The sequence below is a fragment of the Streptomyces sp. NPDC001832 genome, from assembly GCF_040297265.1.
Lineage (GTDB): Bacteria > Actinomycetota > Actinomycetes > Streptomycetales > Streptomycetaceae > Streptomyces.
The window spans coordinates 1-57,671 of sequence record NZ_JBEOYU010000017.1 but is presented as its reverse complement, the minus strand read 5'-3'; the positions used below and the strand labels follow the sequence as shown (position 1 = coordinate 57,671).

General features: G+C 70.7%; 30 protein-coding genes and 3 pseudogenes (1 of these 33 running past the window's edge). 15 read left to right on the top strand and 18 right to left on the bottom strand.

What is annotated here, in order from left to right; genetic code table 11:
* Together ABT115_RS16180 and ABT115_RS16175 are read right to left on the bottom strand one after the other, a co-directional pair.
* Window positions 1-503 carry the 5' portion of a carbohydrate ABC transporter permease gene (locus ABT115_RS16180; protein WP_351789417.1) on the bottom strand. It extends 448 nt beyond the left edge of the window, so the window shows 503 of its 951 coding nt (coding positions 1-503); it begins with the start codon at window positions 501-503; its stop codon lies off the left edge, out of view.
* 21 nt (window positions 504-524) lie between these two features.
* Window positions 525-1,886, bottom strand: coding sequence for an extracellular solute-binding protein (locus tag ABT115_RS16175; RefSeq protein WP_351789414.1), 1,362 nt, complete (start codon window positions 1,884-1,886; stop codon window positions 525-527).
* 259 nt (window positions 1,887-2,145) lie between these two features.
* Here ABT115_RS16175 and ABT115_RS16170 point away from each other — a divergent pair, with 259 nt between their 5' ends.
* Window positions 2,146-3,228, top strand: a complete 1,083-nt coding sequence (locus ABT115_RS16170) for a LacI family DNA-binding transcriptional regulator (protein WP_351789412.1) — start codon at window positions 2,146-2,148, stop codon at window positions 3,226-3,228.
* A gap of 399 nt (window positions 3,229-3,627) precedes the next feature.
* Entirely contained in the window at window positions 3,628-6,894 is a 3,267-nt protein-coding gene (locus tag ABT115_RS16165) for a LamG-like jellyroll fold domain-containing protein (RefSeq protein WP_351789409.1), read from the top strand.
* A gap of 303 nt (window positions 6,895-7,197) precedes the next feature.
* On the opposite strand, the gene ABT115_RS16160 is transcribed toward ABT115_RS16165, so the two are convergent.
* The 3 genes from ABT115_RS16160 to ABT115_RS16150 form a co-directional block, all read right to left on the bottom strand.
* Window positions 7,198-8,229 (bottom strand): LacI family DNA-binding transcriptional regulator, encoded by a 1,032-nt coding sequence (locus tag ABT115_RS16160; protein WP_351789407.1) that lies wholly within the window; start codon window positions 8,227-8,229, stop codon window positions 7,198-7,200.
* A gap of 368 nt (window positions 8,230-8,597) precedes the next feature.
* Window positions 8,598-9,872, bottom strand: a complete 1,275-nt coding sequence (locus ABT115_RS16155) for a GDSL-type esterase/lipase family protein (RefSeq protein ID WP_351789404.1) — start codon at window positions 9,870-9,872, stop codon at window positions 8,598-8,600.
* A gap of 423 nt (window positions 9,873-10,295) precedes the next feature.
* Window positions 10,296-11,558: an exo-alpha-sialidase gene (locus ABT115_RS16150; RefSeq protein WP_351789401.1), complete on the bottom strand. Its 1,263-nt coding sequence runs from the start codon at window positions 11,556-11,558 to the stop codon at window positions 10,296-10,298.
* 646 nt (window positions 11,559-12,204) lie between these two features.
* On the opposite strand from ABT115_RS16150, the gene ABT115_RS16145 reads away from it, so the two are divergent.
* From ABT115_RS16145 to ABT115_RS16135, 3 genes are all read left to right on the top strand, one after another.
* Entirely contained in the window at window positions 12,205-12,714 is a 510-nt protein-coding gene (locus tag ABT115_RS16145) for a sigma-70 family RNA polymerase sigma factor (protein WP_351789399.1), read from the top strand.
* A complete protein-coding gene (locus ABT115_RS16140; RefSeq protein WP_351789396.1) occupies window positions 12,711-14,063 on the top strand; it encodes a hypothetical protein in 1,353 nt (450 codons plus the stop codon). Before ABT115_RS16145 ends, ABT115_RS16140 begins: the two co-directional genes overlap by 4 nt.
* An 88-nt stretch (window positions 14,064-14,151) precedes the next feature.
* Window positions 14,152-18,966, top strand: a complete 4,815-nt coding sequence (locus ABT115_RS16135; protein ID WP_351789582.1) for an FtsK/SpoIIIE domain-containing protein — start codon at window positions 14,152-14,154, stop codon at window positions 18,964-18,966.
* A gap of 114 nt (window positions 18,967-19,080) precedes the next feature.
* On the opposite strand, the gene ABT115_RS16130 is transcribed toward ABT115_RS16135, so the two are convergent.
* Window positions 19,081-19,392, bottom strand: coding sequence for a WXG100 family type VII secretion target (locus ABT115_RS16130; protein ID WP_351789393.1), 312 nt, complete (start codon window positions 19,390-19,392; stop codon window positions 19,081-19,083).
* 71 nt (window positions 19,393-19,463) lie between these two features.
* Window positions 19,464-20,363: a hypothetical protein gene (locus ABT115_RS16125; RefSeq protein ID WP_351789390.1), complete on the bottom strand. Its 900-nt coding sequence runs from the start codon at window positions 20,361-20,363 to the stop codon at window positions 19,464-19,466.
* Between the two features lie 150 nt (window positions 20,364-20,513).
* Between ABT115_RS16125 and ABT115_RS16120 the strand changes: the two genes are divergently transcribed.
* The 6 genes from ABT115_RS16120 to ABT115_RS16095 all read left to right on the top strand — a co-directional run bounded on the left by ABT115_RS16120 (window position 20,514) and on the right by ABT115_RS16095 (window position 36,338).
* Window positions 20,514-28,244 (top strand): hypothetical protein, encoded by a 7,731-nt coding sequence (locus tag ABT115_RS16120; protein WP_351789387.1) that lies wholly within the window; start codon window positions 20,514-20,516, stop codon window positions 28,242-28,244.
* Window positions 28,241-31,015 (top strand): right-handed parallel beta-helix repeat-containing protein, encoded by a 2,775-nt coding sequence (locus ABT115_RS16115; RefSeq protein WP_351789385.1) that lies wholly within the window; start codon window positions 28,241-28,243, stop codon window positions 31,013-31,015. The genes ABT115_RS16120 and ABT115_RS16115 overlap by 4 nt, the downstream gene beginning before the upstream one ends.
* A gap of 87 nt (window positions 31,016-31,102) precedes the next feature.
* Entirely contained in the window at window positions 31,103-31,960 is an 858-nt protein-coding gene (locus ABT115_RS16110) for a ricin-type beta-trefoil lectin domain protein (protein WP_351789383.1), read from the top strand.
* A 389-nt stretch (window positions 31,961-32,349) separates the two neighbouring features.
* On the top strand, window positions 32,350-34,197 hold the full coding sequence (locus ABT115_RS16105) for a glycoside hydrolase family 3 protein (RefSeq protein WP_502969104.1): 1,848 nt from the start codon (window positions 32,350-32,352) through the stop codon (window positions 34,195-34,197).
* Between the two features lie 12 nt (window positions 34,198-34,209).
* Window positions 34,210-35,094: an endonuclease/exonuclease/phosphatase family protein gene (locus ABT115_RS16100; RefSeq protein ID WP_351789377.1), complete on the top strand. Its 885-nt coding sequence runs from the start codon at window positions 34,210-34,212 to the stop codon at window positions 35,092-35,094.
* A 749-nt stretch (window positions 35,095-35,843) separates the two neighbouring features.
* Entirely contained in the window at window positions 35,844-36,338 is a 495-nt protein-coding gene (locus tag ABT115_RS16095; RefSeq protein ID WP_351789375.1) for a hypothetical protein, read from the top strand.
* A gap of 224 nt (window positions 36,339-36,562) precedes the next feature.
* Here the strand turns inward: ABT115_RS16095 and ABT115_RS16090 are convergent, their stop codons facing one another.
* Complete coding sequence (locus ABT115_RS16090; protein WP_351789372.1) at window positions 36,563-38,827, bottom strand: UvrD-helicase domain-containing protein; 2,265 nt, start codon at window positions 38,825-38,827, stop codon at window positions 36,563-36,565.
* Window positions 38,828-38,841: 14 nt separating this feature from the next.
* Between ABT115_RS16090 and ABT115_RS16085 the strand changes: the two genes are divergently transcribed.
* The 3 genes from ABT115_RS16085 to ABT115_RS16075 all read left to right on the top strand — a co-directional run bounded on the left by ABT115_RS16085 (window position 38,842) and on the right by ABT115_RS16075 (window position 42,456).
* Window positions 38,842-39,375 carry a hypothetical protein gene (locus tag ABT115_RS16085; protein WP_351789370.1) on the top strand — a complete coding sequence of 178 codons (534 nt, stop codon included), beginning with the start codon at window positions 38,842-38,844 and terminating at the stop codon, window positions 39,373-39,375.
* A gap of 31 nt (window positions 39,376-39,406) precedes the next feature.
* On the top strand, window positions 39,407-40,708 hold the full coding sequence (locus ABT115_RS16080; RefSeq protein ID WP_351789367.1) for a Kelch repeat-containing protein: 1,302 nt from the start codon (window positions 39,407-39,409) through the stop codon (window positions 40,706-40,708).
* 698 nt (window positions 40,709-41,406) lie between these two features.
* A complete protein-coding gene (locus tag ABT115_RS16075) occupies window positions 41,407-42,456 on the top strand; it encodes a hypothetical protein (RefSeq protein WP_351789365.1) in 1,050 nt (349 codons plus the stop codon).
* 50 nt (window positions 42,457-42,506) lie between these two features.
* On the opposite strand, the gene ABT115_RS16070 is transcribed toward ABT115_RS16075, so the two are convergent.
* Window positions 42,507-43,076: a TIGR03086 family metal-binding protein gene (locus tag ABT115_RS16070; protein WP_351789362.1), complete on the bottom strand. Its 570-nt coding sequence runs from the start codon at window positions 43,074-43,076 to the stop codon at window positions 42,507-42,509.
* Between the two features lie 428 nt (window positions 43,077-43,504).
* Here ABT115_RS16070 and ABT115_RS16065 point away from each other — a divergent pair, with 428 nt between their 5' ends.
* On the top strand, window positions 43,505-44,215 hold the full coding sequence (locus tag ABT115_RS16065) for a transposase domain-containing protein (protein ID WP_351789579.1): 711 nt from the start codon (window positions 43,505-43,507) through the stop codon (window positions 44,213-44,215).
* Here ABT115_RS16065 and ABT115_RS16060 read toward each other — a convergent pair.
* The 9 genes and pseudogenes from ABT115_RS16060 to ABT115_RS16020 form a co-directional block, all read right to left on the bottom strand.
* On the bottom strand, window positions 44,200-47,937 hold the full coding sequence (locus tag ABT115_RS16060; RefSeq protein WP_351789359.1) for a S8 family serine peptidase: 3,738 nt from the start codon (window positions 47,935-47,937) through the stop codon (window positions 44,200-44,202). The two genes, ABT115_RS16065 and ABT115_RS16060, sit on opposite strands and share 16 nt — an antisense overlap.
* Before the next feature lie 396 nt (window positions 47,938-48,333).
* A pseudogene (locus ABT115_RS16055) lies at window positions 48,334-49,052 on the bottom strand (response regulator); the annotation flags it as partial.
* A 5-nt stretch (window positions 49,053-49,057) separates the two neighbouring features.
* Window positions 49,058-49,900 (bottom strand): tRNA wybutosine-synthesizing protein 4 beta-propeller domain-containing protein, encoded by an 843-nt coding sequence (locus ABT115_RS16050; protein ID WP_351789577.1) that lies wholly within the window; start codon window positions 49,898-49,900, stop codon window positions 49,058-49,060.
* Entirely contained in the window at window positions 49,857-53,408 is a 3,552-nt protein-coding gene (locus tag ABT115_RS16045; RefSeq protein WP_351789357.1) for a S8 family serine peptidase, read from the bottom strand. The genes ABT115_RS16050 and ABT115_RS16045 overlap by 44 nt, the downstream gene beginning before the upstream one ends.
* 46 nt (window positions 53,409-53,454) lie before the next feature.
* Window positions 53,455-53,733 carry a sulfurtransferase TusA family protein gene (locus ABT115_RS16040; RefSeq protein WP_351789354.1) on the bottom strand — a complete coding sequence of 93 codons (279 nt, stop codon included), beginning with the start codon at window positions 53,731-53,733 and terminating at the stop codon, window positions 53,455-53,457.
* A 231-nt stretch (window positions 53,734-53,964) separates the two neighbouring features.
* Window positions 53,965-55,467, bottom strand: a complete 1,503-nt coding sequence (locus tag ABT115_RS16035; protein ID WP_351789596.1) for an ATP-binding protein — start codon at window positions 55,465-55,467, stop codon at window positions 53,965-53,967.
* 88 nt (window positions 55,468-55,555) lie between these two features.
* A pseudogene (locus ABT115_RS16030) lies at window positions 55,556-56,446 on the bottom strand (AfsR/SARP family transcriptional regulator); the annotation flags it as partial.
* A gap of 504 nt (window positions 56,447-56,950) precedes the next feature.
* Window positions 56,951-57,091: a hypothetical protein gene (locus tag ABT115_RS16025; protein ID WP_351789352.1), complete on the bottom strand. Its 141-nt coding sequence runs from the start codon at window positions 57,089-57,091 to the stop codon at window positions 56,951-56,953.
* Window positions 57,092-57,243: 152 nt separating this feature from the next.
* Window positions 57,244-57,375: pseudogene (locus ABT115_RS16020) on the bottom strand (IS256 family transposase); the annotation flags it as partial.
* Between the last annotated feature and the right edge of the window lie 296 nt (window positions 57,376-57,671).

The window sequence follows — 57,671 nt, the reverse complement described above, 5'->3', positions numbered from 1 at the left end:
ATGGTGTCGAGGAATTGGTTCGCCAGGCCGAGTTCCGGCTGGTAGAGCCAGGTCCAGATGAGCGTCACCACGGTGACGGGCAGCAGGTAGGGGGCGAAGAAGGCCAGTCGCCACGCCCACTGCCCGGCGAGGCCGCTGTGCACCAGCAGGGCCATCGCCAGTGGGATCAGCACCAGCGGAACACTGGAGATGGCGGTGAAGACGACCGTGTTGCCGAGGCTGCTCCAGACGTCCGGATCGCCGAACGCCTCGGCGTAGTTGTCGAAGCCGATGAAGCTCGTGTCGCGCAGCGTCAATGAGCTGTCGGTGAAGCTCAGCCACAACCCATGCACGATGGGCCACACCAGGAACAGGAAGAAGACGAGCAGGAACGGCAGGACGAAGAAGAGGCCGCGGCCTTCTGTGGTCCGGCTGCCCTTGAGACCGATACGGCCCAGGCCGCCGGGGCGGTCGGAGGCCGGGCCGGTCACGGCATCGGCGCCGGGGGGTGCGGTGGTGGTCACGTGGGTCACTCCTTCTGCTCGTCAAGCCACCGGGTTGGGCTGCCGGAGCAGCGTGTCCGCCTCGCGGACCATCTGGCGCACCGCCTTCTCGGCGGACGTGTTGCCGAGCAACGCTGCCTGGAGCGGCTGACACATCCGGTTCTGGAAATTCGAAGCGGCCCCGGCGAACCAGTTCGGCGGGTCGAGCACCGCGACCTCTCCGGCGTCCGCGTAGGAGGACTGCGGGTCGAGGGCGGCGTACTCCGGCTCGGCCAGTACGGGCTGGTAGGCGGGGATGTGACCGGCGCCGGCCCAGGTAAGGCTCTGCTTGACCATCTCCGCGACATACCGGTGGGCCTCGCGGCGCCGCGCCGGGTCGGGGTTCGCCTGATGCGGGAGGACGAAGCTGTGGCTGTCCGTGTAGACGGCCGGCTTGTCGAAGACCTGCGGGAACCGCGCGGCGCCGAGGGGGATGCCGGACTTCTTCAGCGTCGGCAGTTCCCACTCCCCGAGCATGACCATGCCGCCGCGACCGCCGATGAAACCGGCTACCGCACCGTAGTAGTCCAGGTTGTTGGGGTTGGTACGGCCGTCGAACAGTTGCTGCATGAAGGCGACCACGCGGACGGCGGCGTCGACGTCGATCTGCGGCGGGCCGCCGTCCGGCAGAGTGAAGTCGGCCCCGGTCTGGGCGTAGAGGGCGGCGAACTGCCGCCAGGTCTGCGCCGTGTCGGTGACGTGGCCGAACAGGATGCCCTTCTGCCCGGTCGCCTCGGCGAGCGCCTTACCGGCGTCGAGCAGGGCGTCCGGGGAGCCCATCGGGGCCAGTTCACCCGAGGAATCGAGGAGACCCGCCTTGTCGGCGGCCTCCTTGTCGTAGAACACGATGAAGGGGTGGACGTCGAGCGGGATGGCGTAGACCGTCTTGTCATGCTGCGTCCGGGCCCAGACGGCTGGGGCGAAGTCCTGCTGGCTGACGCCGAATTCGGCGAGCAGGTCCAGGTCGAAGGGGTCGAGGAGGCCGCCGGGCGCAGAGCCGGCCAGTCGGGACAGGTGCATGATCGCCACGTCGGAGGCACGGCCGCCGGCGGCCGACATGGCCAGCTTGGTGTAGTACGACGGGCCCCAGTCCAGGATCGTCCGCTCCACCTCGAACCCCTGCGGGCCCTTGGAGACGGCCTTGATCATGTCGTCCATCAGCATGCCGTCGCCGCCCTGGAACAGGTCCCAGACGCTCAGCGCCGAGGCGTCGGCGGAGGCCGGTGAGGCGCAGCCGGACAGCGGGCCGGCGGCGAGCAGCGCACCTGCGGCGGCCGTGCCGTGGCGCAGCAGCCGACGGCGGGTGAGCCCAGGTGCCGCACCGGGTGCGGGCGCTGATGGTGAGGCGGAGAAGCGGGTGAACATCGCGGACCTTCCGACGGCCGGACACGCACGCCGGACCGACGGTGGACCACCCATGGGGACAGTGATCCACCGCCTGGGTCAGGCGGGGGCGCATCGGTCGAGCCGATGCGATGGCTCGTTTTTACATCGATGTACATTGGCTGTAAAGAGCCAGGGGGCGCGGCCGGAAATCGAGGGCCGAACGGACTGGATAGATCGCCGCCGATCCGCGACCTGCCGGGACCTATACTCAGCGGCGCGGAGGGGCAGGGAGGTTCCGGTGGCACGACCAAGGATCAAGGACGTCGCGCGGCTCGCAGGCGTGTCGGAGAAGACGGTGTCCAACGTCATCAACGACTACACCCACGTCTCCGACCGGACCAGACGTGCCGTCCGCGATGCCATCGAAGAACTCGGCTACAAGGTGAACCTGGCCGGTCGCCATCTGCGCCAGGGCCGCACCGGCATCATCGCTCTCGTCATCCCTGAACTGGACGTCCCGTACTTCGCCGAGCTCGCCCGGCATGTCATTCGCGAGGCGGAGCGGCGCTCCCTGACGGTGCTGATCCATCAGACCGCCGCGGATCGCGATCACGAGTTGGCGGCGCTGACCGGGTTCGGCTCCAGTTTCGTCGACGGAGTGATCCTCAGTCCGCTCGCCCTCACCCCCGACGACCTGCGCGACCGCGCGGGTGCCCCGCCCACCGTGCTGATCGGCGAGCTGCTGGAGGAAGGCGCCGATCACGTCGCCATCGACAACGAGAAGGCCGCACGGCAAGCGACCGAGCACCTGCTCCGCCTCGGCCGCCGCTCCATCCTGGTCATCGGCGGACGCAGCGACGCGGGCCTGGGTACGGCAGAGGCCCGCACCCGCGGCTACCGTGCCGCATTGGCGGAAGCGGGCATCGCCTTTGACCCGGCCGCCCTCCTGCCCGTCACGTCCTTCCGAATGCCGGACGGCGCCGAGGCGTTGGCCCGGAAGCTGAGCGAGGGCGCCCGCCCTGACGCCCTGCTGTGTCTCAATGACCAGTTGGCACTGGGCGCGCTGCGCACACTGCACGAGCACGGCATCCGGGTTCCCGAGGAGGTCGCCGTCATCGGCTTCGACGACGTCGAGGCCGGACGCTTCAGCGTCCCCACCCTGAGCACCGTGGCCCCCGACAAGGCCGCGGTCGCCCAGGTCGCCGTCGCACTCCTGCAACGCCGGATGGACGAGGGCGCGGGATCCACCGCGGCGGACGCCTCCTCGACCGGCGTGCGATCGCCTCAGGACCTGGTGGTGGCGCATCGGCTGGTACTGCGCGAGAGCACGGAGGGCGCCAGCGGGCTGCTGCCTGCGGGCTCCCGGCCGACGCCGGCCTGATCACTGCACCCTTTGCCGGCCACGCCAGGGTCAGCCTGGCCGCGGGCCGGGTGCCGTCCGTGCCTGGTGGGGGGCAGGGCTGCTTGTACACCGGCGTGAACGCGCAGGCGGATCCCACTCGGGAACCTCCGCGAAGCACTGGCGGCGTACCGGCGCGTCAACGCCGTGGCGGGGCGCGTGCCACAAGTCGACTGCCCAGACGTCTGGTGAGGGTGACCAACACAGTGGTGCGCGAGGTCTGGACAGCAGTCGAGGGCCGTGCTGTCATTTCGGCTGTCGCAGGCTTTCCAACGTTGAAAGAGCCGCCCGACCGCGTCCGTCCCGTCTTCCGTCATTCCTGCGACTTGGTCTTCCAGATGACCGGTCCTGGTCCGCGGCACCAGCGCGAGGAAGGGTTCGATGACAAGACAACACATCCGCCCACGGGCCAGACTGTGGGCGCTGCTGGCTACGGCCGCTCTCGTCGTTCCCCCGAGCGGTCTGGCCACCACCGCGTCGGCAGCGGAGCCGACCGGCAGCGCCTCAGCGCTCTCCACCGAAGCAGCCGACGTCGAGGTACACGGCCTGAAGGGCGAGTACTTCAGCATGTCGGCCCCAGGCGCACGGGACTTCGCCGAACTCGGCGGCGCGCTGCTCGACCCGCAAATCAACTTCTCCGGTCTGACCAGTACGTTCCAGGAGCTGACCGGCAAGACGGAGCACACGACCGCCCGCTGGACGGGGCAGATCGAGGCACCGGCAACCGGCGACTACACCTTCTACGCCATCGGCGACAACGGCTTCCGGCTCTACATCGACGGCGCGCCAGTCATCGACCATTGGGAGCCGGACTGGGACAGGGAGCAGACCAGCGCCTCGATCCGGCTGACCGCCGGCGAGAAGCACGACTTCCGCCTGGAGATGTTCCAGGACTTCGGTGGCTCCAACATGTTCCTGCGCTGGGCCGGCCCGGGCCTGTCCAAGCAGCTCGTGCCGATGTCGGCGTTCACTCCGCCCGCGGGCTTCGAGGTGTACCCGGTGGAGCTGTCCGTGGCGGCTGACGGACGGCGGCTGCGGGCCCGGTTCGCGGGCGGGGTCGGTGACCTCAAGGCGGTGAAGGACCACCTGAAGGTCGAGGCCGACACCACGGCCATGCCCCTGAAGTCGGTCACCGTCGCTCCCGGGGACCGCAACTCTCTGCTCGTTACGCTCGCCGAACCCATCCAGAAGAACCAGCAGGTGCGGGTCACCTACGACGGCGAGGGCGGCCTGACGTCCGGCGGCGAGACCGTACCGAAGGTCATCCGCTACGCCGACAACGCCTCCACCCACCGGCTCACCACCAAGTGGGGCGACGAGGTCGACAAGAACAACCCGCTGCCGGAATACCCGCGTCCGCAACAGGTGCGCTCCAAGTGGAAGAATCTCAACGGCCCTTGGCAGTTCAGCGGCGCCGAGGCAGGCGAGCAGCCGGTGTTCGGCAAGGACCTCGACGAGAAGATCGTCGTGCCGTACCCGGTGGAGTCGCAACTCTCCGCGCTGGAGCGGCACGAGGACCACATGTTCTACCGGAAGCTGGTGAACGTCCCCAAGGACTGGAAGGTCGGCAAGCGCAACCGGCTGAAGCTCAACTTCGGCGCCGTGGACTACCAGGCCCGCGTCTTCGTCAACGGCACCAAGGTCGCCGAACACACCGGTGGCTACGACGCCTTCAGCGCCGACATCACCGACGCTCTGAAGGGCACCGGCCCGCAGGAGGTCGTGGTCGCGGTCACCGACATGGGCGGCGCCGACCAGCCGATGGGAAAGCAGTCCACCAACCCGAGCGGCATCTTCTACACCCAGTCGTCGGGCATCTGGCAGACCGTCTGGATGGAGCCGGTCGCCAACGCCGCGATCGATACCGTTTTCTCCACGCCGGACATCGACACGAGCAGCCTCGCGGTGACCGTCCAGTCGGCCAAGGCCTCCGCCGGGGCCCATGTCGAGGCGGTCGCGCGCGACAAGAGCGGCAAGGTCGTCGGCAAGGTCAGCGGGCCGGCGAACAAGCAGCTGCGGCTGCCGGTGGCGAACCAACACCTGTGGAGCCCGGACGACCCCTACCTCTACGACCTCGACGTCAAGCTCACCGACGGCCGGTCGACCGACAAGGTCGGCAGCTACTTCGGTATGCGCTCCATCGGCATCGCGAAGGTCGGCGGCTTCCAGAAGCTGGTGCTCAACGGCAAGCCGGTCTTCTCCCTCGCCACCCTCGACCAGGGGTTCTGGCCCGACGGCCTGTACACCGCGCCGAGCGACGAGGCCCTCGCGTTCGATCTGAAGGCACACAAGGAGCTCGGCTTCAACGCCGTGCGCAAGCACATCAAGGTGGAACCGGCGCGCTGGTTCTACCATGCGGACCGGCTCGGCCTGCTGGTCTGGCAGGACTTCGTCTCCGGCAACATCACCAACGAGACCGGGCGGCGCGCCTTCGTCGACCAGGGCCGGGAGATGATGCGAGAGCACCACAACGCGCCTTCCGTGATCGGCTGGATCGTCTTCAACGAGGGCTGGGGCGAGTGGGATCGCACGGAGACCGGCGAGATCACCGAGGCCGTGAAGGAGGCCGACCCGTCTCGCGTCGTCAATGCCCATAGCGGCGTCAACTGCTGTAACTCCAAGGGAGATTCGGGCAAGGGCGACATCATCGACCACCACGACTACAACAACGTGGACCCGCCGTTCCCCGACGACAAGCGGGCGGCGATGGACGGTGAGCACGGCGGCTTCACCCTGCGCACTCCCGGGCACATGTGGCCGGGCGCCCCGACGGTGATCTACAGCGGTGTCGCCGACAAGGAGGCGCTGACCCGCAAGTACGTCGAGAACACCGAGAAGTTCTATCTCGACCAGGCCGGAGCCGAGTTGTCCGGTTCGATCTACACCCAGATCTCCGACCTGGAGAACGAACTCAACGGCCTGTACACGTACGACCGTCGGGAGATCAAGGTCGACCCGGTCCGAGTCCATGAGGTCAACCGCAAGGTCATCGCCGCCGGTGCCGCCGCGGGCGAGCGGCAGCCGCTGAAGGGCGGCGGGCACTGGGCCCTCGACGAGGGCACCGAGACCACCGCGAAGGACGACGGCCCGAACGCCAAGCCCCTGACGCTCACCGAGGGCACCACCTGGACGCCCGGCGTCAGCGGCAGCGCGCTGAAGTTCGACGGTCAGGGCCAGTACGCCGAGACCGACGGCCCGGTGCTCGACACCACCGGCAGCTACACGGTCTCGGCCTGGGTCCGGCTGGACGAACTCCCCGGCAACTACGCCACCGCGGTCAGCCAGGACACCCGACGTCAGGCCAGCCCGTTCTACCTCCAGTATGGGCAGGGCGCGTTCGCCTTCAGCACCCCGGGCGAGAACCGCGCCCGCCTGGTCGCCACACCGGAGAAGGGCCGCTGGTACCACCTGGTCGGCGTCCGCGACGGCACCGACAACACGATCAAGCTCTACGTCGACGGAAAGCCGGCAGCGACCGCCACCGGCGGCGCGGCCTACCCCAGCACCGGCGCCCTGGCCGTCGGCCGCGCCCAGTGGGGCGGCAACGACACCGACTTCTGGAACGGCGCGGTCGACGAGGTCCACGCCTATGACAAGGCGCTCACCGCGGAGGAGGTGAGCGCGCTCTACACGGACGAGAAGCCGTAGCGGTATCGGCTGCGCAAGGGCCCCGGCGGGACGCTGCTCCCCGCCGGGGCCCACTCGTTTCAGGTCACCGCGCGGGTGAGACCGCCACGTTGTCGAAGGTGGCGGCGGTTCCGAAGAGGCGTAGGCCGGTGGCACCGCTGCCGCACGTGCCGCCGGTGACTGGCGCAGATACTCGCCGGGGTAGTTGCGCGACTCGAAGCTGTACGTACAGGCGAGGACGAGGGGAACCGAACCCGCCGAGGCGGCATGACGGATGACCTCACCGTGCCGGTCGACCTGCGCGTCGTACTTGCCGTCGGCCGGTCAGCCCTGAGGCCCGTCCTTCGACGCCCCGCGCCCGAGAGTGCTCTCCCGCTCGACCAGACGGTAGCCCGCCGAGACACGGGGGGGTTCGGGTGCCTCACCGCCCAGCCGGGCGAGCACCGACTCCACGGCAAGTCGGCCGATGGCCTCCTTGTCCGGCGACACGGAGGTGAGCGTCACCGCGCCGAAGTGCCCCTCGACCACGTCGTCGAAGCCGACGACCGCGATGTCCTCGGGGACGCGCAGGCCGCGCTCGTGCAGGACGCGCATCGCGCCGATGGCCATCGGGTCGTTGTACGCGAAGATCGCGTCGGGGCACCGGCCGGCATCGAGGATGCGCCGCATGGCCGCCGCGCCGTCCGCATGCCCCCAGCCGTCGGTGGCGGCCACGAGCCCGTCGTCCGCCGGGAGTCCGGCGGCGGTGAGTTCCTCGCGCCAACCGCGTACGCGCAGTTGTGCGGGCTCGCTGCGGCCACGCCGGTCGCCGATGAACGCCACCTCCCGGCGCCCGAGGTCGAGCAGGTGCCGGACGGCGGTGCGGGCCGCGGCGACATTGTCGATGGCGATGTGGTCGTACGGCAGGTCGTAGTCACGCTCCCCGAGCAGCACCAGTGGAACGCTCTCCGCTCGGACGCGGAGGTCTTCGATCTCCAGCTCGATGGGGCTGAGGATGAGTCCGTCGATGACGCGTGCGCGGAAGCCCTGGCTGACCAGAAGTTCCTGTTCACGACGTCCGCCGGTGTGGTCGAGCAACACGATGTAGTCGTGGGCGGCGGCGGCATCGATGACGGCGGCGGCGAGTTCGGCGAAGTAGGGGTTGCCGAGTTCGGGCAGGGCGAGCGCGATCATGCCCGTGCGTCCTTTGCGCAGATGCCGGGCGGCCAGGTTGGGCCGGTAGCCGAGCGCGTCGATGGACCGCTGGACGCGTTCACGCATCGTGGGGGTGACGTGCTGGTAGTTGTTCACCACATTGGAGACGGTCTTGATGGAGACCCCCGCGTGGGCGGCAACGTCCTTGAGGCTGACCCGCACGGCATTCCCTTTCGAAGCGGCCCGACTCGGGTGGTCGGTGCGGGTACGGTGTCGTCACCGTGTGCCTGGCGCCGAGTCCTGGAGCATGACGTTTACAACGTTATACATCCGCCCTCATCGCACTGGCAAGGCGGCGAGCGCCCCCACCCTGCGCGTTCGGCCGGTCAGCGCCGGGGCAAGCGCTTGCTGCACGCACCGGAGCGAGCAGGCCTTTGAACCGCTCTGAAGAATGAGGGCATCGCAAAGTTGAACGGCTTCACGGAAGGGGGCGGAGAACTGGCCGTGGCCGTCCCTGGCAGAACGCCCGACGGGTTGGGGTGAGGGCAGCCCGTCGGGCGAAGCAGCCGGAACTCGATCTCGCCGCGGTGTCAGTGCCTCGTCGGCCGGGTCACCATGGGCAGCGAGACGAAGTCCGCGAGGGCCTGCTGGCCCGCGACGTTCACGTGCACTCCGTCGCCGGTGTCGTAGGCGGGGTTGATGCTGTTGGGCTTCACCGGGTCCTTCAGGACCTGGTCGAAGTCGAGCACTCCGTCGCAGGTACCGGAGCAGTCGCCGCCCTTGCGGACGAACGCGGCCACCTCGTGCCGGTGCCGGTTGGCGGCGTCGCTGTAGCCGGGGCGTGGGGTGATCGGGGTGACGTACACCTTGATGCCGGCCTGGTGCAGGCGCTTGAACGTTTCGCGGTAGCTGGCGATGACCTGCTCGGCGCTGCATCCGGCCGCGAGGTCGTTGGTGCCGTAGTAGAAGAGCACTGAGCTGACCCCGTGCAGGGAGAGCACGTCGCGCCCTAGGCGGGCCAGCGAGTCGAAGCCGCGGAAGTAGTCGGAGGTTCCTGGGCAGTTGGCGTAGCTGGTGGTGCCGATGATGCCGGCGTTGGCCACGGCGAACTGGCGGTCGGCGGGCAGCTCCTTGTGGATACGTCGCGCCAGGATGTCCGTCCAGCGCCGGTCGTTGCCCAGTTCGGTGCAGCCGGGGCCGCAATCGGTGCTACCGGTGCCGTCCACGACGGAGCTGCCGTACGCGACGAGCGTGCCCCTCAGATCCTTGTTGCGCACGTCCACCGCACTGACCAGGTAGGCGGACTGGACCTTCTCGGTGTACGCGTCCGCACTCTGGTCCGCCGTGTGGTCGCCGGAGCCGGGAGCGGACAGGTAGTTGGTGCGGAAGGCGGCGTCGTGGCGGCCCGCGCCTGCCTCGCCCTTCACGGCCAGGGAGACGGCCACGTCGTCCCCCGCTTCGGAGCGCAGCGGTACCGGGTCGCTCCAAGCCTCGCCGCCCGCCGGCACGAGGAAGCTGCTTCTCCCGTGGAATCTCACCTCCCGGGGCTTTCCTTCCAAGGCCGCGCTCTTGCCGTCGCTCGGCGCGACGGTGGCCGCGTCGACGACGAGCGGGCTCTTGCCGAGGGTGTTCTGCACGCGGATCCGCAGTGCGTCACCGCCCTGGCTGAGGTGGGTGATCATGCGAACGGACTGGTCACGCAGGGGAGTCGGGGCCAGGCTGTGCGGAGGGTTGGCCCACGCGGTGTGCCACCCAGCACGTGCCGGAGGCTGGGGTGTGCGGGACTCCTGCGTTTCGGCCACCGCGACACTCGCCGTACAGGTCAGCGCGGCCGCGAGGATGAGAGCTGACGAAGCTCGGAACATGAGCACTCCTCAGTGAAGTGAAGTGACGCGAGCGGGAAGGAGCGCGGAGTCCGCCAGGCCGGCGCCGGGGGCGCTGCGCATGCTGGACCGTCGCGAGCTCACTTGTGGGAAGACTGGAATGAGACCCTGGCGAGCAGCCAGGACTCGGAGACGGCGGTGGCACAGACTGGCGCGGGGCTTCTTCGTCCCAGTCCGATGGATACTCGCCCACGATCTGTTGAAGGGCCGGTGGGCGCCGGTGAACTGGCTGGTCGCCGGGCCCAACCCATTTGTCTCAGCTCGTTGTAAGCAGGCCACTTGTCCTCGGGAGGGAGTTCACTGCAGTGGTCGGGCACTTTCACAACAGGCCCAGTGGCCTCCCCTCGGCCTCGAAGGTGTCCGATCGAGGCCGAGGGAGCGATCACACGAGGCGTCGCCCTGCGGCTACGGCAGGCGACCAGTCGCGTAGTACGCCCGGCACACCGTGCCCTCGAAGTCGGTGGCGATCTGGAGGACCCGCCTTCCGTCTGCCGAAGGCAGCAGCGGTGAACTGTAGTTCTGGCAGTAGTTCACTTCAGGGTTCGGCACAGTCACCGGTGAGTCGATCGCGGTCCAGGCTCCGCTGCCGTTCCGCGAGTTGGTGAGGATCGTACGTCCGCTGCCGGCGGCGAGCGTGCCGTCCCGGTTGAGCAGGCGCTGCCCGATCAGCAGGATCCGCCCGTTGCCCCCGCCGCCCGGCGTGGGCGCCCAGGCGATGGTCGGGGTGGCGCGGAAGTACCTGCCGTCTGCCGTCTGGGGGCGGATGCCGAGGTCGGCGGGGTTTCCCCAGTTCCAGCCGTCGGCGGAGGTCCGGTAGTGCACGACGCACTGGTATTGGCCGCCGGGATTGCAGATCTCGTAGCTCATGAAGTAGGTGCCGTTCGGCAGCCGTCGCACCACCGGCATTCCGGGCCGGTCGGGCGCCCAGGTGCCGACCACGGTGTCGTGGTGTCCTTGCCAGCGCACTCCGTCGTAGCTGCGCGCGGCGACGAGTTTCTGGCTGTGCGCGGCGTCGGTCTCGTCGGAGTAGTGGCAGACCAGGGCGCCGTCGGCGGCCACGGAGAACTCCGGTTCCCACAGCCCGCCCGTTCCGCTCGCGACGGCGCAGGACGACAGGTAGGACCAAGTGCGGCCCACGTCGTTGCTCCGCCAGATCCGCAGCGCCATACGGCGGTCCTGCTCGTCCTGACCGGCGGAGGAGGCCCACAGCAGGGTACCGGCCCGCAGCGCGCCCACCTGGCGGGGCAGCTCGAACAGGGTGGTGCAGCAGAGTCCCTGGCCCGCCGCGGACTCAGGGTCGGCGACCCTGCCGACTTCGCGGAAGGTCGCCCCATAGTTCGCACTCTCGTGGATTGCTCCGATGCCGTTGTTGCCGTCAAAGGTGACGACGCTCGCGAGGATGCGCCCGTTGGCCGCACCGTTGTGCGCGAGCCGAATGACCCGCGGATACAGGCCCGTTCCGTCCCGCAGCGGTGTTCCGGTTGCCGTGGGAGAGAGTGCGGAGGCCGCCACGCCAGGGGCCACGGGCGAGGACGCAAAAGCCACCGCGCCGGTGGTCGAGGGGGAGGTGACGGCGGAGGTGGCCAAAAGCATGCTCAGTACGCCGGTCAGCGCGAGCACGAGGAGTCGACGCCGTCCAAGGGCACGCCGAAGTCGCAGGATCACCATGGTGCTCCTTCCGGGTGGGGAGATGCGGGTCAGGCTAAAGCGGAATGTACATCGATGTAAACTGGTGCGACGCAAGCCGTTCGCCAAAAGCTCGGCCAGCCCTCGGCGCAGCCTCCAGAGGCGTGCCCCGGCCGGGAGAAGGCCCCCGTACCAGAGGAGCCCGCAATCCCCGTGACGCTGATTCAGCCGGCGGGAGAGCCGGACAACAGGACTGCGAAACGTCGTCGCCGACCACGAACCGGTCGTCGGCCCGTGGTCCGCCCACGAGGGGCTTCTTCTTTCTCTCCGGGCAGGGCGGATATGAATCGCCCCGGGTCAGGTGGAGGCGAGCGTCTCGGCGGCCTGGCACGGATCGGGGAAACCTGCGGCGCCGCACCCGCCGCCCGCACGAAATCCTCGGCGCCTCCTGCCGCAACTGGATCTGAGCCCACCGGGCAACTCCCGCCCGGCCGCGCCCCGGTCCGGGCCCCAGGGGCGTTCACACGAAGGACGCATGATCGCCATCGGGTGTTGATTCGACCGTTCTGAAATGTGAACTCTTGTGCGACTACGGTGAGGTGACGACACACCATGGAATAGGGGTCCTGACGCCGTGACGACGCGGGCACGGCCGCCCTTGGGCGGTCCGGACAACTTTGCTGGCCGGTTGCGAAACGAGAGGGACACGCTGCTGCGCTATGTGGCCAAGCTGACGGCGCCCGACCTGAGACACGTCGAGGACGTGGTGCAGGAGACCCTGCTGCGGGCCTGGCTGCACGCGGACCGGCTGGAGTGGCAGGATCAGCCCATCCGGCCCTGGCTGTTCCGCACCGCGCGCAACCTCGCGGTCGACACCTGGCGCAAGGACCGGGCGATCCCGGTCGGCGGCGCCGGGGACGTCGGCGCCGACACCGCCCACGCCGAGGACCTCGCCGAACGCGTCGTCGACCGGCGCTGGCTGATCCCCGCGCTCGGCCGGCTGCCCAAGGCCCAGCACGACATCCTCGTCCACGTCTACCTGCTGGACCTCGGCGGCGAGCAGACCGCCGCGGCCCTGCGCATCCCCCAGGGCACGGTCAAGTCCCGCACCTACCACGCGGTGCGCTCCCTGCGCCGCGAGCTGGGCTCACAGCACGAGGACGCGCCCGGCGGCGACGGCGGGCGGGCAGCCGCGTGAGCGGCGCGCTGGTCGTCACCGCGAGCGACCCCTTCCAGCTGGTCACCGACCACCGCACCGGGATCAGCCAGGCGCTGGGCGGCATCGGCCTGGCCATCGCGCTGCTGATGGTCGCCCACCGGCTGGCCCGCCGGGTCGGCGGCTGGTACGTGGTGCGCCGCCGCGCCCGCCACGAGATCCGCCTGACCGCGGCCGCGTTCGCCGCGCCGGTACGCCGCCGGCTGGCCTACCGGCGCCAACTGCGGCTGCTGGCCCGCGCGCTGGCCGACTCCGCGGTGTGGCAGGCGGGCGAGCAGGCGATACGCGCCGCCCACCAGGCCGGCCGCGGACGCTGCCGGCCGTACGCGGTGGTGGTCGGCGCCGACCTGGTCGGCGTGCACACGGCTGCCGCGGCCGCGGTGCGCCCGCCCGCGCCGTGGACCGCCGACGACAGCGACCCGTACCTGTGGTGGGGCGTCCGCGACAGCCAGCAGGACCCGGCGCCCGCGCAAGGCGCCCCGCCGGTCCTGCTCGTCGCGCTCGGCCTGGACGGCGACCGCGTGGTCTTCGCCGACCTGTTCCACGGGCCGGCGGTGACCGCACTGTACGACGACGAGCCGACCGCCGCCGCGCTGCTGCAGGCCCTCGCCGCCCAACTCGAACGGCGGCTGCCGGCCGGCGCGGTGACCGTCGCCGACGGCGTCCACCCGCGGCACATCGGGCCCCCCGCACAGCAGGCGCTGCGCGACGCCGCGGCCTGGCAGGCCGCGCACGCCGGCATGCCCGCGTTCGCAGTCTGCGCCGAACCGCCGGCCGCGCTCCTGGCACCCGGCGGGCCGTCGGTGCTGCTGCGCGGCCGCGCCCAAGGGCGCGCCCGGCTGCTGTCCGCCACCCGCAACGCCACGCTCGTCGTGCACGGCACACCGCTGCGCCCGCAGGCCACCGCGCTGCCGCGGGCCGTCGCCAGGGCGATCGACGCGCTGCCGCCCTACCGGCCCCCGGCCCGCACCACCGCGACGGTCGACCCCGACATCCCGCTCGGACAGGCCGCGCTCGGCCGCTCCGCCACCACCCCCGCCACCGGAGCCGCGAGCGCGGGAACCGGCGGTGGAGACGGCGCCGGTGTGGGAACCGCCGGCGTCGGTGCCGGCGGTAGCCGAACTACCGGCGCGGGAACCGCTGCTGCGGGGACGGTCGGTACCGGGATCACCGATGCCGAGATCACCGGTGCCGGATCCGCCGGTGCGGGGACGACCGGGGTGTCGGCGGTCGCGTCCGCATCGGTCGGGGCGCCCGGGTCGGCCCCTGCCCGCACGGCGGCCGGTCCGGTGGGCGCCGTAAAACCGGCGCCCGACCCGGGCCTGGGGTGAGTCCCCCGCCAGGTCCCGTCACCGCTCAGCCCCCCGCGGCCCGCCGCCTTCTGGCCCGGCGCGCCGCCCAGACCCCTGCTTGGACACCGTGAAGCTGATCATCACCACCCTCGACGCCGCGGACTCCACCCGGCTCGATCACCTGTTGGACCTCCCGGAGGGGTGCACCGTGGGGGAGTTGGCGGGCGCCATCGCGCGCGGCCAAGAGGGCGCCGCCCCCCGCACCCCAGCCGCGGACCCGGATCTGGACCTGGACCCGGATGTGGCCGCCGGTGCGCTGCCCACGGGTGCCTTCGCCGCCCCGCGCACGGCGTCGCCCGCGCCTGGCTCGCCGTCCGCACCGGGCTCGCCGTCTGTGGCGGCCGCGCCGTCTGGAGAGCTTGACGCGTTCCTGGCCGGTGAACGGCACGGCGGGAACCCGCGGTTGTATCTCGGCGCGGTCGCGTTGGATCCAGGCTTGCCGGTGCACGGAAGCGGGATCCGGGAGGGCGCGGTGCTCGGCCTGGGTGCTCCCGTGCCGGATCCGGACCCGGTCGCGGGCCGTGTCACCGCGGCGGCCGGCGAACTGGTGCTCGCCGAGGTGCACGCCGCCTCGGGGCCGGGCGCGGGGCGCAGTTGGCGGCTTGCGCAGGGCAGTTACGAGTTGGGGTCCGGTGCCGGGTGCGCGATCCGGGTCGCGGGCGGCGTGGAGGTGCCCGACGGCGGGGTGTGGGTGACGGTGACCGCGGACGGCGGCGCGTATGTGCACGACGAGCGGGGTGCGGCGGCCGAGGAGGGGGTGGTCCGGCTGTGTGTGCCCCGGCCGCCCGCCGACATCGATCCGTACACCGGGACGGCGCCCGAACGGAGCACCCCGGAGGAGAAGTTGGAGGCCGTCAAGGCGGCCGAGGAGGAGGAGCGGATCGCGGCGCAGCAGCGGGCGGCGGGGGCGGCGCCGGCCCCGCCGCGCGGCGGCATCGCCTGGCCGCGCGAGGTGGATCTGGCGGTGGGCGGCACGCTGCTGCGGCTGGTCGCGCCGGTCGAGGCCGACGCGGCCGTCACCGAGTCCGAGGACGGCCTGGGCCTGGACTACAACCGGCCGCCGCGGATCGTCCCGCACGTGGACGCCGAGCCGCTGAAGATGCCCAGCCGGCCCGGTCCGCGCGCCAAGGCACCATTCCCGCTGGTCACCATGATCGCCCCGGTGGTGTTGGGCCTGGTCATGGTCGGGGTGTTCAAGTCGTACTTCTACCTGATCTTCCTGGTGTTGACGCCGCTGATGGCGCTGTCGAACTGGGTGTCGGGCCGCCGCAACAACCGCAAGACCACCGAGGAGGCGCACCGCCGCTACCGTTCCCGGCGCAGGGTGGTGGAGCGGGAGATCCGCACCGCGGTGGTCAGGGAGCGCTGGGTGCGGTGCGTGACCGGGCCCGATCCGGTCGCGGTGGGGCTGGCCGCCACCGGGCCCGGCACCCGGTTGTGGGAGCGGCGCCGCCGCGACCCCGACCACCTGGTGCTGCGGGTCGGCACGGTGGACCTGCCGTCGGTCAAGGCCGTCGACGACCCGGTCAGGGACGAGAACCACCGCAAGATCCGCTGGACGCTGCCGGACATCCCGATCGGCGTGGAGATCCCCGAACTCGGCGTCGTGGGCGTGGCGGGAGCGGCCGCGCCGGTGCAGGCGCTGGCCCGCTGGTGCGTGGCCCAGTCCGCGGTCCTGCACAGTCCCCGTGACCTGCACATCGTGCTGCTCACCGAGTCGGCCAGGGCGCAGGAGTGGGCGTGGGCGGGCTGGCTGCCGCACGCCCGCCCGTCGGGCGCGCTCGGCCCACTGGTGGCGGTCGGCAACGACTCGGAGTCCGTCGCGAACCGGGTCACCGAACTGGTCTCCCAGATCCAGGCCCGGCAGCGGGCGCTGGGCTCCTCGATGGGCCGGGCCATGTTCACTTCGCCCGACATCCTGGTCGTCGCCGACGGCGCCCGTCGGCTGCGGGACGTTCCCGGCATGGTGCAGGTCCTCACCGACGGCCCGGCCGTGCGGGTGTTCAGCCTGTGCCTGGACGAGCAGGAGCGGCTGCTGCCCGAGGAGTGCGCGGCCGTCCTCACCCTGGACAGCTCCGGCCTGACGATCCGCAGGACCGGCATGCCGGACGTGACCGCGGTCCGCGCCGACCTGGTCTCCCCGCACTGGTGCGAGCGTGTCGCCCGCGCCCTGGCCCCGCTGCACGACGTCAGCCCCGACAACGACAGCAGCCTGCCCGAGCAGGTCAGGCTCCTGGACCTGCTCGAACAGGAACCCCCGGACGCGGCGGCGCTGCTCGCGCGCTGGCAACGCCGCCCGGCTACCACCACGTTCGTGCTGGGCACCGGCTTCGACGGCCCGCTGCAGCTGGACCTGGTGCGCGACGGGCCGCACGGCCTGGTCGCCGGCACCACGGGATCGGGCAAGTCCGAACTGCTCCAGACGTTCGTGGCCTCGCTCGCCGCGACCAACCGCCCCGACGAACTGACCTTCGTCCTGGTCGACTACAAGGGCGGCAGCGCTTTTCGCGAATGCGCGAACCTGCCGCACACCCTGGGCATGGTCACCGACCTCGACGCGCACCTGGTGCAGCGCGCCCTGGAGTCACTGGGTGCCGAACTGCGGCGCAGGGAGCATCTGCTGGCCGACCACGACGCCAAGGACCACCCCGAGTACCGGGCCAAGCGCGCCGACGACCCGAAGCTGCCGCCGCTGCCCCGGCTGGTGCTGGTCATCGACGAGTTCGCGACGCTGGTCCGCGAGGTGCCGGAGTTCATCACCGGACTGATCAGCATCGCGCAGCGCGGCCGCTCGCTGGGCATCCACCTGGTGCTGGCCACCCAGCGGCCGGCCGGCGCCGTCACCCCTGACATCAAGGCCAACACCAACCTGCGGATCGCGCTGCGCGTCACCGACGTGGTGGAGAGCCAGGACATCATCGACACCAGCGACGCCGTGCACATCTCGCCCGGCACCCCCGGCCGGGCGTTGGTCCGGTACGGGCACCGGTCCGCGATCGCGTTCCAGTCCGCGTGGGTGGGCGCCCAGCGCCCGCTGGCCGGCGCCCCCCAGGCCGAGGCCGAACGCGCCCCGGTGCGCGCGGCCCGGCTGCCGTGGAGCCGGCTGGGCCGGCCCGCCGACCTGCCGGCCGACGACGACGGCACCCTGCGGCCGGGGCCCCTGCACCCCACCGACCTGCAGGCACTGGTCGGCGCGATCGGTGAAGCAGCCGGCCGGCTCACGGACTTCACCCCGCAGCCCAGCCCCTGGCTGCCCGCGCTGGAGGACAAGGTCCGCCTTCAGGACCTGCCCGACGTCCAACGCCCCGCCACCGCGGACGGGCAGGGCACAGCCACCCGCCCGCGCGCCCTGCCGCCGCTGATCCCCTACGCGCTGCAGGACATCCCGCAACTCCAGGAACGCCGGGTGGCCACCGTGGACCTGGCGACCTTCGGGCACCTGTATGTGATCGGCGCGCCGCGCTCGGGCCGGACCCAGGCCCTGCGGACCGTCGCCGGCTCCGCGGCCGGCCGGGTGAGCGTCGCCGACCTGCACATGTACGGCATCGACGCGGCCGGCGGGGGCCTTGCGGCGGTGGCCACCCTCCCGCACTGCGGCGCGGTGGTCTCCCGGCACGACCTGGAACACCTGGACCGGCTGCTGAACCGGCTCACCTCGGAGCTGACGCGACGCCAGGAGATGTGCGCGGCCCGATCCTGCTCCGGCCTCGCCGAACTGCGTGAGCTGCTGCCCGCCGCCGAACGGCCCGCGCACATCATGCTGTTCATCGACGGCTGGGACGCGCTGGCCCCGGTCCTGGACGACTACGACAACGGGCGGCTGTTCAACGACGTCACCCGGCTGCTGCGGGAGGGCGCCGCGGCCGGCGTCCACGTGATCGCGACCTCCGAACGGTCGCTGATCGCCGGCCGGGTCGCCGCGCACAACGACAACAAGGTGCTGCTGCGGCAGAGCGACCGCGCCGACTACAGCCTGCTGGGCATGATGCCCAGCCAGGTGCCCGCCTCGGTGCCCGACGGCCGCGGCTGGCATCTGATCAGCCGCACCGAGACGCAGATCGCGGTGCTCACCGACGACGGCAGCGGCCAGGCGCAGGCCGCGGCGCTGCGGGAGATCGGCGCGCTCGCCGCCTCCCGGGACACGGCCGTGCCCGACGCGCGGCGGCCCTTCCCCGTCGTGCCGCTGCCGGCGACGATGGCGTTCGCCGACGCCTACGACAAGGTGGCGCCGCAGCTGCGCCGCCCGCTGTGGGGCCTGCTCGGCGTGGGCGGCGACGACGGCGCGGCGATCGGCGTGGACTTCACCGGCCCCGCGCCCACCTTCCTGGTGGCCGGCGGGCCCGGCTCGGGCCGCAGCAACGTGCTGGCCTGCCTGGCGGTGTCCCTGCTGGCCGGCGGCACCGCGCTGGTGGTCCTCGCGCCCCGCGACTCGCCGCTGCGCTCGTTGGCCGCCCACCCGCACGCGACGGTGCTGACCGACCCCGACCCCTCGGCCGACGCGGTCCGCGACGCGCTGAAGGCCGTGACCGGGCCCGGCGTGGTGGTCGTCGACGACGCCGACCTGATCGCGATGGGCGCGGCCGAACAGGTACTCAAGTCCGTGGTGGTCTCCGGCCGCGAACGCGGCCTGGGCCTGGTGGCTGCGGCCCCGACCGAGACCCTCACCATGGGCCTGGGCAGCTGGCTCACCGCGGCCAAACGCTCCCGCCGCGGGCTGCTGCTGGCCCCCAAGGCCACCGGCGACGGCGACCTGATCGGGGCCCGGCTCTCCTTCCACCAGGTCCGCTCCCACGCGCCGGCCGGCCGCGCCTTCACCTCCGGCCCGGCCGGCACCGTACAGACCGTGCAGGTCCCGCTGACCCCCCTCAAACCGCAGGACTGACGCGGCGTACCGGCCGCCGAAACGGCCCACGGACCGCGCCGCCCCCCGGCAGAAGGCCGCGCCGCCCCCCGACAGAAAGGGGACGGCGCGGCCTTCACGGGAGCAGGCGGGCACTCAGCCCTTGTTCGCCGCCTCGCGGATCTTCTGCGCCATGTTCGCGTCGTTCTCCGACATCGACTCCTTGATGCTGCGGAACTGCGAGGCGAAGCTCTTGATGCCCTCGACCGCCCCCAGCAGCGAGGTGTTGAACTTCTGGTAGGACTCGCGCAGCGCCGGGCTGGACTGCTCGAAGACCAGGCCGTCGTCCAGCAGCCCGTTCACGTCCGTCAGCAGCTGGTTCACCATCGGCACGATGTTCTCGTTGGCGGAGTCGAGCTTGCCGGAGACGGTGTCGATCTGCTCGTAGTCAAGGGAGATGTTGGGCATGGCCGGGGCCTCCTGGGCTCGTTGATTCGGGGATGGGGTGGTCAGTAGGTGGGGGTGTCGTCGTGGGTGGACTAGTCTCCGTCGTCCATGCCCTCGCCGGACGTCTGGTCCCACTTGGCGCCGGGCCCGCTGCGTGTGTACGTGCTGACCTTCCCGTCGCCGTCGGTGACGCTCATGGTGCCGGTGCCGTCCGCGTTGATCGTCACGTCCGCGTGGCTGGTGCTGTCGTCGGCGAAGGTGGTGTCGGTGACGTACGAGCGGCCGTCCGGCTTGTACGCAGTGGTGGAGCTGTACGTCTGGCCGCCGCCGGTGGTCACCGTCGTCTTCTCCGTCGTCACGTTGTACTTGTCGTCCAGCGTCAGCGTGGTGTGGACGGAGCTGCCGTCCGAGGTGTGGATGACGTGGTCGGTGGGCGGCGGGCCCGGGTCGGTGGGCTCGGGGCCGGGGTCGGTGGCCCGGCAGAAGTCCGGCAGCGTGGAGCCGTCGTCCACCTCGCACGCGCTCTTGCCCGCCAGGTACTGCTGCCACAGCTTGTTGTCGGCCACCCACTTCTCGTGGCCCAGCCACGCATCGTGCTTGCCGCGCCAGTCGGAAAGGCCCATGTTCTGGCCCATCACGCCGGCGCCCTCGGCGATCTGCGCGTCGATGTGGAAGAAGGCGTCGGCGACCGCACCGAAGGTGTCGCCGAGACTACGCAGGTCGTCCTCCGCCTTCTCCATGGGGCGCTTGGAGCGGTAGTACAGGGTGCCGAAGGCCGCGGCGAGCCCGGCGTCGCCGAAGACGTCGGTGGCCACACCGGAGCTGTCCTTCCCGAGCGTGGCGTAGTCGCTGTTCTTGAGGGTGGGCCCGATCTCGTCGGCGAGATCGTGCAGGTCCTTGCGGGCCCCGTGCAGGACCCCGTAGTCGAGCGCGAAGTCGACCACTTCCATGTCCTCCTTGCCGGGCGTGGGCGAGCCGTCCGACCTGATCACGTGCCAGAGCCCCGGGCGGTTCACCCCGGCCCGGAAAACAACGCCTCCGCGGAAAGAGGCACCTGGAATGGGTGAACCGTGCGGCGCTCTCGTACGTGATCAGGTCGGACAAGCTTCAGCACCACTTCGCGGTACGGCAGGAGGCCCGGGATGCCACGCCCGACGGACTGGAACGCCATCGGTCTCGACGACGACCCCACGCCGGGCGACCCGGCACGCATCCACACCGTCGCCGACTCGATCGGCGCCCTGGGCAAGACCGCCCGGAAGATCGACACCGCGATGGAGACGGTCCTGAACAAGACCGGCCCCGAGGCGTTCGTCGGCGAGACCGCGGTGGAACTGCGCAACCAGATCGGCGGCCGGCTGCGCAGCTTCGTCCAGAGCATCGCCGACGCCTTCGAATGGTCCAGCTCGGCTCTGTCCACCTACGCCGACGCGATGTCCGACGCGCAGGGCAAGGCCGACGCCGCGTTGGACCAGGGCCGCGGCCTGGGCCCGGACGATTCCGACCGCGACACACTCGCCGCCGACGCCAAGGCGGCCGGCAGCGCGCAGTCCGAGGCGGCCAGAACCGCGACGTCCGTGCTGCGCAAGTCCTCCGGCCACATCAAGTCCCCGGTCTCGCCCTGCGCGGAGTTCTGGGAGATCTTCCAGTGGATCGCGATCGCCCTGGTCATCCCCGCGCTGATCTTCGGCGGTCCGGTGGCGCTGCTGGCGATCGCGGTCAACCTCACGCTGTTCATCAAGACCGCGGTGGACTTCGCCCAGGGCAAGGTCGGCGTCCTCGACTTTTTCCTGTCCGCACTCGGCCTGATCGCCCCCAGCACCCGGGCGCTGCCGGTCCTGTCGCTGCTGTCCAAGGGCATCAGCCTCCTCAAGAACGGCATCAAGGCCGCCTCGATCGCCTCCCTCGGCCTGTTCAAGGACATCCTGCGCGGCATCGCCAAACCCTTCGTCGCCCTGCCCACCCTGCGCGACCTGGCGCTGATCACCGGCAGCTGGGTCAAGGCCGGCGGCCTGTGGGTGATGGGCATCGGCAAGGGACTTGGCCAACTCGGCGCGGACATCGTCAAGACCGGCGGGCTGTTCGTCGTCAAGGGCATCACCGCGATCCCCGGCTTCGTCAAGGGCATCGGGCCGGCGGTCACGAAGTTCGGCGTCGCCTCGGCCGCCTGGTTCAAGGGGGAGTTCGGCGGCGCCAAGTGGATGCGGATCTTCCTGCCCGCCGAAGGCGACGAGATCGGCGAGTTCGGCGTGTTCGCCGCCACCAAGATCGCCCTGATCGACCGCGGCGTCTTCGGCAAGTTCCGGTTCGGCGCGGTGCCGACCACCGCCCGCCCGGCCATCCAGGCCATCGGCAGCGGCGCCAGCCACATCCCCGTCCCCACCCCCGCCACCGTCCGCCACGTCAACCCGCTGGTCGACATGCCCGCCCACGACCTGGCGACCACCCGCATCCAGGTCGACCAGTGGACCACCGCGCTCGGCCCGATACCCCTGCCGCACGCACCCGCCCAGTCCGGTTTCACCACGCCGGGACTGCTCGTGCCCAACCCGCCGGCCCTGACCATCGGCACCGGCTTCGGCGCACCGCTGACCTTCTCCCACCAGGCCGCCCTCCACATGGACGCGCTGCTGGACATCCCGGTCGGCAAGCTGGACTCGGTGAAACTGGGCGACTGGGCGAACATCACACGCACCGGGGACGGCGTGACCATCGACGCGGCACCGGCATTCAGCAAGCTGCCCGAGCCGGTGGCCGACCTGTTCACCCCGCCGCCCATGCACCTCGCCGTGGCCGGCGGGGAATACACCGCCGCCACAGGCCTCGCGAACCCGACGACCCACCAGCTCACCGGCAGCATCACGCCGCCGTCGATGGTTCACCAGGCCACCGACCTGGTGCTGCCGACGCCCTTGGCGCACGCCGGGACGACCGGCCTGAACCCGGTCGCCACCACCGCGCCGCCGGCCCTGCACGTCCACGCCGACCCGGCCGCCACCGTGATCGCGCCGCCCGCCACGCACCTGAACGTCAGTGCCGCGAGCGTGTCCACCGGGCACCTGACCGGCATCGCCGACAGCCACATCACCGCGACCGTCGCCCAGCACGTCGCCACCGACCTCGGCCCCGCCACCGCACACACCGGCCACGCCATCGCCGACCTCACCCCGACCTCGGCCCTGCCCCACACGGTGGAGATCAACACCGTCACCGCCGTCCCCGCGGTCAACCCGGTCGCCTCCGCCAACATCGCGCACGTGACGACGAGCCCGGCGCCGTCGTCGGTCGTGCACACGACGAACGCGACCACCGTGCCCACGGCCGTGACACCGCCGTCGTCACTCGCGCACACGGCAAACGCGACCACCGTGCCCACGGCCGTGACACCGCCGTCGTCACTCACGCACACGGCAAACGCGACCACCGTGCCCACGGCCGTGACACCGCCGTCGTCACTCGCGCACACCGCCGACACGTCGGTGGTCTCCTCGACGCCGACCCCGCACACCGTCCCTGCGCCCACGACGGCCACGACTGCCGTGCACACCGTCCCTGCGCCCACGACTGCCGTGCACACCGTCCCCACGCCCACGACTGTCGTGCACACCGCCGACACGACGGTGGTCTCCTCGACGCCGACCTCGCGCACCGTCCCTGCCCCAACGACGCCCACGACGACCGTGCACGCCGCCCCCACACCCACGACGACCGTGCACGCCGCCCCCACACCCACGACGCTCACGGCAGCCGGGCACGACGTCCGCGTCCCGCTGCCGGCCGCCGCGCACGCGGACACGCACCTGGGCCCCGGCGGCGGGTTCGACGTGCCGCCGGCGCAGCGGCTGGGCGCGGCGTTGGGCCTGCTGGACCACGGCGGGATCGGGCACGCGAGCGTGGCGCGCCCGGGCACCTCGGCGCACCCGGGCACCGCGACGCCCGACCTGCCCGGCGCGGGAGGCTCCGGCGCGGGCAGCGGCGGACACCTGGGCCAGGAGACGCCCACGCGCACCCCGGCGCACCTTCCGCCGCCCGCCCCGGACGTCCACAACCCCCCGCCCTCGCCGGTGGATCCGGCCCACGTGAGCCCGGCCCACGTGGATCCCGCGCAGGTGGACGCCACGCACTTTGTGCCGGCGCCGCCCACCACGCGGGCGGTCCCGGCCCCGCAGCCGCCGCGGTTCACCCCGCCGCGCCTGACCGGCAAGCAGCTGGAGCAGGCGTGGGCCGCCGACAGCGAGCGGATCGGCGCGCTGTTCGGGAGCGCCGGCGACCCGCTGAGCACCCAACGCATCGACGCCTGGGGCCGGTTCCAGCTCGCGGCCGCCGACCTGCACCGCGCCGAGCAGCACCTGGACTACCTGGGCTCCTTCCCCGGCGGCCCCTCGCACGGCCCCAGCCCAGTCCAGCAGGCGCACGTCCAAGTCAACGCCGCCAAGCAGCAGTTCGGCGCCTCGATCCGGAACTTGCGCGAACTGGGCGTCAACCCCTTCGCGATGGACCACGCCCTGAAAGACCTCATGCTGCTCTCGCTGAAGGAGCGGCCGCGGCTGCCCGGCGGCGCCTCCGGCGTGCCGGTGATCACGGTCGAGGGCGTCGACGGAGGCCGGCTGATCGAGGTCGTGCCGCTCGGCGGCGGGGGCGGCATCCCGCGCGGCAGCGCCGCCCACATCACCTACGCCCGAGACGGCGTGACCGCGCACCTCGAACTGCCCGGCACGCAGGTCGCGTCGCCGCACCCCGTCACCGTCCTCGGCGACGGTACGCTGCGCGTCGACCACCCCGGCGCGCCCGGTGGCGCCCGCACCTACCAGATCTTCGACCCGGTCGGCGACCACCTGTGGGACGGCCATCCGATCACCACCGGCGGCACCGGCAGCGGCGCGCTGGAGTTCCCCGCGCCCGGCACCGGCGGCGCCGCCCGCTGGATCGGCCCGGACGGCACGGCGGTGCCTGGCCACGCGGTCGTCCACGAGGTCGACGCGGCCGGCACGGTCACCGGCCTGAAGGTAGTCCAGGACGGCACCGGCGGCGAATTCGTCCGCTACGACCCGGTCAGTGGGGCCGCGGTGGGCGTCGGCGCGCCGCTGCGCCGGGCCGACGGCACCGTGCACGCCTTCGCGGTGATGCCCGCCGACGCCCTGGGCGCAGGACACGTCGAAGGCCTGACCGGTGAGCTGCGTCCCGGCCGGGCGATGGACCACCCGGGCGGCGGCATCCGCATCGAGACCGGAGGCACCGCCGGGCACCCGGTCGCTTACGCGCACTACGACGCCGCCACGCGCGTGCACAGCGCCGACGGTCTGCAACTCCTCTACGGCGACGGGCACTTCGCCGGCTACGCGCAAACGCCGCCCGGCACGCAGGCCGGCACGCTGGTCGACGGCAACTGGGCGCCGGTGGCGCAGTACACGGTGCGTATCGACCTCGCGCCGGACGGCACCCCCACTGCCGTGCGGGTCACCGACACCGGCCGCGGCGACTACCGCACCTTCGACCCGCACACCGGCGCGCTCGGCGACCACGCGGTGATGCTGCACGGCCACGACGGCCGCCCGCTGGGCCAGTTCGGCGTCACCCGGTATCCGGCCCCGGCGGTGGCCGGTGCCGGTGCCGCGGCCCCGTCGCCGCTCCACCTCGGCCTGGACGCGCAACTCAACCCGGTCGCCGCCCTCACCCACCACGACGGCCAGTGGCGGATCACCCGCGGCGGCGGGCCGCTGGCGGGGGAATACCGGCAGTTCGGTGCGGACGGCACGCTCACCGTGCAGCGCGTCAATGTCACCCGCGACGGGCAGGCCGTGCCCGGCCGGCACTTCGACCTGCGCCCCGGCGAGGGCACCTGGCAACTCGTGGACACCAGCGGCGCGCCCGTCACCGGCGCGGGCCGCGACCTGCTGCACTCCGGGAAGATCGACATCGCCGACGACACCGGGCGGGTGCGGCTCGTCACCAAGCCTGGCGGCACCACCGTGGAGATATTCGACCGCCGCCCGCTACCGGGCGGCGCCACCCTGGACTCGGTGCGCAGCATCGACGCCACCGGCTTCGTCCGCTGGAACGGCAGCCAGCGCACCCGGTGGACGCAGACCGACGCCACCGGTGCCACCACCAACTGGGGCACCCGCCACTACGGCACCATGGACGGCAAGGACTGGCGCGGCATCGACCACACCTCGCATACCGCGCACGACTTCCGGCAGGGCGTCAACGGCACCGTCTTCGCCTACAAGGACGGCCCGACGTGGCGCTGGGTCCGCTACAACAAGTCCGACCACGCTCCCGTCCCGAACGCCACCGGCACCCGCACCTGGGACCTCGACGGCGGCTGGACCGACCGGCTCGGCAACGACGGTACCGGGCCGATCGCGCAGCGCCAGTGGGGCCCGGTCCACCTGCCGCAGAACAACGCGATGCACTACAAGGAGTTCACCCTCGACGCGAACGGCGCGCCCCGCACCGTCACCGTCAACACGCCCGGCGGCCCGGTAAGCCACACCCTTTTCAGCGCCCAGTCCCCGCACGGCAAACCCACCGGCACGCTGGAGCAACTACCCGGCGGGGGCGGGGTACTGGAGGTCACCCGCTGGTCCGAGCAGCGCCCGCCGCAATGGGTGCGCAGCAACCGGCTGATCGGCATGGGCATCCCCTCCACCGCGTTCGACGGCCGCGCCTGGCTGCGGGGCGACACCCGCTTCCAGATGTCGCACTGGACCAGGACCGACCCGGCCACCGGCGCACAGACCCACGGCTACCGCTTCACCGGCATGAACGACGGCTTCTTCGACATCACCGCCGACGGCACCCTGGTGCGCGGCTCGTTCAAGCTGGGCAACGGCAACACCCTCAAGGTCGGCGACAACGTGCCGCTGCCCGCCGGCGTCCACGCCGACCCCCGCTTCACCCCGTGGACCGAAGGCACCGGCAAACTGTCCGGACACCGGGTCGAGGTGGCGGACATGCCCGACGGCCGGATCTGGGAGGACCACTACGACCCCGCGGCCGGCGCCGGCGACTGGTACCACCCGGCCGCGCCCCACGCCAACTGGCAGGTCGCACGGGCCGGTTACGCCGACGGCACCGTCCGCGAGTTCACGGTCACCGGCGGGATCGCCGATCCGCATCTGTCGGTCCTGAAGGACCCGCACGGCACGATCGTCGGCCGCACCGACCGGTGGACCGGCGCCGACGGCACCGCGCACACCATCGAGATGACCGCGCCGACCGGCAACACCCGCTGGAACTTCACCGGTTACGACGCCCGCGCCGACACCCGCTCCTGGTACTGGACCGACCGCGGCGACGGCACCGGCGCCCCCACCACCGGACCGGTCACCTACGGCCGCGGCTACAACGGCCCCACCCCGTACGACGACTCGTTCGTCCACTTCGAGCGCACGCCCCACGGCGTGCAGGCGGTTCGGGTGCGGACCGTCCTGGACGGCCACTACGTCGACTCCTGGCAGGTCACCGATGCGGCGACTGGCGCGCACAGCTGGCAGTGGCAGAAGTTCGACAAGCACGGGCGGGCGGTCGACTACGGCGGCGGCGCACACACCCGCCGCTGGTGGGACCCGCACCTGGGCGACGGCCAGGGCGGCTGGTCGCCGACCTGGATGGAGGGCGCCACCCGCTTCCAGGACACGCTCGCCGTGCCCGGCGCCGCGCCGATCACGGTCCGCGAGGTGCCGGCGAACGCCGTCAACGGCCGGGTCAGGGAGTTCCTTTCCGGCGGCGTCCAGGCACCGCCGCCCGGCACCTGGAAGGAGTTCGACCACGGCGCAGTGGTCAGGGAGCGCGCGGCGCTGCCCGGCGGCGGCTTCGTGGAGAAGGACGGCTGGCTCGGCCAGTGGCGGCACTACGACAACGTCGGACACGTGATCGCGCAGCGCACCGCGGGCGGCTTCGTGTGGGAGACCGATGCCTTCGGCAGGTTCCATCTCACCGGCCGCGAAGTGGACTTCCGCGGCGCGCTGACCGAACTGCGCGGCTGGGGACGGCGCATCCGCGAGGCAAACCGGCTGCAGTGGGACTTCGCCGGCTTCGACGCCCCCCGCCTCGGCGAGGCGCTGTACCAGCCGCAGTGGAAACTCATCATGGAGAAGGCGGCCATCGAGTTCTTCCAGGAGTTCGTCCTGGAGTTCACCGCGAACCTGGCGATCAACGCGATCATCGCCGACATCCAGAACAAGCCCTTCACCGGCAAGGACGCCCTCAAGGCGTTCGCGAACGCCTCGGTCAGCTCCGGCCTGAAGACCGCGGTCGGCACCACCGTCCACGACAACCGCCTCGACGTACTGCGGCACAGCGGCGACTGGCGGATGGGCCTGGCCAACATCGACGGCGGCAAGGGCTGGAACCGGCACCCGTTCAACCACGACAAGCACTGGTCCAACGAGTGGGCTGGCAACGAGACAGCGATCCGCTGGCGCGGCGGCACCTACGACTTCGCCTACAGCGCCGGCGTCAGCGTGCTGAGCGGCTGGGTCAACGGCAGCATGAACGCCGCGGTGTTCGGGATCAAGGACGCCGACGGCAACTCGGTGACCGTCTCCGGCGGCCAGGCCGCCCTGGACGGCCTGATCAGCGCGGCCTCCTCGCTGACCGGCACCGTCACCACCGGCATCGGCAAGAACCTCGTGCTCAACGCGCTCGGCGCCCGCCTGTACCACCGGCAGGGCTTCGGCGACTTCATCGCCCAGTTCACCTTCAAACTCCCCGAGAAGATGACCACATGGGCGCTGACGAACCTGTTCCGCGACAACCTGCACCCCTCCTGGTACCTGCCGGCTCCCGAACCGGCTTCCGTACCCGCCCCGGTGACCGTACCCGCACCGGTTCCGGACGTGAACGGCCAGGGGAGCGTGCAGCCATGACCGGCCGCGTCCACGCCGTCGCGCCCAAGGGCCGCGGCGCCCACCGCACCATCACCGCCGCGCTGCGCGCCGCCCGCTCCGGCGACACCGTGCTGGTCGCCCCCGGCCAGTACCGCGAGAACCTCACCGTCGACCTGCCGGTGACACTGCTGACCGAACACGGCCCCGGCAGCGTCACCGTCCTGCCCGACGACGAGCGCACCCCCGCGCTCACCGTCACCGCCCGCAACTGCACCGTGCACGGGTTCGCGCTGCGCGGCGGCGAGGCCGCCGGCTCCTACACCCCGGCCGTCGTGGTCCTGGACGGCTCGGCGCTGGCCCTGCACGACTGCGCGGTGACCGGCGGCGGCATCGAGGCCAAGGGTGCCCACCACGACGAGACACCCCCCGGCGCAGGACCCGATGGTGACAGGTCCTTCGGCGACGCCTTCTTCGCCGGCGAAGAAGGCGGTGAACCCTCCGGCAGGTGGCAGGACGCCGGGCACGGCGAGGTCCACGGCCTGCTCGTCGATCTCGAGTTCGGGCGCGAGCCGGGAGCAGCTTTCGATCCGGACCACCCGGGTGATCCGGACGGCGCGGCCCCGCACGCCGCCCTGCTGCTGCGGGGCTGCCGCATCAGCGCCACCGGGGGCGCCGCCGTCCACCTGTCGGGAACCGCGAGGGGCCGCGCCGAGGACACCCGCGTCGAGGGCGCGGACGGCATCGGCGTCCTGCTCACCGGCGCCGCCCGGTTCGCCGCGGACCGGCTGCGGCTGACCGGCGCCACCGGCTCCGGCATCCGGGTGCGCCACCGCGCCGCCCTCGCCCTGGCCGACTGCGCGGTGAAGGACACCGGCGGCAGCGCCGTACTCGCCGACGACTTCGCCCGGATCACCGCCTCGGGCCTGCGGATCGGCGCGCCCGGAGCGGTCGGCGTCCGCCTCACCGGCTCGGCCCGCGCCGAACTCGCCGACTGCCGGATCACCGGCTCGGCCACCAGCGGCCTGCTCGTCCAAGACAGCGCCCGGCTGACCGCCACCGCCTGCACGGTCACCGGATCGCGCGCCAACGGGCTGCTCGTCCTCGGCGCCGCGGCGGCCGAACTGACCGACACCCGGATCATCGGCACCGCCTACAGCGCGGTCCACGCCGCCGACGAGGCTCGCGTGCACCTGCGCGAGTGCCGGATCGGCCCCAGCCCCGAGCACGGCGTGCACGCGGTCGGCTCGGCCCACGCCGAACTGGCCGACTGCACCGTCCAGGACGCCGCCATGTCCGGCCTGCACACCGCCGGCCGCGCGTCGCTGGCCGCGAGCGGCTGCCGCATCACCGGCGCCGGCACCGGCGTGCACGCGCAGTCGGCGGCCCCGGCCGTGCTCGAGCACTGCGCGGTGCTGCGCGCCGGGAGCATCGGCGTGCGCGTCGCGGACGGCGGCGCCGCGGCCCTGGACCAGATCCGTGTCGCCGCGCCCGGCGCGGCCGGCATCGTCGTCGACACCGGCGGCACGGCCCGGGTGCGCGGCGGATCGGTCGAGGCGAGCGCCGGCTCCGGCGTCGTGGTGTGGACCGGCGCGGCCCCCGAGGTCCACGGCCTGGCCGTCGACGGCTGCGCCAGGACCGGCATCTACCTGGCCGAGGGAGCCGGCGGCACCTTCACCTCCTGCGAGGTCTCCGGCTCCGGCTCGCCCGCACTGCACCTGTCACGCGACGCCGCACCCGCCTTCCACCGCTGCCGGGTCCGCGACTGCGCCGAGGACCTGGAGCTGGAGGACGGCGCCCGGCCGGTCTTCGACGGCTGCTTCTCCTACGACGTCAAGCGGCCATCCATGCCGCACGCAACCAACACCGCCGCGCCGGGCCCGGCCACACCACCCGCAGGGCCTGCGGGACCGGTGCCGTCCGCCGCCGGCCGCGGCGCGCAGACACCGGCCGCCACGCCCGCCACGGAACCCCTCGCGGAGCCGGTCGTCGAGGAGAGCCTGGAGGACCTGCTCGCCGAACTCGACGCGCTGGTCGGCCTGGAGAGCGTCAAACGCGACGTCGGCGCCCTGGTGAAGCTGATGCAGACCGTGCGGCGGCGGGAGGAGGCCGGGCTGCCCGCGCCGCCGCTGGGCCGCCACCTGGTCTTCGCCGGCAACCCCGGCACCGGCAAGACCACCGTCGCCCGCCTGTACGGGCGCCTCCTCAAAGCGCTGGGCCTGCTGCGCCGCGGCCACCTGGTCGAGGTCGACCGCTCCGCGCTGGTCGGCGAGTACGTCGGCCACACCGGACCGCGCACCACCGCCGCCTTCCAGCAGGCGCTGGGCGGCGTGCTGTTCATCGACGAGGCGTACGCGCTCGCGCCCGCGCACATGGGCAACGACTTCGGCACCGAGGCGGTCGCCACCCTCGTCAAGCTGATGGAGGACCACCGCGACGACATCGTGGTGATCGCGGCCGGCTACCCCAACGACATGGGGCGCTTCATCGCCTCCAACCCCGGCCTGGCCTCGCGCTTCAGCCGCACCCTGACCTTCACCGACTACGACGCGGCGGAACTGGTGTCCATCGTCGAGCACCAGGCGGCCAAGCACCGCTACGAGCTCACCGACCAGGCCCGCACCGAACTCGCGGGATTCTTCGGCCAGTTGCCGCGTGGCGAAGGCTTCGGCAACGGCCGCTCGGCCCGCCAGGTGTTCCAGGAGATGACCGCCCGCCAGGCTCAGCGCGTCGCCGAACTCGCCGATCCCAGCGCGCAGGACCTGGTCCGCCTCGAGACCGGCGACCTCCCGCAGGCAGTCGCCGACCGCTGATCCCCCGTCACCGACCGCCCGTTCACCGACCGCTCGTTCACCGACCCCGCGGACCGCCCCGGCCGCCTTCTCACCCCGGAGTCACCCATGACCGGCCCCGACACCCCGAACCGCTTCTCCGACACCTTCGCCGCCAACCCCGGCGATCCGCCGCGCGGGCTGCTGCCGGAAGCGCGGGTGTGGGCGACCGTCACCGGCGCGGCCGTCCTGGTCGGCGCGGTCGTGCTGCTGGTGCCGCTGCTGTCCGCGGGCTCCGGTCACGGCGGCGGGCCCGACGCCGTGACGGTGGCCGACGCCGCCCGCACCCCGGCGGCCTCCACACCGCCCGCTGTCACTGCCACCACACCCAGCGCCACGACGACGCCCACGCCGGCGGCCACCAGCCCGAGCGCGGCCCGCCCGGCCGCGCCGATGCACACGACCGCCGCCACGGGCGGCACCTCCCCCAGCGGAACGAGCACGGATACGAGCACGGATACGAGCACGCACCGCACCACGACGTCGGCTCCGCGCAAGGCCACCACCGCGCCCACCAAGGCCGCCGACCCCGTCCCGCCGCCGAAATCGGCGGTCAGCACCGTGTACAACCCGAACTCCGGTAAATGCCTGAGCGGTTCGGCCGGGTCCGACGGCACGCCGCTGAAGCTGTGGACGTGCAACGGCAACGCCAACCAGCAGTGGACCTTCGCCTCCGACGGCACCATCCGGACCAAGGGCCTGTGCATGGACGCCGCCTGGGGCGGCACGGCCGACGGCACGATCTTGCAGATCGCCGACTGCTCCGGAAACCCCGCCCAGCAGTTCGCCCTCGGCAGCGACGGCCTCATCCACGCCAAGCAGTCCGGCAAGTGCGTCGACCTGTGGCAGGGCGACACCGCAGACGGCGCGGCGATCAAGCTCTACCAGTGCACCGGCACGTGGGGCCAGCTCTGGAACCGCAGGTGACGGATGCGCCCGGCGCGGAACCGATGTTGCGCCACCACCAGCGTGCCGTCGCGCCCGCGGGTGGTCTCGGCGTCCAGGAGACCCTGAGCGGGTCTCTCGTTTTCCGCCTCGGCGGCGGACTTCTTCGGGCGGTCCCAACTCGTGCGCACGGTTGAGCGGTCCGAGCAGGCGGGGCAGACCAATGAAACGGTGGCACCGCACTTTCTGGGTGCGGTGGTCTTCGATGAGACGCCCTGCTTGTCGTCGAATCTGGAGACCCGGCAGTTCATTGACGGACCGGTGCAGTTCACGGCGAAACCGAGTTGTCCGCCTGCCGCCATCAGGCAAGAACTCAGTGTTCACCGCACCTGCTTACGCTGCGGATCTGTCGCAAGCTCCCCACCGCCGCAATGGCGACCGTCTCGCGGCGAAAGGAACTGAGAATCCCCTTGTCCAGATATCCCACTTCCCGTCGATCACTTCTCGCAGCCGCTGTTGCCGCTGTTCCCGCGCTCTCCATGCTGTCCGCGCGCGGCGCTATGGCCGCCGTCCCCCCGCCGCCCGCCGAGACCGGCTGGGTGAAGAGCATCCTGAGGCGGATGACGCTGGAAGAGAAGGTCGGCCAGCTGTTCACCACCCGTGTGTACGGCGAGACCGCGGACACCACCGACCCGGACGCGGTCCGCAGCAACCAGGCCTTCCTCGGGGTGGACAACGCGGCGCAGGCCATAGCCCGCTACCACCTCGGCGGCTTTGTGTACTTCGCCTATGCCGGAAACACCCGCGCGCCCGAGCAGGTCGCCGGGCTGTCCAATGGCATCCAGCGGGTGGCTCTCGACCAGCCGTCGGGAGTGCCACTGCTGCTGAGCATTGACCAGGAGCAGGGGGCGGTGGTGCGGCTGGGTCCGCCGGCCACCCAGTTCCCGGGCAACATGGCCCTCGCCGCCGGGCGTAGTGTCGCCGACACGGGCACCGCTGCCGCCATCACCGGGCAGGAGCTGCGGTCCGTCGGTGTCAACCAGAACCTGGCGCCGGTGGCCGACGTCAATGTCAACCCGGCCAACCCGGTGATCGGGGTGCGGTCCTTCGGCGAATCTCCCGAGATGGCCGCCGAGATGGTGGTCGCGCAGGTGCGCGCCTATCAGGACGCCGGTGTGGCCGCGACCCTCAAGCACTTCCCCGGCCACGGCGACACAGCGGTCGACAGCCACAGCGGACTCCCGGTCATCAGCCACTCCCGTGAGGAGCTGGACCAGATCGACCTGCCCCCGTTCCGGGCCGCCATTGCCGCAGGCGCCGATTCGATAATGACCGCCCACATCGTCGTGCCGGTGCTCGACCCGTCCGGCGATCCCGCCACCCTGTCCTACCCGATCCTCACCGGGCTGCTGCGCAAGGAGCTCGGTTACGACGGCGTCGTGGTGACCGACTCGCTCGGTATGGCCGGCGTGCGGCAGAGGTACGGCGACGAGCGGGTGCCGGTGCTCGCGCTCAAGGCGGGCGTCGACGTGCTCGTCAACCCGCCGGTGATGAAGGTCGCCTATGACGCGGTCCTGGCTGCGGTCCGAGGCGGTGAGCTCACCGAGCGCCGCATCGATGAGTCGGTGACCCGAATCCTGCGGCTGAAGTGGAACCGCGGAATCGTCCACTCGCCCTTCGTCGACACTGCGGACATCGCAGGCACGGTCGGCACCCCGGACCACCTCGCCGTCGCCCAGCGGATCACCGACCGCACCACGACGCTGCTGCGCGACGAGCCGGGCGCACTCCCGCTGGGGCCGACGGGCCGGGTGCTGGTCACCGGATGGGACGACCCGGCGGCGCCGATAACCACCGCTGCGCTGGGCCGGGCGCTCACCGAGCGGGGCCTGACGGTGGACGTCCTGAGCACCGGGGCGAAGCCGTCCCAGGCACGTATCGACGCCGCCGTCGCGGCCGCGCTGTCGCATGACACCACGGTGGTGCTCACCAACCGCGCATCCAGCGACACCGGTCAGCAGAAGCTGGTCAACGCGCTTCTGGCGTCCGGCGCGCGAGTTGTCACCGTGGCCGTGCGCGATCCGTACGACGTCATGCACTTCCCCGAGGCGCCCACCTACCTCACCACGTATGCGTTCAACGAGGTGGCGATGCGCTCCCTCGCCGGGGTGCTGACCGGAGCGATCCAGCCGGCCGGACGCCTTCCCGTGACCATCCCCGACCCCGCCGACCCGGGAACCCCCCTGTTCCCGTTCGGTGCCGGCCTCACCACCATGTGATCTGGAGAAGTCATGAAGCTCATTTCCCGACGTACCGCCCGCGGTAGCCGCGCCGCCGCTGCCGCGCTCGCCGTCGCCGCCGTGCTCGCCACCGCGGGGTCGGCGACGGCCGCGACGGCCAACATCCCTGGGTCAAAGGCCCCGGCGGTGCCGCTGCGGGTCGCGACCTACAACATCCACGCCGGTGCCGGCCAGGACAACGTCTTCGACCTGGACCGCACCGCGGACGCGATCCGCGACCTGAACGCTGACGTGATCGGCCTCCAGGAGGTCGATGTGCACTGGAGCTCCCGCAGCGACTTCATTGACGAGGCCGAGGCGCTGGCCGAGAAGCTGGACATGGAGGTCTTCTTCGCACCGATCTACGACAATGCCCCGGCCACCGAGGGTGGCGACCGGGCTCAGTACGGCACCGCCGTGCTGAGCCGCTACCCGGTGATCAAGGCCGAGAACCACGAGATCACCCGGCTCTCGACTCAGGTGCCCAACCCGGTGCCGGCCCCGGCGCCCGGCTTCGCCGAGGTGACGGTCAACGTCAAGGGCTCGCACGTGCACGTCTACTCCACGCACCTGGACTACCGGGCCAACCCGTCGGTCCGCAGCGCCCAGGTGGCGGACACGCTCAAGGTACTTGCCGAGGACTCCGGACCGAAGGTCCTGGTCGGTGACTTCAACGCCACGGCGAACGCCCCGGAGCTGGCGCCGCTGTTCAAGGAGATGAAGGACGCCGACCCGAACGGCGGCGGGACGTACCCGGCGGTCAACCCGACCAAGCGCATCGACTTTGTGACCGTCTCTCCCGACGTCACCGTGGTCGATGCCCAGGAGGCCGCGACGGACGCTTCGGACCACCGCCCCGTAGTCGCGGACCTGGAGCTCCACCAGCGCGGCGCCTGAACCGCACTCGGCCGAGTGCAGCAACCCCCGAAATCGGCTCCCTGATCCGGCCCGCCCCACCTACGGGCGGGCCGGATCGGGACGGATCGGGTCACCGGCTTGTATCCGAGTACGAAAGTGGCCGGCGCACCGCTCGCCGGATTGCCTGAGGTACTGCGCAGAAGGCCGGGATGGTCACGGCCAGGGCGAGGGCGCACCACAGGCACAGCGCGGTGTGAAACACCCGTAGCCAGGGATGAGACGCTACCCAGAGCGTGACCTATCGTGGGGCTCCCGCGGACGACTCGAGGACGGCGTGGCATGAAACCAGGAAGGCACGGGGCGGCTCTGCGCAGCGTCCGGGGCATCCTGGCCGTGATCCTGGTGGCAGTCGCAACGGTCTGCATCGCTGGTCACGCTGCGCGGGGCGGATCCGGCAACGAGATGGGCCCTCGTACGGTAAGCACCCTTCGGACGACAGCGGATCAGCGTCTGGATCCCATGGCAGCTTCTGATCGTTCCAAGTCCCCGTGCACCAAAAAGGCCGTGGTGGAATCGAGTGCGAAGCGCGCCGACCGCGGCGCGCACGCCGGTCCCGGCCAGTGGATGGCCGTCACCCGTGCCCTGTCCGTACCCGGGGCGGCGCTTCCCGCCCGTGCTTTCCCCTCGGGGCCTGCCCCGCCTCCACCTGCTGTCCTGTTCTGCGTTCTGCGGATTTAGGCCGACCCCCGTGTCGTGTCACTGAATCCTCAGAAACGGAGTACTCGTACATGTCTTCTTCCCCTCGCTCATTGAGCCGGGCGGTTTTGGCGCTGCGTGACTGGCAGCTTCGGCAGTGGGCTGTAGCCGGTGCCGGTGCGCTGCTGTCCGCACTGGCCGTCGGTGTGCCGACGGACGTGATTCCCAACCCGCTGTTCTCCCGGTCGGCTCCCGTGCAGTGGTGGAACTATCCGGCGCTTGCCGGCACGGGCGTTCTGGCCGGGCTGGTCCTGGGCACCTACGTGCGCCCTTCCTCCGCACCCGGGACACCGGACTCTCCTGACGGTGGACGTCTCGGGTGGCTGGGCGGATTCCTGTCGTTCCTGGCGGTCGGCTGTCCGGTCTGCAACAAGGCCGTTCTGTTGCTGCTCGGCACCTCCGGGGCGCTCAGCTACTGGGCGCCACTGCAACCGTTGATCGCCATCGCCTCCGTGGCGCTTCTCGCCGAAGCTGCCCTGCGCCGCCTGTCGGCCCAGTCGGCATGCCCCACGTCGGTCTCCCTCTGACGCCCGGCCCCCTTTCCTTCGCTCTTCCGTTCCTCCGTATCAGGAGAGGTACGTCATGACGTCCACCAGCACTCCGTCCGCACGCCGCCGCAACCACAAGCGGACCATCCTGGCTCCAGGCGTTGTTCCCGGCGGCACGGCCCACCGCATCGATCACACTCCGACAGCTCCAAGGACATCACGCCTCAACGGTCAGCAACGCCGGTGGACAGGAGTGCGCCCTTTCACCGGGGCGGCAGCAGCGGTGCCAGGAAGCGGCTCGGCTCACCGTGCCAGGTGATGGCGAGCGCGTCACGGGCGCGGGTGGCCGCGACGAAGAGCAACGAGCGCGCCCGGTGCAGTTCACGCTGGTGGCGGCTCGGGTCCGTGCGTTCCCACGCGTCCACGGAGGTGCGGGGTACGAGTCCCTCGGAGACCCCGGCGATGATCAGGCAGCGGTACTCCAGTCCCTTGAATCGGTACATGGTGCCTATGTGGACACCCTGGTCGTTCCGCGGTCCGTCCTGCGTGATCTCCGTCGGGGTGATGCCGCGTCGGGCGAGGCGGTCGGCGAGCTGGGTGACCATGTCGTTGGTGGGGACGCAGATCGCCGTGGACTCGCGGGGCACGTCGTGCCAGTCGCGCAGCTGCTCGACGACGTGGTCCATTTCCTCGTCCCAACTGCGTGCGCCCCGTAGGGACGGGCTCGAGCCGTGGAGGACGGAGCGGTATCCGGCGATCGTCTCGGCACTGCCGTCGAGGTCGTCGTAGTCCGCGTCGTCCAGGACCCGGATGGCGTCGCTCAGGATCTCCCGCGTGGTGCGGTAGCTGAGGGTCAATCGGGAGGACCGGCCGCGGATGTGGACGCCGAGGCTGCCGAGTGTGACCTGGTTGTCGTAGATCCGCTGGTGCGTGTCGCCGACGAGGAAGATGTCGTCGGGCTCGGCCGGCACCATGGCGCGCAGCATCTTCCAGTGGGCGGCGCTGAGATCCTGCGCCTCGTCGACCACGATGTGCCGGTAGCGGTAGCGCAGCCAGGCACCGGAGCCGGCTTCGACGTGGAGGTTGTCCAGGCCCCCCCGGTCGTCGCGTTCCTCGGATCGCCGGTCGATTCTGGCCTTGCGAGCGATCTCCAGCCGGGCCGCTCGCTCGGCGACCTGGCGGTGGGTCTCCAGCCCCTTGGTCTCCAGGCGCTGGGTGAAACGTTCGGCGAGCTGCCAGATGCCGGCTCGCTCGGCGCGTGTGACGCTGCGTCCTCGGCCCGCGCGCCGGGCGGCGAAGTAGTCGCTCCGGGAGGTCACGGCCTGGCCGAGGATGGCCTGGTTCCACTCGTCGCTGAGAAACTCGGCGCTCCAGCGGGTTTCCCCCGCCTCCACCAGCAGCTCCCGCCACTCGCGCAAGGCTGCCGTGTCGTCGATCCGCCGCTTGGCGCTGCCCGGGTCGGCCTCGCTGACGAGGCGGGTGGCGAGCTGGTCGACGTGGGCGATGTCGACCCGGGCCAGCACGTCGGGGCCGCCGAGCGAGAGGAGCCGGGCCCGCAGGTCGGCGGCGAGGTTCTTGTTGAACGTGGTGAGCAGGACGGGCTTGTTGCGACCGGGCGGGAGCGCCCGCACCAGATGGCACACACGGTGGAGGGCGACGATCGTCTTGCCCGTCCCCGGCCCGCCGCCGACCCGGGCCGGGCCCGAGTAGCGCCGGTGGACCAGCTTCTTTTGGGTGGGGTGGAGGAAGATCTTCCACCGCCCGAAGTCGCCCTCCTCCAGGATGCTCTGCAGGAACTCGTCATCGGTGATCACCACGGTCTGGGAACGGTCGACGGCCGCCTGCCAGTCGTCGGTGTCGAGGTTCCGCTCGGGTTCGCTCACGGCGACGGGCGCGGTGACCTGGTCCATGACCGCTTCGTAGGGAACCCCGTCGCGCAGCCGCAGGAGGACTTCACCGGTGTGGCGGGGCGCGTACTCGGCAAGACCGAGCAGCTCGTCGTCCGTGGTGAGTTTCCGGACGATCGGGATGAGTGGCTCGGCGACACCGAGGGCCGCGAGCTGTTCGTCGGTGTACGCGGCGAACAGGCGCTCTTCCACCGGCCTGTGGGGGGCGGGTTCCGGAGCGGGGGTTGCGGGCGGCGCGGGTTCGCGGCGCTGCACGTGCTCCTCGACGACCTGGAGGTCCACGTATTCGATGGCGCCGGTGATGTGGTTGATGCCGTAGTTGAGCCGGTCCAGGTTCTTGTGGACGTGGCCGCGGTGCTTGACCGAGACGAGAAGCCAGTCGTCACCGCCCAGCCGGATCATCAGGGCCCGCCACTCGCGGTTGACGCGCGCCGACCAGAGCCGGTCGTGGCCTTCCAGTTGCTTGAGGTCGAAGCCGCCGGCGTCCGGGTTGCGGCGGAAGTCGTGCTGGAACTTGTAGAACGCGCCGAGGACGGCGCGGTCCAGTTTGACGATTTCCTTGTCGGCCTTGTCCAGCAGGCGCAGGGTCACGCCGGTCCTGGGCGCGCCGGTGACCGTCATCGCTCGTTCTCCTCGTGTTCGTTCGTGGCCGGACCGGCAACTCCGCGCACCAGCCCGGCGAGTTCGCCGGCGTCCCATTCCGTCGCGGTGCGGACCTGCCAGCCCGCGTCCCGGTAGGCCCGGTCGCGTTGTTCGGCGTCGATGTCCCAGTTGCTGCCCGGGTCCGGCCGGTGCGCAAGGACGACACCGATCCGCCGGGCAGGCCAGGCGAGTTCGGCGGGCCAGGCGGCTGCTCCGAGTTCGTAGCCGGCCTCGGGCGCGGGCAGGCCGAGGCCGGCGAGAACGCGGGCGAGGCCGGGGAGACCGGGGTCGTCGATGAGGAACTCGATGACCTCGTCCCAGGCGGGGTCGCGGAGGGCCGCGGGGGCCTCCTCGGCGGTCTGCCCGACCGCCTCGGGTGCGTGTGCCCGCCGCTGGGAGGTGAGCCACCCGGCGCCGCCGGTGACCGCCAGTCCGGCCGGGGGTCGAATCCCGGCAGCATGGCGGCTGTGAGCTGGACCCCGTCTCCCTCGCCCGCGTCGAGGAACTGGAGCAGGTTGCTCCAGTAGAGCCAGGCTGGCCGACTACCCCGTACCGGTCATGGACAACGCCGTGGCGACCCTCGGCGGCAAGGTCTACTCGTTCGGCGGAACCGATGGCGGAAGCACTTACAACAAGGCCTACGTCTACGATCCAGGTGCCCAGACGTGGAGTGCCCTGCCGAACCTGAAGGTCGCCCGTTCGGCGCCGCAGGCGGTCGCCTACGGTGGCAAGCTCTACGTCTTCGGCGGCTGGGACACGAACGGGTGGCCGGTGGACAAGACCGAGATCTACGACCCGGCGACCGGTGCCTGGTCCACCGGCGCCGACCTCCCGAAACCGTACGCCGGCGCCGCCGCGACCGCGCTGGGCGGCAAGATCCACTTTGTCGGCGGCTGCACGTATGACACCTGTGGCACGACGGACGTGCAGGTGTACGACCCGGTGTCGGACTCCTGGAGTTCCGGCACGCCCTACCCGCAGTCGATCTCCTGGCTCGGCTGCGGCGCCATTGCGAACAAGCTGTACTGCGCGGGCGGGGCGACGACCAGTGGCACCACCAAGCACGCCTACAGCTACGACCCGGCATCCGCCAAATGGACTCCCATCGCTGACCTCCCGATCGACCAGTGGGGGATGGGCTACTCGGCGGCAGACGGCAAGCTCCTCGTGTCCGGCGGCGTGACCGACGGCTCCACCACGATCACCAACCAGGGCTTCGCCTACGACCCGGGTGCCAATACCTGGACCGCGCTGCCCAACTCCAACAACACCGTCTACCGCGGCGGCTCCGCCTGCGGCTTCTACAAGATCGGAGGTTCCCCCGCAGGGTGGAGCGCAGCCAGGAATTCCGAGCTGCTGCCCGGCTATGACCAGTGCGTCGCAATTCCCTGGCTCGCACTGGACAAGACCGAGGTGACGCTCCAGCCCGGCCAGAGCGTTGACGTCAACGTGAGCTTCAACGCGAACGTCGCCGAGATCAGCCAGCCGGGCACGTTCACCGCGCAGCTCGTGATCAGCGCGAAGACCCCGTACCGGATCGAGCCGGTGCCGGCGACGCTCGTGGTGAACCCGCCCAAGACCTGGGGAAAGATCACCGGAACGGTCACCGGGATCGGCTGCACCGACACGTCGACGCCACTGAGGGGAGCGACCGTGCAGATCACCTCGAAGACGGCGAGCTACACCCTGAAGACCGACGAGAACGGTAAGTACGTGCTCTGGCTCGACACCAAGAACAACCCGCTCACGGTGATCGCGGCCAAGGACGGCTGGGCGTCGCAGACCCAATCGGTCAGGATCTCGGCGGGTGAGGCGACCACGGTCGACTTCTCGCTCAAACCCGACCGCGCCTGCACCTGATCTGACGCTCCGTTTGGGCCGGGACCGGCCCGGCCCACACGGACATGTCGCGGCATAGCGAGGCTGCCGGAACTGGCTGCAGGTCGAGACGCTCTGGTCTCCGCTCCTCACCAAGCTGCTTTGCCCGTACCTCGTTGACCAGACCGCAACACAGAGAAGAGGGACGTCGACCAGGTCGACGTCCCTCGCGGTCTCTCCTGCTAACGACGGAGCGGTCCCGGGACCGAAGCGGTTCCGGGGCCGGGGCGTCAGCGGGATAAGTGGACAGGTGCCGTAATGGACTGGGCGGGCGTCGGACGCGATCCGGACCCCGGACTCGCGCCGCCTCCGCCCGTGCTCAGCACAGCCAGGACGATGAACAGGATCAGCAGACCGCCCCCTCCCCCGGCGGCGGCAACCACCACCCCCGAGGGCAACCGCCGGTCGTGCGCACGGACGTACGCACCGTTGCGGTGGTGGCCCCGCACCCGCGTCGTCGGGCCGGTCTGACCGGACAGAGTCGGGGGTGAGACCGCTGCCGGGCGGGAATGGGCGGCGGGGCGCACGGCAGTGCGCGGCCGGGTACGGCGGTGATGCGGGCGAACGTAGGAGCCGTCACGGCGGTAATGGCCACGGACGTATGTCATCAGGGATCCTTCGATCAGTCAGAGAGGTGGCCGGAGTCTCGGCGTACCATCGATCGGTGGGCAAGGCACAATGTGCACATCAACGAGGACGGTGGGGCGGTCAGCTCCGTGCCATCCGGAGCGGCGGCCGGCACGGCAAAGATCGAGCCACCGACCCAGGACGAGGTCGACACGGCTGCCGCCGAGGTGGGCCGGATCCTCTCGGCGGCGGACGAGATCGACAGGATCGCCGCACGTGCCCTGCGTAAGCACGCGGCGGGGAAATACAACTTCAGCGAGGCCGGCTACAAGGGCCTGGAGGACGCGGACCGCAAGCAGGGCATCGAGGACGCGGATGCGATGCTGAAGCTCGCGGCCAAGGCCGACGGGATGACCGACGCGCAGCTGAAGCACTTCAACGAGGTCGCCAAGTACCAACGGGACAATCCGGCTTTCGCCGAACGCTTCGCGACGAAGTTGGGGCCGGAGGGCACGCTCCAGTTCTGGCGCAGCCTTGCCGATCCCGGCCACGGTGACGCCCCAACCGGCGACCGCGCGAAGATCCTTTCCACGGTGCAGGACAATCTCGGCCTGACGCTGGCCACCGCGTCACGTGTCGACTCGCCTGCCATGCAGGAGTGGAAGGACGGGGTCATCGCCGCGGGCGATGACCGGATCAAGCATCCGGGCGGTAGTGGCGATCTCGTTGATCGAGACGGCTTGTTCGGGAAGGACACCCATCGTCTCCGTGATTTCGGCGAGACGGGCAGCATGCAGTTCATGCGGGCCCTGGGAGCCGACGAGGATTCGCACGCGACCCTCTCCGTGGCCCAACAGGTCTATGGGTCGAGCCTCATGACGGCTCAAGGCGACGACAGCGACTCCGCCGTCGCGGCCGGCCTGCACAGCGTCAAGATGCACGGCATGCTGGACGAATCCCGTATCGAGGCCATAGGCAAGGAATTCGGGGACGACAAGACCGAACGCACGGAGTACATCGCGCGGCGCCCCCAGAAGGTCGACCGGGACAGCGCCGAGAACTGTCCCTGGTCTTCAACTTGTCCCACACCACCGCGAGCCGCTATGCGGCCATCGCCCAGCTTGCTGGACGACCAGGTCGAGCGGGGCGCCGGAAACGAATGAGTATTCTGCCCATCAGGCGCTCGGGGGCGGTCAGTTGCCATCGATCGGACTCACAGCTGCGGTGGGACCGGTCGGCCGAGAAACGCGGCAAGCCGAACGATGGCCGGAGCGGTCTCCTCGACGGGTTGCGGCTCGGCGAATCGTCCCGTTCGGGACTGAGCGGAGAACTGGACCTGAACGAACGCCAGGCTCTGCTCGGCAAGGTCTTCGGGCAGCAGGGCAGGGATTCCGGTGGCCTGGGCGAGGTCCCATCCGTGAGCGAGCAGGTCGTACAGGCGGATCTGCAAACGCTCGGCGCCCGTGGCGCTCCCCAAGGGTCCGCGATAACTCCGCTCAAGCACCCCGGGACGGGAGAAAGCGGCCAGCAGTGAAGCACTGGAGGACCGGTAGGCTCCGACCGGGTCGTCACCGAGGGGGTCTGCTCCGCGCTCGGGCATCGGACCACCCTCGATCATGGCTGTGAACACCAGGTCCATGCCGACCAGGTGGCTGACCACCTCGCGCACGTTCCATTCCGTGCACGGCGTCGGCGCCTTCCACTGCTCGGGGCGGACCTGAACGATCAGGTCACCGACGACTTCGCACGCGCGTGCGAGATCTTCAACAGAAACGGTAGTCATCCGGGGAGACTACGGTGTCATCTGCCAGGCTGCCCACGAGTTTCGCGTCGGTGAGGAAGCCCTGTCGAACCGAGATACCGCGCGATCGCTCAGCGTCGATGATTGGCACCTTCCGCAGGTGCTGCATCCGCCCACCAAAAACAGCGACGCCGAACCCACCGCACTTCCGAGCATGCCTGCCGAAGACCCCGTGGGTTCCCGGTGAAAGTCCCTCAGTCACGCTGAACCTGCGGCGGACGTGCCGTTAACGAGCGACCGCGGCGGGCTCCGGCTGGGGTCCGGGTTCTGAGGGGTGGGGGTGGCGAGCTGGAGGCTGCTGCCCGCGGACACCGAGCCGAGCGTGAACCAGGCGGCAACATCCGCGGGCGACGGTACGGGGATGCCGCAGATCGGTTCCTCAGCGGTCATCATCGCGCTGGGCTCTCGCGCTGTTCGAGCACCGCTCGTACCGTGCGGTGTGGTCCAAACTGACCGCCGCCCTGACCCCGCTGGCCCTGGTGCGTCCCGCGGTCTCCTCGCTGACGCGGGCCAGGCGCAGGGTGGGGGCCGCACCTCTGCGGCGTCTGTTCGAGACGCTTGCCGGGCCCGTCGCCCGCCCCGGGCAGGCCGGGTCCTTCTACCGGGGCCTGCGCACGGTGGCCGTCGACGGGACCCTGCTGCACACCCCCGACGACGAGACGCTCACCTGGCGCTACCCCAAACAGGCCGGGGAGGGTCTGGAATTCGGCTATCCGCTCCTGCGGCTGCTGACCCTGGTCGAGTGCGGCACCCGCGCCCTCATCGCCGCCGCCTTCGGGCCGGAGTCCGAGGGTGAACTCCCCTATGCCAAGCGGCTTCTGGCCGCCCTGGACCAGACGATGCTCCTGCTGGCCGACGCGGCCTTCGACGGCAACGAGTTCCTTGATGCCGTCCATCAGAGCGGGGCGCGGTTCCTGGTGCGCTCCGGGGCCCGCCGTGTCCCCACCCCCGCCTGCCGCGCGGAGTCCCTCATGGGTGAGGGCGTAGTAGGTGCGGCGGCGGCCAGGGCCGCGGTTGGCCGGGGCCCGGCCGAACTAAGGGTACGCCCATGGCACAAGGGATGCCTTGTGCCATGGGCTCGGTCAGGAAGTGGTCGGTGCGAGGGTCAGTGCACGGCGTAGGCCCTGATAAGGGTCTGCTCGACCTTGCTGCCGTTGGTGTCGTGCGCCTTGACGCGCAGCGACACGTAGCCCGATGCAGGGTTGCTCAGGGACACCTTGTAGTGGCCGTCGCTCTTGGTCTTCACCGTCGCGGGGCTCCAGGTGGCGCCGTCGTCGGTGGACATCTCCACCTCGACGCCGTCAACGTCCGGGGTGGCACCGGTCTGGAGCGCGAACGCCAGGTCGAAGTCGTAGGTGTTGCCGCCCTGGGTGGTGTTCTGCGCGTCCAGGTCCAGGCCGTACTTCGGCCAGAGCAGCGCCAGGTTCTCCTTCTCGCTCCCCGGCCGGGTGGACTTGAACGTCCACGCGGTGCTGGTCTTGGTGGACAGCGGGAACCACGCCGGGCGGTCCGTGTCCATGGTGATCCGGTAGGTCGCCGGGTCGGGGCTGACCGGCACCGTGGTCATGATGAATTGGTTCTGCTCCCTGAGCAGCTTCCCGTCCTGGTACAGCCGCACCGTGGACTTGTCGGCGTCCTCGTCGAACCAGAGGTGGTGCCCCGGCTGGCTGTCGCCCATCCCCTGCATGCTCAGGGTGACCGTGTCACCCTGACGGAACGCCTGGGTGGTATCCGGTCCGGCCGGGCCGTTCACCGCGCCCAACCAGGTCTCTTCGTGCTGCTCGCCCGGCAGGTAGTTGCGCAGTGTGTCCCTCACGCTGCGGGTGGTGGTGGCGGTGAGGGACGGATAGACCGTGTGGAGCCACTGCATGTCCTTCATCGTCGGCCACTTGCTGCCGGTGGAGTACCACTCCTCCCGGTCCACCGGCGCGTCGAAGAAGTCCAACCACTGGGTGATCAAGGTCTCTCCCGGGCGGACCGGCGAGTCGGTCTCGCCGAAGTAGCTGCCCTTGGCGCCGCGGTAGCGGGACGTCACCACGGCCGAGTTCTCCGCGGTGACCGCGTCGACGGGGTCGGCCGGAATTCCACCGGGAACCATCATCGCAATGTTGTACACGTAGGGGTGCTTGTCGATGCCCTGCAGGTTGATCTGCGTGGGGCCGTCGGCAATCCGGTCGAAGAGCACCACACCTTGGTCCTGGGTGAGGCTCCAGGCGGGGATGGCAGTGCGGGCGGCGCGCGGCACGGTGGTGGAGAAGGGGCCGGGCCGGTCGTTGACGAGGATCACTGCCTTCGCGCCGGCATCGGCCACCGCGGCGATCAGCTCGGCAGACTTCGTGTAGCTGAACGGGATACTCTCGCGGGTGACGACCGCGAGCTTGCCCTTGAGGTCCTTGCCGGCCAGGTCCTCCGGCCGTGCCATGCCGGCGTCGACGGCCTGGAGCGTGCTGGGGCCGTACAGCCGGGCCGCGTACATCACCGGCTCAAGCGGGAGTGCCGCTTTCTGTCCGGCAATGGACGCCCGGATCACCGGCGAGTACCTGCGCTGCTGGAAGTTGAACTCGAACGTGCCGAGTGTCACCGGCTCGGTGGGTACCACGTAGGCGTGGTCCCGCAGCGGGTCCGGCGTGACGATCATGAAGTCGATCCCCCTCTTTCCGGGGAGCTGCTGGCGGTACCCGAGCTTGTAGCCGTGCGGCTCGGACTCCTTGGGGGTCGCGACCTTGACCTCCTTCCCCAGCCGGGCATCCAGCGTGATCGTCCGATCCGCCTTCAGGTCCACCACGGGCTCACCGGCGAGGGTGGACGTGACCTGGGAGTAGGAAGTTTCCCTCACGAGACCCATGACGGAATAGCGCCCCACCGGCAGTGCGACAGTCTTGGTTCCGTCCTGGACGAAGACCTGGCGGACAACCCCGTTGTCCAAGTCGAACACCGCAAGCTCGCCGGGCGCCGGGTTTCCGTTCCGGTCGATTGTGTTGACGGTGAGGTCGACGGTGGGCACGTCCTTCGTCGCGCCGACGGTGGTGTGGATCGCGGTGCCGTCGGCCGCGGTGGCGGTGATGGTCCCGGTGTAGTCGCCCACGGCGCCGAGCTCGGGGTGGTAGGTCACCGTCACGCCGGCGGTGGAGTTCGCCGGGACCGTCACACTGTCGGCGCTGAGCGTGAACATGCCGTTCGGCGGGGGCGCGGTCTCCCCGAGGCTGAACAGGCGGAGCGACAGCGTCTTGTCCGTGGAGGAGGTGTTGACGTAGGTGACCGTCTTGGTGACCGGCGCGCTCTCGGACGACTTCTTGCCCATGCTGACGACGGCGGGGCTGGAGTAGACCGTGGCGCCGATCGCCTGGGACACGTCGACTCGGCCACCGCCCTGCTGGTAGGCGGTGGCAGCGCCCTGCTTGGCGGTGCTGACCAGCACCTGCTTGAGTCGGTCGGCACTCCAGTCCGGGTGGCGCTGGGCGAGGATCGCCGCGGCGCCGGACACATGCGGGGTGGCCATCGAGGTGCCGTTGGCCGAGGTGTAGTTGGCGTCGACGGGGGTGCCCATCGTGGTGCCGGCGGCGCGGGCGGCGACGATGCCCACGCCCGGTGCGGTGATCTCCGGCTTGACCGCGAAGGTTTCCTTGACCGGGCCTCGGCTGGAGAAGCCCGCGAGCTGATCCTGCTTGTTCACCGCGCCGACGGTCAGCGCGTCCTGGGCGGCACCCGGCGAGCCCACGGTCCCCTTGCCCGGGCCCGTGTTGCCGGCCGCGATGACGAACAGCGCGCCGGAGGACTTGGTGAGCTCGTTGACGGCCTGGCTCAGCGGGTCGGTGCCATCACTGCCGGCCGCCGAACCCAGGCTCATGCTGACGACATCCGCACCCTGGGCAACCGCCCACTCCATGCCGGCGATCACCCCCGACTCGGGTCCCGAACCGGCCGTGTTGAGGACCTTGCCGATGTACAAGTCGGCGCCCGGCGCCACACCCTTGTACTTGCCGCCCGACGCGGCACCCGAGCCGGCGATGGTCGAGGCGACATGCGTGCCGTGACCGTGGTGGTCGACCGCGTCGGGGTCGTCGGTGAAGTTCTGGGTCTGCTTCACCCGCCCTGCCAAATCAGGGTGGTTGGGGTCGATACCGGTGTCGAGGATGGCCACCTTGGTGCCCGTGCCGTCGTAGCCGGCCGCCCAGGCTTCCGGCGCGCCGATCTGCGGCACGCTCTGGTCCAGCGTCACATGCACCGGCTTGTCGAGCCAGAGCTTCCTGATGCCATCGGCCAGCTTCGGTGCCTTCGTCGCGGCGGCGCTGTCGTCGTCGACCGCCTCCCAGAACGTCGATGCCTTCTTCTTGGTCGCGTGCAGCGCCACCGCGTTGGCGCTGGGCAGCTCGTTGTCCTTCACCGAACCGGCCGGCGCGGCCTGCTTGAGTGCCTTGCCGGCCTTGCCCGGCGCGCCCGCGTAGGTCGCGAGCAGCGGCACGGCGGGGCGGTGCGCGTCGTCGTAGCCGTACTCGGCCAGCTTGGTGACGTTGAACAGCTCGCGGTCGAGCTCGTTCGCGGCAAGGTACGGCTGCGCCTTGTCCGGGATGACATAGATCTCTTCGCCCACCTTCATGGTGGAGAACGCCGCCGGGGCACCGTCGGCCGAGGGCTCGACCGTCGCCGCCTGGAAACCGTTTTCGTGACGCTCCAGCGTCACCACCTCGCCCGTGACGAGGGTGAGCTTGTGGGTGGCGACAACGGGGCCGTTCTGTTGCGGCTGGGCGGCCTCGGGTGACGGCGTCGCTGCAGCGGCGATGGGGAGGACGCCGAGCGTGCCGGCCACACAGGCCGCGGTGAGCAACCCGAGGGCCGTCCGCACTGGACGGTGCGTCAGCCGGTAGGCTATGGAGGTGGTTGAGCGGGCCGGCAATCCGGTCGACCCAGCCGGTTGTGTCTGTCTCATTGAGGCGATGACCTTCTCTGAGGGGGACAAAGGCGCGCGAAAGCCACGCGGTCGCGGGAATTCGGCGCTGCATCGGATCACTGCGTTGGATGTGATGTGTGGTTGTGCTGCTTTCAAGTGCGAGCGGTGCAGCAGCACAGGGACGGCGGGCCGCGCGCCGTGCTGATGCGGCGGCCATGCGCCGCCGGTATGTCAGCCACGTGAACCTCGTTGCGCTGTGGGGTCCGGAAACCCGGGCCGGTCGGACGGGTCGGGCAGATCTGCCGGATTCGGTCGTGCGGCCGACACCGTGGGGTCGGGCAGCGGTTCGCCGATCAGGCCACGGTCCAGTGCCGCGACCACGGCGCCGGTGCGGCTGTCCACTCCGAGCTTGCCGAAGACATGAACCAGATGGGTTTTCACCGTTGCCTCGCTGATACACAGCGCGCGTGAGACCTGACGGTTCGACAGTCCCTGGGCGAGGTGGTGGAGAATCTCCACCTCGCGCGGGGTCAGCGTGGGCCGCGACGCCCGCTTACGGGCGCCGGGCAGCCGAGTGGCGACGGGGGAGCCAACACCGTCTCGCCGATCGCGACGGCGTGCACCGCGGAGATCAGTTCCTCGACCGGCGCGTCCTTGAGCAGGTATCCGGTCGCACCTGCCTCGACGGCGGCGAGGATCTCGGCATCGCTCCTGTAGGCGGTGAGGATCAGCACCCTCGGCGGATGCGGCAGGGCCCTGATCCGGCGGGTGGCCTCGACACCGTCCATACGCTTGCCGCCGCCTTCTTTGCTGCCGGCCTCCTCGGTGGCGGCGCCTGACACCTCGCCAGTACAGGCGCCCATGCGCAGGTCCATGAGAACCACGTCGCCCCCGCTCGGCTCGGCGACCGAACGCACTGCCTCGGCACCGTCCGCCGCCTCACCGACCACCGCAACACCGAGCGCATCCTCGAGCAGCGCGCGCAGGCCACAGCGCACCACCGGGTGGTGGTCGTCCACGCGCACCCGTGGCACGGAGAGCGGTTCGTCCGGGATCTGCGACTCGTGCATGCTGGTCAGCCGATACAGAACGACGACTTCAGCGTGAAGTCGACCGTCGTCGCGGGACCGGCTTTGATCCTGACCTCCTTGGACGCCGACATGTAGTCCTTGTCAGCGGCGATCAGGGTGAGCGGGTTGTACTTCTTGTCGATCCAGTAGGCAAAACGACCGTCCTTGTCGGTGAGCAGCCTGCGGCTGACGCCAGCGGCTTCGATCTGCACCGACGCGCCGCCGAGCGGCGCGGACACTCCCTTGCAGTCCACCCCGCTCACCGTGCCGGTCACCTTGCCCCAGGTCTTGGGGGGCGTGACGTGCATGGCGACGGCGACCGGTGCGGTCCGGTACGGCGTGTCCGAGTCCACCATGATGTCGGCGAAAAGGTCACCGGGCTGCGTGACCGACATGGTCCCTGCATCCAGCGTGACCGTCACCGTCGCAGACTCGCCCGGCGGCACGGTGAGCCGCCGCGCGTCGAGCGACAGCCATGACGCATCGCCCTCGTCACACACGTCGTATCCGGGCAGGATCTGCGTGAACCAGCCGGGCCCTTCATCACCGCCTCCGACGTGATAGAAGCCGCAGGCGCCGCCGCCTCGGTAAGTCGCCTGGATTGCGAAATTCCCCAGCTGGTACCAGGTGTCCCCCGCCGCGTCGTAGGCCCAGCTGTCCATGTAGACCCCGGTGTTGCCGAAGCCCGCACCGCCGGACACGATCAGCTTGCCGTTGGCCGCGCTGTAGGCAGCCGCCCACACCGGATGGGGCATGTCCGCTACCCGGGTCCAGGCGTTGGTCGCGGGATCGTAGACGAAGGTCTTATTGCTGGCCGCTTTGTCCGTCGTGCCGCCCGCGCAGTACATCTTGCCCGCGTTGGCACCGCAGGACAGCCATGACGTCAGCTCGGGATAGTCCGCGGCCTGCTGCCACCTGTCCGTGCTGGCGGTGTACACCCCAGACGTCGGTGCTGCCGCAGGTCTTGGTGCAACCGCCGATGGCATACAGCTTGCCGTCGAGCGTCGCCACCCCGGAGGCGGCGTAGCTGACCGGGGCGGGCGATCCGGTGCTCCACGTGTTGGTGCTCGGGTCGTAGATGTCCATACCTGGCGTGATGGAACCGTCCCCCTTGGCCGACCAGCCGCCGGTGATGTACAGCTTGTTGCCGACGAAAGCGCCGTTGGCCTTCTCCCGCATCGTGGGCTGGTCGGCGATCGGCTTCCAGCCCCCGCTGCGCGGATCGAGCACCCATCCCTTGTTGGTGTAGTAGATGGGCGGGACATAGTCATACGCGACGCCGCCGACCGAGTACACCTTGCCGTCGTGGGAAGCAACCACGTTGTCGGCCACGGAGGTCGGAAGGCCCGGCCCGTTGACCCATCCGCCGTCGGCGGCCAACGCCTGCCCGGACGACGCATCCGGCGCCCGGCTCTCCGCCGGCTTGGTACCTGCGAGGGCATGCCGCGAGGTAACCGCGGAGCTCATCTTTGGGGTGGCGCTGGGGGTGGTGAGGATGGTTCGTCCACCGGCCGACTCGTTGAGCGTCACGTTCGCCGGAGCAGTGCCGGTGTTCTTGACCGTGACGGTGGCCGTGGAGCGATCGCCCATGGCAACGGTCTTCTCGACGCTGCCGGTGACCTCCAGCCGCCCGGCGGGCAGCGGCAGGTCAACCTTGGTCACTGCGTCACCGACGACGGTCTCGGTCTTGGTGAGGGTCTTGTAGCGGGCCTTGCCAGCGGTGAAGGACTGCTCCCCGGTCGGGGCAAGCAGCGTGTAGAAGCCGTCGCCGAGGGCGTCGTCGTCGGGGGTGGCCCCAGTGCCCGCCGCCGGCGCTCCGCCCCTGCTGACGGGGACGGAGTTGAGGCCGGCACCGGTGTTGGCGTCGGTGACCTGGCCGATCACCAGGCCGCCCGGCTGCGGTGCGCACAAGCGCTGGCCGAGGTTGACGTTGTCGACCTGCCAGACGTTGCCGCCGGCGCCGGTGTAGTGGAACCGGAGCATGACCTGTGAACGTCCGGCGGCCTGCGGCACCTGGATGGTCTGTACCGAGCCGGAGACGCTGGACGCGTTCTTCTCCCAGACCGTCTGCCAGCTCTGGCCGTTGTCGACGGACAGGTCGACCATCACGTGCGCGGTGATCGGCTTGAAGTAGCCGATGTGATACGTGTTGAACTGCACGATCGGCGTCTTGGCACCACTGAGGTCGACCACCGGGGTGGTGAGGGTGGTGTCCTGAGTGTGGGCCGGGTCGAAGTTCTTGCTGTCCACGGTGGCGAACAGGCCCGTGCCCTTGGTCCGGTTCAGGGTGCCCGATTTGTCGAACCGCCAGACCTCGCCATTGCCGGCCGCGTCGGTCACGGTCCACCCGTCCGGAATGGTGGGCGCGTCGAAGGACTGGGTCAGACCGTCGAAGCGCACCGCGTATCCGGGGGCGGTGCAGGCGGCGGCATCGACCGGCGCGGCAACGTCGAGCGCGATGTCCGCGCCGCCGGCCGCCACCTCACGGGTGAGGGTCGGGTATCCCGGCAAGTCGGGGTCGAATGTCAACTGGTAGGTCCGGTCGGCGGGGACCAGCAGGTCGTACTTACCGGTGTACGGGTCGGTGAAGTGCGCACTCGGGTCGCCGGGCACCGTGATCCTGCTGTAGAGCGGCCAGCCGTGCCCCGAGCCGTCGGTGACCTTGCCGGTGACGTGGACGCGCGGTAGAGCGGTCAGCGCCTTGTCGAGGGTCGCGAACCCGAACCGGCCCTCAGGGACGGTGACCGCGGCGGTCGCCTCGGCATAGCCGAAGGCGTTGAGGGTGACCTGGTGCTCCCCCGCCGGGACGATCAGTTTGTAACGGCCCTCGGCGTCGGTGTCGGTGTTCAGCTCGCCGGCCGAGACGGTCGCGCCCTGGATCGGCTTGCCGGTGGATGCGTCGGTGACCGTGCCCGTGACGCCGGCCGGCACGCTCTTCACGAGGGCGAGGACGTCCAGCCGGCCCTCGCCGAAGACATTGTTGTCGTCGTCCGTGCCGCCGCACTGGTTGTTCGGGGTGTCGATGGCTGAGCCGTCGAGGAGCGCCTCGGTCGTCGCCACGTCACCGACCAGTGCCGGGGCCGCGGACCACAACAGGGCGACCGCGCCGGCGAGGTGCGGGGCGGCCATCGACGTGCCGCTCTTGGTGCCGTAGCCGCTGCCCGGCACGCTGGAACGCACGTTGAGACCGGGGGCCGAGATGTTCGGCTTGATCTCGCCGTCCTGGCCGGCGCCGCGGCCGGAGAAGTACGCGATGGTGTTGGTGCTGTCGTAGGCGCCGACCGAGTAGTTGATGATCCGGCTGCCCGGTGACCCGCTGGTGTTGCAGCCGCCAAGGCCGCTGTTGCCGTTCGCCCAGGACACGAAGATCCCCGATGCCGCCCAGGCGGCGCTCATGTCCTCCATGAACGGGTCGTTCGACGGCTGGCTGGAGCCCCAGGAGTTGTTGATGACGTTGGGCCGCTTGCTGGCATCCGGGTTCTGGCCGTGCAGGTCCGTCGGCTCCAGCATCCACTGGCCAGACTCGACCAGTGTGGTGTCGCTGGCGCAGCAACCGTTCGCGGCGATCCAGCGGACCCCCGGGGCGACCCCGATATGGTTGGACCCGCCGTCGTCGCCGGCCATGGTGCCCATCGTGTGGGTGCCGTGTCCGTTCTCGTCACACGGCGATCCGAGGCAGGCACCCGTGGCGTCGAACCAGTTGTAGTTGTGATCGAACGTCCCGTCGCCCTTGTTGCCGCGGTACTGCTTCACGAGCGCCGGGTGGTCGTACTGGACACCGCTGTCGATGTTCGCGACCGTGATACCGGCGCCCGTCACGCCGTACTGCGCCCACACGTCGTCAGCGTTGATGTTGGCGATGCCCCACTCGACCGAGTTCACCTCGGCGACTGCCGTGCCCTTCACGGGCTCGGGCACCGCGTAGGTCTGGGTCGGCCAGAGCGACTTCACCTCGGGCTCCACGGCCAGCTGTTCGGCCATCTTCAGCGAGCCGCCACTCACGTGAATCGCGTTGGTGGCCCAGAACGCCTTGTACTCGACATGCGCACGATCCAGCTCCGAGCGGACGTCGGCCTGGCTGACCCGGGCGGTCTTGCGCAGTGCCTTCGCCACCGTCGCGCCGCGCTTGTTCCAGTCCACGATCCGGCCGGCCTCGGACAGATCGGCCGCGGCGCCGAAGCGAACCCAGAAGTCTGCCTTGCCCTTGGTCTTCAGCTTGTCGAGCAGGGCAGGGCGGAATTTGCCGTGCCCGTTCGGCTTCGAGTTGGCGGCGGCCTGGGCCGCGGGACTACTCAGCGCGAGGGCGGAAGCAATCAGCGTGATCAACGCCAGGCAGCCGACGAGCCTGTCGACCAACCGACGTGGTCTGGTCCGGCCACGATGGGGCATGGGGAAACTCATGTCAGCTCCGAGTTGAGAGGTGGCCCTTCCGGATGCAGAACACCGACGCGACGGCATCGGACGCGACGGCATCGAGGGCGTGCCCACGCTCCGCGCACCACAGGCGCACGGCCGCATGGACGGCCGACTCCGTGGAGAGCAGCTCCAGCACGGCCCCCGTGGGCAGCTCCTCAATTCGGCGAGCGAGCAGCGACTCCACCCGCTCCCAGGGTTCGCCACCGGCATCGACGACCGTGACCGGGTGCGGCGGGTGGTCGGCTGACGGTCCGGGGACGTGCATGGCGCTCCTCGCTGTCGCATCGGTGATCCGGCCCAGACCGTAGGGCAGTGCGCTTACCGAGCGATTAACGGGCCGATTACCGGGTCCTGATGGGTCGAAGCGGTCGGCGGCGTCCCGCGACGGCTGGCGCCGGACAGCCTGCGCACGCGGGTCGACAAGCCGGACCTCAACACTCCGAAGACGGAGGCAGCCCGCAGGCTGCCGAGATGGACCTCGCTGTGCCCGCGATCGTCACAGCCGGCCGTCGGCCGCCCGTGCCTGGTCGAGCTCGCGCGTGATGCGGTCGACCGATTCGAGCGCCTGGATGTCGCCACTACGCAGGGCAAAACTCTCGCTCTCGCGAAGAGCCGACTCTGCCGCATCCAGGTCCGCGCGCTTGAGGGCGACCCTTGCGAGGTGGACCAGGCAATACACCAGGCACCACGGGTTGCCGAAGGGCCGCACCAGCTCGACGGCGGCGAGGGCGCCCTCGTGGGCCTCCTCGAGATTGCCGGTGACCAGGTCGAGGCGGGCGAGGTTTCCCCGCTCGAACGCGATGTGCGTCGGGTCGCCCGCCCGTTCGGCCAGGTCGAGCGACCTCCCCCGGTACACCCGTGCCTCGTCGTACCTGCCAGCCCTGAGCGCGAACTCGCTGAGCATCGACAGCACCGTGGTCAGCAGCCCGATATCGGCCACGCTCTCGGCGTGCTCGAGCGCCTGGTGCCCGACCTGGTGCGCCTCGCTGGTCCGGTCGAGCATGGCCAGGGCGAGCGACCTATTACCGAGGGCGCGGCCGAGCAGCAGTGGCACGCCGTCACCCTCGCCAGCCGTGGCACGGGCGGCCGACTCGGCCTCGATGGCCGAGGCCAGCATCTGCTCGTATCCCCCGAGAGGGAAGTCGACGACGCTCGAGGCCAGGTGCAGCGCCACCCGCGCAGTGGCCGACAACAGACCGGACGGCAGCGTGGTGCCATCCAGGAGCGCGCGGGCACCCTTGGGGTCGCCCGACTGGCAGACCACCTCGGCCAGGGCCGCCAGCGATCGCGCGGCCGCATCGGCCGTCCCGGTTCGCAGACGGCGCTCGAGCGCACTCCGTAGTGCCTGCTCTGCCTGGTCGTATCGGGCGAGTCGGCGCAGAATCAGCGCATGGTCGTGGCGAGCGTCGGCCACCGCGGCCTGCTCGTCAGTCGCATCAAGCCGCCCGATCAGCTCGCTGTAGTAACGGTCCGCACTGTCGTTGGCGTACAACGCGGCTGCCCTTTCGGCGGCCCGCCGCAGCCAAGTCATGGCACGCGGGTCGTCGGCGAGGACCAGGTGGAAGACCACCGCGTCGACGGCGTCCGGACGGTGCCCGAGCACTGCGTCGGCATAGGCGGCATGCAGCACTTGTTTGTGCGCGGCGTTCAGGCCCGAGTAGCAGGCCAGCCGCACCACGGGGTGCCGAAAGCCGTAGCCCGTCACTCTCCTGCCCGCCGACACCACCTCACGTTCCTCGACCAGGCCAGCGGTAAGCAGCCGGTTGAGGGCGGCCGCGAACCGCAGTGGGTCGATGGGTGGGTGCAGCCCCGCACGGGCAACCTGGGAGGCCTCGCCCAGATGGACATCGCCCCCGGCCGCGGCGAGGACGTCGATGATGGCGCGCTCGTCGACGTCGAGCATGTCCAGCCGTGCCTCGACCGCACCTCGCACCGAGTCTGGCAGGCAGGCGCTGTCCAGCCCAGCCGTCGAGGGCAGCGGCAGCCCGCTGTTGACCAAACCAGCAAGTTCGGTGGCGAACAGCGGGTTCCCCGCAGACAGCCAGATCCTTCAGCAGGCCGCTCACCGCCTGGAACAGCCGGGCTCTCTCCTCCTCCGGGCCGACGTCCCGCACCGGGGCCGGCCCGAGGGCAGGCACCAACGCCGCGAGCGCGTCGTGGCCGACCGCAGCGGCCGCCTGCTCGGCAGACGACCGGGCTGCGAGCCAGGCGTCGAACGCGTCCGCCCACAGCCCGTACGGCCTCTGGCCCTCGGCCTCATGGCCGGCCGCCCAGAGCACCATCGCCCCGCGCTGATGGGCGGCGCGCGCCGCAGCGGCAGCCAGCCGCGTCTTGCCCACCCCGGCTTCGCCGACGACCAGGGTGAGCGGCGGCAGCCCCGGATCCGCAGCGGTGAGGAGCCGCAGCGCCTCCTTCCGGCCGAATATAGGGGTGCGTTCCGCTGCCCGGATCGCGGCGGGCATCGGGGGGCGTGGGAAGCCACCCGCCAGCCGCGCCGCAGCCCCAGCGCACTCTTCGACGGCCGCGCGGTGAAGCTGCTCGAGGACGGCGCCGGGGCCGACGCCGAGTTCGCCGTGCAGTGCGAGACGGGCGATCGCGTACTGCCGCACCGCCTGCTCGGGACGACCGAGGGTGAGCAAGCTGCGGAGCAGGAGCTCGTGACCCCGCTCGTCGGCAGGGTTGCCGACCAGGTGCCGCTCCAGCAGTCGCGCGGCCTGCTGTGCCTGAGCGGTCGCGAGACAAGTGAGCGCCAGCTCGTGCACGGCGTTCGTGCGAAGCCGGGTCAGTTCGGCTCGCCGCATCATCGCCCAGTCGGCGTACGAGTCCTCGGGGAGCAGATCGGGTTCCAGCTGCTCCAGTACCCTGGCCAGCCGCGCGGCCCGTCCGGCAGAGGCGGTGGGCTCGGCAAGGACGGCGTTCGTCGCCGCCTCGACCTCATCGACATCGACGGTGACCAGCCCGGGTGCGAGAGCGAGCATCTGACCGTCCAACAGCACATACGCCGACGCCTCACGGGGCCGCAGCTCAGGTTGGAGGGCGTGCCGAGCAATGTGGAGGGCCACCCACAAACTGTTCCTCGAGGAGTGCGGCGAGGCACCGGGACGAAGCAGCTCCATGGCCTCGTCGCGGTGCATACGGTGTCCAGGCGCGAGCGCGAGCAACTTGACGAGCTTCTGCGCACTGGGCCGCCACCGCTGCTGGACCAACGCCCCGTCACGTACGGCCCGAAACCCGCCCAACAGCAGAATCCGCAACGGAGGAACCTGGTCGACGACTATGGCAGTCAAGAGCGCACGCCCACCTGGACGCTTCCCCTTCCCTCTTCAGCGTGCGCTGACCTGCACACACCAAAGACTTCGAGACAGAACCATATAGCACGACCGACCCGCCCGCCCATGCCCTGGCGGGGCATTGCCAACTTGTTGGTGTGCGGTTACTTGAGGGTGTGCGGGGGTGTGCTGGGCTTGGTTTCCGCCTCTGGTTCAGGCCTCGGTGGGCATGGCGGTAGTGCCAGTGATCTCGTTCCAGGTTCCGAAGCGGTGGCGCATCTCGGTGTGGTAGCCGGTGGCGGTCATCCGGTGGCGGCGGGGCCGGAAGCGCGGTGAGATCTGGCTGAACGTCACGCGGCCTGGTCCAAGCCGAAAACGTTCGGGGCCGCCGCGGGTGAAGCGGCGCAGTACCTGCTCGGCCTCGGCTGTGCCCAGGCGCAGGGCGGTGGCGTACTTGACTCGACCACCCGCCGTAGGTGTCGTAGTCGGTCATGGTGCACCAGACCCTATGCCGCGAGGACGGCGGGACGCTCGACCGTTTGGCCTCGCTCGAAGCGGGCTCTGGCGCGGACGAGGGCGACGAGGTGGGGCGCGTTCACGGCTCGCCACCGTGCTTGGGTGGACTCGACGAGCGAAAAACGCCTTAGACCGACCGGCAAATGGGGGGTGGGAGAAGGAGCGGGACCGGGTGCGTGCAGCTGCAAGGCGGAGGAGGGAGGCAACGCGAAGGGGGTCCCCCATGCCCCTTCAGGGCTATGGGGGAGTTGTCGACTGACGACAACGCCGCAGATGTGCGTGCCCGGTCCCGCGACGCCGCCCCCCATTTGCCGGTCGGTCTAAGCCTCGATCCACCGAGTGACCCGCGTCCTGTGGATAAGGAATCAAGAAGAGGTGCCTGCTGACCTGCGATGATGGGAGTTCTGACGCTTCCAGC

Bases quoted from the DNA above. Each gene is read 5' to 3' on its own strand.
- ABT115_RS16150 (WP_351789401.1), bottom strand. From the start codon at position 11,558: ATGGTGATCCTGCGACTTCGGCGTGCCCTTGGACGGCGTCGACTCCTC.
- ABT115_RS16100 (WP_351789377.1), top strand. From the start codon at position 34,210: ATGAAGCTCATTTCCCGACGTACCGCCCGCGGTAGCCGCGCCGCCGCT.
- ABT115_RS16040 (WP_351789354.1), bottom strand. From the start codon at position 53,733: ATGCACGTCCCCGGACCGTCAGCCGACCACCCGCCGCACCCGGTCACG.
- ABT115_RS16165 (WP_351789409.1), top strand. From the start codon at position 3,628: ATGACAAGACAACACATCCGCCCACGGGCCAGACTGTGGGCGCTGCTG.
- ABT115_RS16155 (WP_351789404.1), bottom strand. From the start codon at position 9,872: ATGTTCCGAGCTTCGTCAGCTCTCATCCTCGCGGCCGCGCTGACCTGT.
- ABT115_RS16115 (WP_351789385.1), top strand. From the start codon at position 28,241: ATGACCGGCCGCGTCCACGCCGTCGCGCCCAAGGGCCGCGGCGCCCAC.
- ABT115_RS16090 (WP_351789372.1), bottom strand. From the start codon at position 38,827: ATGACGGTCACCGGCGCGCCCAGGACCGGCGTGACCCTGCGCCTGCTG.
- ABT115_RS16175 (WP_351789414.1), bottom strand. From the start codon at position 1,886: ATGTTCACCCGCTTCTCCGCCTCACCATCAGCGCCCGCACCCGGTGCG.
- ABT115_RS16110 (WP_351789383.1), top strand. From the start codon at position 31,103: ATGACCGGCCCCGACACCCCGAACCGCTTCTCCGACACCTTCGCCGCC.
- ABT115_RS16070 (WP_351789362.1), bottom strand. From the start codon at position 43,076: ATGACTACCGTTTCTGTTGAAGATCTCGCACGCGCGTGCGAAGTCGTC.
- ABT115_RS16050 (WP_351789577.1), bottom strand. From the start codon at position 49,900: ATGTACTGCGCGGGCGGCACGACGGACAAAGCGGCCAGCAATAAGACC.
- ABT115_RS16130 (WP_351789393.1), bottom strand. From the start codon at position 19,392: ATGCCCAACATCTCCCTTGACTACGAGCAGATCGACACCGTCTCCGGC.
- ABT115_RS16095 (WP_351789375.1), top strand. From the start codon at position 35,844: ATGTCTTCTTCCCCTCGCTCATTGAGCCGGGCGGTTTTGGCGCTGCGT.
- ABT115_RS16120 (WP_351789387.1), top strand. From the start codon at position 20,514: ATGCCACGCCCGACGGACTGGAACGCCATCGGTCTCGACGACGACCCC.
- ABT115_RS16105 (WP_502969104.1), top strand. From the start codon at position 32,350: ATGGCGACCGTCTCGCGGCGAAAGGAACTGAGAATCCCCTTGTCCAGA.
- ABT115_RS16080 (WP_351789367.1), top strand. From the start codon at position 39,407: ATGGACAACGCCGTGGCGACCCTCGGCGGCAAGGTCTACTCGTTCGGC.